The following is a 57,671-nucleotide window of genomic DNA, read 5'->3' on the forward strand; positions in this document are numbered from 1 at the left end:
GATCGGCGTGATCGTCCCGCTCACCGGACCGGTCTCCCAGGTCGGCACCGCCCTGCGCAACGGCCTCGAACTGGCCGTCAAGAAGGTCAACGCCGACGGCGGCGTGCACGGCCGGCCCGTGGAGTACGTCGTGGTGGACGACGCCGGCGACCCCGCCAACTCCACCCAGCTCGCCCGCCGTCTGGTCCGCCAGGACAAGGTCACGATGCTGTTCGGCACCATCACCGGCGACACCGCCGAAGCGGTCGGCAGGGTCGCCGACGAGGCGCACGTGCCCTTCGGCACCGCCATCCTCGGCGACACCGAACACTGCTTCGGCTACCAGTGGGGCTTCGGCGAGTCCACCCGGCAGATGCTCACCCCCACCGTCCCCGGGCTGATCCGGACGTACGGCACCAAGGTCGCCCTCGTCGGCTCCGACTACAACTACCCGCACTTCTACGCCGGTGTCGCCGCGGAGCTGGTGAAGAAGGCCGGCGGCACCGTCGTCGCCGAGGAGTACAGCCCCCTGGGGCAGACCGACTGGCAGCCGGTCATCGGCCGGCTCAAGTCCGCGAGGCCGGACACCGTGCTCTCCATGGTCGTCGGCGCGGACGCGGTCACCTTCGGCAAGCAGGCCCAGCAGTTCGGTCTGCTCACCCCGGAGCTCGGCTTCGAGGGGGCGTCCCTGGACGCCGACTTCCAGCCCGCGCTCGGCGAGCTCGTGGCCGGCCGCACCCACACGGTGCGCTGGAGCGACCGCCTCGACGACGCCGAGAGCCGCGCCTTCGTGAAGGACTACCGGGCCGCCCACCAGTGGAAGGCACCCGTCCCCGAGGTCGCCGGAAACGCCTACTTCGGCGTCAAGTTCCTCCTGGCGGCCGCGGAGAAGGCCGGCTCGACCGACCCCCGGGCCGTCAACACGGCGATCGGCGGGCTCTCCTTCGACAGCCCCCTGGGCAAGGGCACCCGCTTCGACGCCTCCAACCACGTGCTCCAGGCCGACATGCGGGAGGTCACCATCGGCCGCGACGGCGCCTACACCGTCACCCGGACCCACCCCATGGTCGCCGACAGGACCCCGAAGAAGGGCTGCGCGTGACCGTCCCCGCCGCGCCCGGCGCGTCCGCCGCCCGCGTCGCCCCCGCGGAGGGCGTACGGCGCGCACTCCGACTCGCGCTTCCCGGCCTCGCCGGGGTCGCCCTGCTCGCCGCCCCCTTCGGCCTCGACGCCTTCGCCGTCGCCACCCTCACCCTCGGCCTGTGCCACGGCCTGTTCGCCTTCGGCCTCGACCTGAGCTGGGGCCGGGCGGGACTGCTCAGCGTCGGACACGCCGCCTTCTTCGGACTCGGCGCGTACGCCGTCGCCCTCGGCCAGGAGCACCACCTTCCCCAGGCGGTGACGGTCGCCGCGGCCGTCGTCGCCGCCATGGTGATCGCCCTGCCCGTCGTCCGGATCGGTCTCGCCGCCCCGGTCCCCGACGCCCCGCTGATCCTCCTGACGATCGGCGTCGGACTCCTCCTCCAGCGCGCCGCCACCACCCTCGCCCCGGTCACCGGCGGGACCAACGGACTCTCCGTCTCCGGACCCGACGTGGTGACCTCCTACTACGTCACCCTCACCGCCGTCGCGGCCGTGGTCGCCGTCTGCGGCCTCCTGCTCGTACGCGGCCGGTTCGGCGCCCGCCTCATGGCGGCCGCCCGCAACCCTGAGCGAGCCGCCCAGAGCGGAGTCGACGGCACCCGCGTGCGCGCCACCGCCTTCGCCGCGAGCGCGGCCGTCGCCGCCCTGGCCGGAGCACTGTACGCACCCGTGGCCGGTCTGGTGTCGCCGCAGGTCTTCGGCCTCGGCCTGTCGACCTCCGTACTGATCTGGCTGGCCCTCGGCGGTCGCGCGTCCACGGTGGGGCCGTTCGCCGGTGCCCTCGCCGTCACCGTCGGCCAGCAGTACCTGGGTTCCACCTGGCAGGGCTGGTACCTCCTCGCCCTCGCCGCCCTGTTCCTGCTCGTCGTCCAGGTGGCACCCGCCGGGCTCACCGCCGCCCCGCGCCGGTGGCTGGCCGGCCCCGGGCCGGACGTACGCCTGCCGGCCGCGGCCCGCCGCCCCCGGAGCCGTACGACCCCGGCACCCGCGCACGAGGAGTCCACCCCGCTCGCCGTCACCGGCATCCGGAAGTCCTTCGGACCCGTCCAGGTGCTCTCCGGCGTGGACCTGACCGTCGAAGCCGGCCGCTGCGTCTGCCTGATCGGCCCGAACGGCGCCGGCAAGAGCACCTTCCTGAACGTCGTCGCCGGACAGCTCGCCCCCGACGCCGGGACCCTGAGGCTCTTCGGCACCGACGCGGCCGGGCTGCCCGTCCACCGCCGGGTGGGACTCGGCGTCGGCCGGATGTTCCAGATCCCCAGCGTCATCGCCGAACTCTCCCCGGCCGACAACCTCCGCCTCGCCCGGATCGAGGCACCCGAACCCGTCGAACCACCCGCGGAGTTCCGCGACCTCGTCGAGGACGAACTCCGGCCGGCCGGCACCCTCCCGCTCGCCGACCGGCGCCGCCTGGAGCTCGCCATGGTGCTCGCCGCCGCTCCCCGGCTGCTGCTCCTCGACGAACCCGCCGCCGGACTCGGGCCCGACGACGCCCGCCGCCTCACCCGCGAACTCCGCGAGGTCAACCGGCGCACCGGCTGCGCGCTCCTCGTGGTCGAGCACGACATGGACATCGTGCGGGAGCTCGCCGACGAGGTCGTCGTCCTCGCCGAAGGGCAGGTCCTCGCCCGCGGCCCGCTCGACGCGGTCGCCGCCGACCCCGCCGTCCGCACCGCCTACCTGGGAGCGCGCTGATGCTCGAACTGACGGGCCTCGCCGGCGGATACGGGCAGGCCGCCGTCGTCCGGCCGGCCGACCTGATCGTGCGGGGAGGCGAGATCACCGCCCTGATCGGCCGCAACGGCGCCGGAAAGACGACCCTCCTGCGGACCGTCTTCGGTCTCGCCGACCGGCACGGCGGCCGCGTGACCCTCGACGGACACGACATGCCGCCGGGCCGCCCCGAACTCCTCGCCCGGGCAGGCGCCACCCTGATGCCCGAGGACCGGGGCGTGTTCCCCGCGCTCACCGTCGCCGAGAACCTCCGCCTCGCCCGCCGCCGCGACACCGTCCCCGCCGTCGACCCGTACACCGTCTTCCCACTCCTCACCGACCGCGCCGGGCAGCAGGCAGGCACGCTCTCCGGCGGGCAGAAGCAGCAACTGGGCATCGCCCGGGCGATGCTCGCGGGCCGGAGCCTCATCGCGGTGGACGAACTCACCCAGGGCCTCCAGCCCTCCGTGGTCGCCGACGTCCTGGAAGCCCTCGGCGCGATCGCCGCCGCCGGAACGGCCGTCCTCCTCGTCGACCAGCACGCCGGCGCACTCCTCGACCACAGCCGGCACGTCGTGGCGATGGAGGCCGGGCGGATCGTGCTCGACGCACCGAACGGACCCGGACTGCGCGACCGCCTCGACGACATCCTCGCGGTCCGCTGACCACCCCACCCAACTTGGAGCCGCCCCCATGGACCCCTTCGCCTCAGCCACCGACCTCGCGGCGGCCGTGCGCCGGCGCGACCTCAGCCCCGTCGAGATCGCCGACACCTACCTCCGCAGGATCGCCGAACACGACGGGGAACTCGCCGCGTTCACCTGGATCGACGAGGACGCCGTCCGCGCCGCCGCACGCCGTGCCGAACAGGCCGTCACCGACGGCGGCCCGCTCCCGCCGTTCCACGGCGTGCCCGTCCCCGTCAAGGAGCTCACCCAGGTCGAGGGCCAGCCCGCCACCTACGGCTCGTACGGCGTCGACGACCGCCCCCGTACCCTCACCGAACCCGTGGTGCGCCGACTCCTCGACGCCGGATTCCTCCTCATGGGCCGCACCAACTCGCCCGAGATGGGCCTCCTTTCGACCACCGACAACAGCCGCTTCGGCAGCACCCGCAACCCCTGGAGCCCCGAGCACTCCGCCGGCGGTTCCAGCGGTGGCGCCGCCGCGGCCGTCGCCGCCGGCCTCGCACCCGTCGCCCACGCCAACGACGGAGGCGGATCCATCCGCATGCCGTCCTCCTCCTGCGGACTCCTCGGCCTCAAACCCAGCCGGGGCCGCGTCCCCCAGCAGGTCCCCGGCTGGGAACACGCCACCGTCGAGGGCGCCGTCACCCGCACCACCCGGGACGCCGCCGCGCTGCTCGACGCGATGTCCGTACCCGACCGGCTCGCCATGTACCAGGCCCCCGCACCCGACCGCCCCTACCTCGACGAGGTCGGCCGCGACGCCGGACGCCTCCGGATCGGACTGCTCACCGAAGCGCCCACCGGCCTGCCCGTCGACGCGCAGTGCGTCGCCGCCGCCGAGTACACCGCCCGGCTGCTCGAAAGCCTCGGCCACCACGTCGCCCCCGCCTCCCCCCGCTTCTTCAGCGAGGAGGCGATCACCGGGTACGCGCAGACCGTCCTCGACGCGGCGCTCTGGGCCGCCCCGTACCAGCAGCCGGAACTCGCCGAGCCCCACCTGAGGTTCCGGATGGACCGGGCCGCCGGGAAGCACTCGGGGGAGTACACCCGGGCCGCGGCCCTGCTCGCCGAGGAGGCCCGCGCCGTCCGCGCCCAGTGGGGCCAGGAGTTCGACCTGCTCCTCACCCCCACCATGGCCTGCCTGCCGCCGCCGGTGGACGCCCTGCTCAAGGAGGCCAACGCGGACCCCGGCGGCCCCCGCACCACCGAGACCCGGATGATCTCCTTCACCTCGATCTGCAACATCACCGGCCAGCCCGCCGTCAGCCTGCCCACCTTCACCTCGGCCGAGGGCCTGCCCGTCGGCAGCCAGCTCATCGCCGGCCCCTGGGACGAAGCCGCCCTGATCCGCGTCGCCGCCGAACTGGAGGCCGTCGCCGGCTGGCCGGGCCGCCGGCCCGCGCGCTACCTCGCCTGACGGCCCGTACGCGAGGCATTCCCCTTCGTCGGCGATGGCACCGCGCCACCGCCGCTCCCGGTTCCCCCTCCCCAGGGAACCGGCCCCCCTTGGAAGGAGCCGCACATGGCACGCACCGCACCGGCCCGCATGCTGCGCCGGATCGTCGCCGAACACTCCACCGAAACGGCCGTCGGCGGGCCCTCTCGCCGTACCCTCCTCGGTGGACTCGCCGCCGGGGTGGGCCTGGCCGCCACCACCGCCGTCGGCGCCGCCCGCCCCGCCCGCGCCGACACCGCACCCCAGCCCGTCATCGCGATCGTCGGCGCCGGCATCGCCGGACTCACCGCCGCCCTGCGGCTCGCCGACCACGGCATCGCCTCCGCCGTCTACGAGGCCGACACCCGCGTCGGCGGCCGGATCCACTCCAACCCGGCAGGCTCCTACTGGGGCGACGGCCAGAGCTCCGAGTGGGGCGGCGAGCTGATCGACACCGGCCACACCCGCATGCAGAGCCTCGCCGCCCGCTTCGGCCTGCCCCTCGACGACCTGCGCGCCGCCGAGCCCGCCGGCGCCACCGAGGTCTACCGCTTCGACGGCGCCTACTACACCTACGCCCAGGCGAGCGCCGACTTCAAGAAGCTCAAGCCCGTCATCCAGCAGGACCTCGCCACCTTCAACTGGCCCGTCGCCTGGGACGCCGCCAACAGCCCCGGCGCGGTGGCCCTGTCGAACATGTCCCTCCACGACTGGATCGCCACCCGCGTCCCGGGCGGTCACGCCTCGCCGTTCGGACAACTCCTCGACGTCGCCTACACCACCGAGTTCGGCATGGACACCCCGTCCTCGTCGGCCCTCGGCATCATCGGCATGCTCGGCTACCAGCCGACCCCCAACGGCTTCGCCCTGTTCGGGGAGAGCGACACCCGCTACCGCGTCCGCGGCGGCAACCAGCGCCTCCCGCAGGCCATCGCCGCCGCCCTGCCGCCCGGCACGGTACGCCACGGCTGGCGGCTCCGGTCCGTGGCGGCCGCGGCGGGCGGCCGCCAGCTGCTCACGTTCACCGCCAACGGCTGTACGCAGACGGTGCTCGCCGACCACACCATCCTGGCCCTCCCCGTCGGCGTGCTCCAGCGGATCGACCTCTCCGCCGCCGGATTCGACAGCCGCAAGCTCGCCGGCATCGCCGCGATGCGCATGGGCCAGAACTGCAAGCTCTCCCTGCAGTTCGACACCCGCCACTGGAATACCACAGGACCGTGGGGGATCGCCGGCGGCAGCACGATGAGCGACACCGGCTACCAGACCTCCTGGGACTCCAGCAGAGCCCAGCCCGGCGGGATGGGCATCCTCACGGTCTACGCGGGCGGCAGCCACGCGGCGGACTTCACCCCGTCCACGCCGTTCCGCACGGCCGCCGACCCCCAGATCGCCGGCTACGCCCAGGCGGCCCTCGCCCAGCTCGAACCGGTCTTCCCCGGCCTGACCGCCCACTGGACCGGCAAGGCCACGCTCGCCGCCTGGCCGCTCAACCCGAACGCGAACGGCTCGTACGCCGGCATGCCCACCGGGTACGCCCACCAGCACGGCGGCTACGAGAGCGTCCGCCAGGGCAACACCCACTTCGCCGGAGAGCACACCTCCGCACTCGCCCAGGGCTACATGGAGGGCGGCGCCGAGTCCGGCGAGCGCGCGGCCGACGAGCTCCTCACGGACCTCGGCGTCCTGTAGCCCGCCCGCTCGACTCCGTACGGAGGAAGGGCCCGCCGGAGGAGATCCGGCGGGCCCGTCCGACCGGTCCGTGGTCATCCCGGCACGTCGTCCCGTCCGGTCGTCCCGGCACGTCATCCCGGCACGTCGTCCCGGCGGGTCATCCCCGGCCGGGCAGGAGTCCCTGTTCCAGGGCCACGACCACGGCGCGGGTCCGGTCGCTGACGTCCAGTTTCGCGAAGACGCGCAGGAGATGGGTCTTCACCGTGGCCTCCGCGATGACGAGACGCCGGCCGATCTCGGCGTTGGAGAGCCCGTCGGCCACCGCGCCCAGCACGTCCTGTTCGCGCGCGGTGAGGACGACCGGGGCGGGTCGGCGCATCCGGGCGACCAGGCGTTCGGCGATGCGAGGGGCGAGGACGGTCTCGCCGCGCGCCGCCGAGCGGACGGCCTCGGCGAGCTGGTCGGCGGTGGTGTCCTTCAGCAGGTAGCCGATCGCGCCGGCCTCGACCGCCCGCTCGATCTCCACATCGGTGTCGTACGTGGTGAGGATGAGCACCCGGGTCGGGGCGGGTCCCGCGGCGATCGCGGCGGTGGCCTCGACCCCGTCCATGACCGGCATGCGCAGGTCGACGAGCGCGACGTCGGGCGTCAGCCGCTCGACGAGGCCGAGGGCCTCGCGGCCGTCGCCGGCCTCGCCGACGACGGAGATGTCCGGGACCGGAGCCAGGAGGGAGACCACTCCGGCGCGCATCACGGTGTGGTCGTCGACGACCACGACCCGGATGGGCTCGTGCGCTTCGGGCATGTCAGGGCCGTCCGTTCGTGTGGAAGGTCGCGAGGACGCGGGTGCCGTCCCCGACCGAGCTGGTCACCGTCAGTTCCCCGTCGAGCTCGGCCAGCCGCTTGCGCATGCCGTCGAGACCGAAGCCGCGCGAGGCCTCGACGACGAATCCGCGTCCGTCGTCGGTGATCTCCAGCTCGATGGCGTACGGCCCCTGGGCGAGGACCACGCCGACGGTGCTCGCGTCGGCGTGCTTGCGTACGTTGGCCAGGCACTCCTGGGTGCAGCGCAGCAGCGCGATCCGGGTCTGCTGGTCGCAGTCGACGTCCTCGGCCAGCTCCGCGTCGACCGTGATGCCCGTGTCCTGGGCGAACCGCTCCAGGGTGCGGCGCAGGGTCGCCACCACCGAGCCGGGGGTGAGTCCGCCGTGCGGGGCCGAGCCCACCAGGACCCGGGCCTCGGTGAAGTTCTCGCGGGCGGTCCGTTCGATGGAGCGCAGCTGCCGGGCCGTGTGCTCCGCGTCCGGGTCGAGGCCGGCCTGGGCGGCCTCGGCGAGGACGATGATGGAGGCGAAGCCCTGGGCGAGGGTGTCGTGGATCTCGCGCGCCATCCGCTCCCGCTCGTCGGCCGCGCCCTGGGCGCGATGGGCGTCCGCCAACTGTTCCTGGGTGAGGGAGAGTTCGGTGGCGAGCGCGGTGGCACGCGCCTCGCCGTCCGCGACGAGCCGGTGGAGCAGCAGTCCCGCCAGCACCGACACGGCGTACCCGGTCAGGGCGGCGGCGGCGTTCCCCGGCGAATCGCGCCAGAGGCTCCCGGCCGCCGTGGCGGCCGCCGCGCAGCCGCTGAGCAGGACGGCGGCACGGGGGCCGCGGGTCTGGAACCAGAACTGGGGGAGAGCGGCGATGAGCAGGGCCGCGCCGCCGCCGGGGAGTGCCGCCATCACGCCGAGCCCCACGGTCAGGGCCGCCAGGTAGACCGGCGCGTGGTGACGGGCGCGGTGGACGGCCGTGTACACGAGGGCTGCCGCCACCAGGGCCAGGGAGACCCGTTTCCCCGGCCCCGAGTCGTTGCCGGCGCCGATGACCGAGGGGACCAGGCCGAGGAGCAGCCACGCGGCCGTGTACCAGCGGCGGAGGGCGGTGAGGGCCTGTCTTTCCGTCACCGGGGTCGCCGTCCCGTCGCACGTCCCGTCAGACACCCCGTCAGTCATGTGATCAGCCTACGGATGCCGTCGGGGTCGCCGCCCGCTCGGGCTCTCCGGATCGGCGTACGGCGCGCGTGGGCCACCAGTTCGCCTCGCCGAGCAGCAGCATCAGGGAGGGCAGCACCAGGACGCGGATCACGAAGGCGTCGAGGAGAACCGCGACCGCCAGGCTGAAGCCGATCTGCTTCATCTCGATGAGGTGCAGCGCGGCGAAGCTCGCGAACACCGTCACCATCACCACGGCCGCGCTGGTGACGACCCCGGCGGAGGAGGAGAGCCCCTGGAGGACCGCCTGCCGCGTGGGGTGTCCGTTCAGGCGCGCCTCGCGGATCCGGCTGATCACGAACACCTGGTAGTCCATGGAGAGGCCGAAGAGGATCACGAAGAGGAAGAGGGGCACCCGGGAGCCGATCGAGCCCGTGGAGGTGAAGTCGAGGAACGCTTCGGCCCATTCGCCCTGGAAGACCAGGACGAGGACACCGAGCGAGGCGAACGCGGAGAGCAGGTTGAGGAGGACGCCGACGGCACCGAGGACCACGGACCGGAACGCCCACACCGTCATCACGAAGGTGACGAGAAGCAGCGCCCCGACGATCAGCGGCAGCTTCCGCTTCTGGTGGGCGGGGTAGTCGGCGTAGCGGGCGACCTCGCCGGTGACGGCGACCTCGGTGCCGGCGAGCGCGCCGACGGTCCCGGGCACGAGGTCGGTGCGGAGCAGGTCCAGCGAGGCCCGGGCCTCGGGACTGTTCACGGAGCAGGGGACGGCCAGCTCGAGGAGGGTGGTACGACGGTCGGCCGAGGTCCGCAGGACGGGGGTGCCGCCGATCGCCGGGTCCTCGGCGCTCGCCCGGTCCGCGAGCGTCCGCAGGGCGGCGGCGACCTCGTCGGCCCGTTCCGGGTCGGCTCGTACGACCACCTGGTGCATGGCCTTCAGTTCGGGATAGGCGGCCATGAGACGGTCGTAGGTCCTCATGGCGGGGATGGCGCGGGAGTGCGTCTCGCGGCTCATCTCCGTGATGTGGATGCCCAGGACCGGCAGGGCGAGCGCGAGGAGCGCGAGGGTGGAGACGACGAGCGTCACGGCAGGGTGCTCGGCGACGGGACGGAGGACCGCGGCGGTGATCCGCCCGCCGGCACGGCGCGTGCGCGAAGAGCGGTCCGGCACCGGCCTCTTGCGGGCCCTGCGGCGTTCGGCGCGCCCGCCGAGGAGGGCGAGGACGGCGGGCAGGACGGTCAGCGAGCTGAGGACGGCGACCAGGGTGACGACGACCGCTCCGGTGGCGATGGAGGAGAAGATGACGTCGTCCGCGAGGTACAGGGTCGCGCTGGAGACGGCCACGGCGAGCCCGGAGACCACCACGGCCCTGCCGGAGGTGGCGGCGGCGAGCTCCACGACGGCCTCCGTGGTGAGGCGTCCGCCGCCCGCCCGGGCCCGTTCCTCGCGCTCCCGCTTCAGGTGGAAGAGGGTGTAGTCGACGCCGACGGCGAGCCCGATGAGGAGGATGACGTTGGTGCCGACGCCGGCGTCGGGGAAGACGTGCGAGGCGACCATCGACAGGCCGACGGCGGCCACGATCGAGGAGAGCGCGAGCAGCAGCGGCACGACGGCCATCACCACGGAGCCGAAGACGATCAGCAGGGTGACGAGGGTGACGGGCAGTGCGATCACCTCCGTACGGGCGAGGTCGTCGCCGCGGAGCTTGTCGACGCCCTTGCCGACGGAGGGGCCGCCGACCTCCTCGACGAGCAGCCGCGGGTGCGCCGCCCCGACCTCGGCGGTCTGCGCGAGCAGCGCGTCGACGTGCTCCTTCCCGTCGAACTCTGCGCCCTTCATGGTGACGTCGACGCGCAGGGCGGTGCGCCGGGTGTCGGCGACCGGGTCGGACACGGACAGCACCTCGGGCAACCGCCGCATCCGGACGCCGATCTCGCGGGCGGCGGCCTCGGCCTCGGCCCGGTCCAGGGGGCCGGTGCCGGGCGCGGCCCGGATGAGGACGCGTTCGAGGGGTTTCTGCTGGAGACCGCCCTCGGCGGCGAGGGCCTCGGCCCGGCCGGCCTCGCCGATGCGGAAGTCCTCCGAGGTCGCGGGGTGGGAGCCGAGGGCGATGCCCGTGCCCAGGCAGAGGGCCACGAAGAGGAGCCAGCCGGCCAGTGCGCGCCAGGGACGACGGGCGCTGAGTCGGGCCATGCGTACGGTCGGGTTCGTCATGCGTCCCAGACTCGTCGGCGGGGCTGTCGCGCCGACAGGCTCGGCCGGTGGAACCTCGTGTCCACCGGTCGGTGGACACGAGGCCGTCGACGCAGGTCAGGTCAGGTCGGCCCGATCGGCTGGTCGGGGTCGAGCTTGATTCCCAGGCGCGCGGTGGCACTCGCGAGCACGCCCCAGAGGGCGTCGCTCAGGAAGAGGGTCAGGTCGTCGAGGGAGCTCCCCGACCCGGGGTGGGCGGCCCACTGGTTCACCACGCCGTCCACCAGGCCCACCATGCCGAACGCCAGGTTGAGGTGGAAGCCGGTGGGCGCCGGTTCCCCGTCGAGGAACCGATCGGCGTACGAGTCCAGAAGCCGCGCGAGGTGGAGGGCGATGGCGGTGCGGGTGCCCGTGACGGCGGGCGAGCCGGTGCCGAGGAACCGGTGGAGGTGGGGGTGGAGCGCCACCCAGCCCACGTAGGTGGCGGCGCCGAGCTCGATCGCCTCCCGGATGGTGCCCTTGGGGTCGAGGGCGGGGGCGAGGGCGGCCATCAGCTCGTCGGTGATCCGCGCGCGGATCTGCTCGTCGAGGTCCTCGCGGCTGCGGAAGATCCGGTACACCACGGAGCGGGGCATGCCGGCCTCGGCGCCGATCGCCGCCACGCTGACGGTCGTTCCTTCCCGCCCGATGACGGCGAGGGCCGCGGTGAGGACCTGGTCCCGGCGCTCGGCGCGGTGGCCGGTCCAGCGTGTGTCGCGGCCGTCGGGGCGCCCGTCGTTGCGTGTGTGTCTGTCCTCGGCCACGGCGTGGATGCTACCCGGCGATCAAGAAAGAGCGGTGCGCCCGGGGTGGCGCACGTCACGTTACCGCCGGTACCCTGGACGCGGTGACGCAGGTAAATTCCAGGGCCCGGGGGAGAATGCACCGCCACCACCGGCCGCAGAGGGGATGACATGGAGAACCACCACGTCGACGTGCTGATCATCGGCGCGGGTCTTTCCGGCATCAGTGCCGCCTGCCACCTGCTCACCGGGAACCCCGGAACCACGTACGCCATCATCGAGCGGCGCTCCGCGATCGGCGGCACCTGGGACCTGTTCCGCTACCCCGGCATCCGCTCGGACTCGGACATGTACACCTTCGGCTACGGCTTCCGCGCCTGGCGCGGCACCCAGGTCCTCGCCGGAGGCACGGACATCCGCCGCTACATCCGGGCCACCGCCGAGGAGCACGGCGTCACCGACCACATCCGCTTCGGCCGCAGGGCCGTCCGGGCCGACTGGTCGAGCGAGGAGGCCCGCTGGACCGTCGAGACCCTCGACGAGGCCACCGGCGAGACCCGGGTCCTCACCGCCCGCTTCCTCGTCGGCGCCACCGGCTACTACGACTACGACGCCGGCCACCGCCCGGAGTTCCCCGGCGAGGAGCGCTACCGGGGCACCCTCGTGCACCCACAGCACTGGCCCCAGGACCTCGACCACACCGGCAAGCGCGTCGTCGTCATCGGCAGCGGCGCCACCGCCATCACCCTCGTCCCCGCGATGGCCCCCGAGGCCGCGCACGTCACCATGGTCCAGCGCTCGCCCACGTACATCCTGGCGCTCCCCGCGGACGACCCCCTCTCCGTCCTCCTGCGCAGGCTGCGCGTCCCGGCCGCGCTCGTCCACCGGGTCGGGCGGACCCGCAACATCGCGATGCAGCGCGGCCTGTACGCCCTGTGCCGCAAGGCCCCCCGCCTCATGCGCAGGGTGCTCCTCGGGGCGGTACGGGCCCGGCTCGGCAAGGGCGTCGACATGCGCCACTTCACCCCGGCGTACAAGCCCTGGGACCAGCGGCTCTGCGTCGTCCCCGGCGGCGACCTCTTCACGACGCTGAAGAGCGGCAGGGCCTCGGTCGTCACCGACCACATCGAGACGTTCACCGAGACCGGCGTCAGGGTCAGGTCCGGCGAGGAGATCCCCGCCGACATCGTCGTCACGGCCACCGGCCTGCGCATGCAGCTCGCCGGCGGCATGGAACTCGCCGTCGACGGCAAGCCCGTCGTCACCCGCGACCACCTGCTCCACAAGGGCGTGATGCTGGACGGCGTCCCCAACCTGGCGATGATCATCGGCTACACCAACGCCTCCTGGACGCTCAAGGCCGACCTCGCCGCCGACTACGTCAGCCGGCTCATCGCCCACATGGACCGGCACGGGCTCAGCGCCGTCACCCCCGTCGCCGACGAGGCCGACCGCTCCTCCGTCTCCGTCATGGGCGAGTCGCTGACCTCCGGCTACATCACCCGCGGCGACGCGATCATGCCCCGCCAGGGCACCCGCGACCCCTGGCGGATCTGGAACAACTACTACCGCGACCGCCGCGCCCTGCGACGGTCCCCGATCGAGGACCCCGCGCTCCGCTTCGACCACGCGCCCACCGAAGGAGGACGAAGATGACCAGCGTGCAGAGCTACCACGAGCGGCTCCGGACCCTGTCCGAGGCCTCGGTGCACATCCACTTCGACGCGTTCACCGACATCGACTGGGACCACCCCGACTTCGCCATCGACCAGGAGGACCCCCGATGGGTCCTCCCCGCGGCCGACCCCCTGGGCGGCCACCCGTGGTACCAGGAGCAGCCGCTGGAGGTCCGCACGCGCATCGGACTGTGGCGGTACGCCAACATCGTCAAGGTGGGCATGCAGTTCGAGAACGTCCTCATCCGCGGCGTGATGGACTACCTCTTCTCGCTCCGCAACCAGGACCCGGAGTTCCGCTACCTCACCCACGAGGTCACGGAGGAGTGCCACCACACCCAGATGTTCCAGGAGTTCGTGAACCGTGCGGGCGCCGACGTGCCCGGCGGGCGACGCTCCTTCCGCGTCCTCAGCCGCTTCCTGCCGCTCGCCGGCTCCCTGATCCCCGAGTCCTTCTTCACCGGCGTCCTCGCCGGGGAGGAGCCCATCGACCACCTCCAGAAGGCGATCCTGCGCGGCGGCGAGGACATGCACCCCCTGATGCGCCGGCTCATGCAGATCCACGTCGCCGAGGAGGCCCGGCACATCTCCTTCGCCCACGAGTTCCTGCGCGTCAAGGTCCCCGGCTACGGCCGGGCCCGCAGGGGCGCGCTGTCGGTCGCCTTCCCGGTGATCATGCGGGTGCTCGGGGACGTCATCATGGTCCCGGACCGCAAGACCGCCGAGGCGATCGGCGTGCCCCACTGGGTGATCAAGGACATCTTCTGGAAGTCGCCCGACGGCGAGAAGATGCTCCGCGACCTCTTCTCCGACGTACGGATGCTCGCCGAGGACATCGGCCTGATGAACAGGACCTCGCGGCGGGTGTGGAAGGCGCTCCGCATCGACGGCCGTCCGTCCCGCCACCGCGGCGAGCCCGCCCCGTACGCCGCCTGACGCAGCCCGCAGGTCCCCGGAACGGAGAACCATGACCTACGTCGTCACCCGGTCGTGCTGCGCCGACGCCTCCTGCGTCCTCGCCTGCCCGGTCAACTGCATCCACCCCGCCCCCGGCGAACCGGGCTTCGGGCAGACCGAGATGCTGTACGTCGACCCCCGCACCTGCGTCGACTGCGGCGCCTGCACGACCGCCTGCCCGGTGGACGCGCTCAAGCCGCACACCCGGCTCAGCGACGCGGAGCTGCCGTTCCTCGCACTCAACCGCGCCTACTACGACGGGCATCCGCACGAGGACCGCACACCGATGGCCGTCGTGCCCCCGCAACGCCGCACCTCGGCCGCCGAGTTGCGGGTCGCCGTCGTCGGCGCCGGACCGGCCGGCCTGTTCGCCGCCGACGAGCTCCTGCGGCACCCGGGTGTCACCGTGACCGTCCACGACCGGCTGCCCACCCCCTACGGGCTGGCCCGCGCCGGAGTCGCGCCCGACCACCAGGACACCCAGCAGGTCGCCCGGCTCTTCCGGGCCGTCGAGAGCCAGCCCGGCTTCTCGTACCGGCTCAACACGGAGATCGGCCGCGACCTGCACCACGAGGACCTGCTCCGCGACCACCACGCCGTGATCTACGCCGTCGGCGCGGCCACGGACCGGCGGCTCGGCATCGACGGCGAGGACCTGCCCGGCAGCGCCTCCGCCACCGACTTCGTCGCCTGGTACAACGGCCACCCCGACCACAGCGCCACCCCCTACGCCCTGGACGGCGAACGGGCCGTCGTCATCGGCAACGGCAACGTGGCCCTCGACGTGGCCCGGATCCTCACCGCGGACCCCGACACCCTGGCCCGCACCGACATCTCCGACCGGGCGCTCGCCGCGCTGCGCACGAGCCGCATCCGCGAGGTCGTCGTCCTCGGCCGCCGCGGACCCGCCGAGGCCGCCTTCACCCTGCCCGAACTGCTCGCCCTCGCCGCCCTCGACGACCTCGACGTCCTCGTCGAGGACTGGCCGGCGGACCTGCCCGCGAACGCCACACCCAAGACCGAGGTCCTCGCGCAGCTCGCCGCCCGAACCCCCGTACCGGGGCGGCGCCGTATCGTCCTGCGCTTCCGGACGAGGCCGGTGCGGATCGTCGGCGACGAGCGGGTGACGGGCGTGACCGTCGAACGGACCGCACTCGACACCCGAACCGCACTCGACACCCGGACCGCACTCGACACCCGGACCGTCGAGACCGTCGAGGCCTCGCTCGTCCTGCGCGCCATCGGCTACCGCGCCCGGCCCGTCCCGGGCCTCCCGTTCGACGAGACCACCGGCGCGGTGCCCCACGACCGGGGCAGGGTCCGGCCGGGCGTGTACGTGGCCGGCTGGATCAAACGCGGCCCCAGCGGATTCATCGGCACCAACAAGTCCTGTGCCCAGGAGACCGTCTCCGCGCTGCTCGACGACCTCGAAGCCGGGCTGCTCACCCCGCCCGCCGGCGGTGCTCCGGCGCCCGGGGCGCACCCGGACGCCGTCGACCTCGACGGCTGGCGGGCGATCGACGAGAAGGAGCGCGCCGAGGGCCGTCTCCAGGACCGCCCCCGCGTCAAGGTCCTCGACCGGGAGGCCCTGCTCGCCGCGGCCCGCTTCGGTCGCCCTCCGATCCGCGCCGGCCGGCTGTTCTCCCGCTGAACTACCGCCGGGTCGACGCCCTCGGGCGGAAGCGGGCCCGGGTGAGGCGGGGGGAGTCCGTGGGGCGGCCGGCGATCAGGGACTGGAGGATGTCGAGGAGGGCCGCCGAGCTGTCGACCGGGTTCAGCTCCAGGGCGGAGATGGCGGGGCGACTGTTGCGCGCGTGCTCGGAATCGGATCCGGCGACCACCATGGTGTCGACCGGCACCCGTACGCCCCGCGCCAGGAGACCCCGCTGCACGCCGGCCGCGTGCCGCCCGGTGAGGCAGAAGACGGCGTCCGGCAGCCCGTCGTCGACGATCCGGCCGGCGAGGGCCGCACCGCCCTCGACGCCCGCGCGCTCGGGGAGCTCGTAGAGCCGTGGCGTGCTGCCGCGCTCCTCGCACCAGCCGAGGTAGATGTCCTGGTGTTCGAGGTTCCACGCGTTGGGGTCGGTGCCCCGTACGAAGGCGACGGAGCGGGCCCCGGCGGCGGCCAGGTGGTCCAGGATCAGCCGGGCGGCGGCCTCGTCGTCCTCCGAGGCCCAGTGTGTGAAGTCCGGGCGGCCCGGCGGACGGCCGTAGGTCACGTACGGGATGCCGCGCTCCTCCAGGCGGGCGACGACCGGGTCGTCCACGTGCGGGTTGGTGACGATGTAGCCGTCCAGGGAGAAGGCGAGCGGCGGGACCGGCGCCCGGGTCAGGTCCGGCACCAGCATGAGGCTGAGGCCGCGGGCCAGGGCCTGTGAGGCGGCCGCGCCCACGAACCGCTCGAAGACGTCCACGCCCGCCGGCGCGTAGTCGCCCAGGGCGTCGAGCGAGCGCAGGACCAGACCGACGGCCCCCATCGTGGAGCGGCGCAGGCCGCGGGCCAGGGCGTCCGCCTCGTACCCCATCTCGTCGGCGACGGTCCGGATGTGCGCGCGGGTGGCCGCGCTGAGCGTGCCCTTGTCGTTGAGCGCGTGCGAGACGGCGGTGATGGAGACCCCCGCCCTGCGCGCCACGTCCTTGATCGTGATGCCCCGTGTCCGTGCCACCGCGCTGCCCGTCCCGAAACGAATACTCCCGAATACTGGCCGAAGCATTGCATAAAACGTTTTACGTTCCTAGCTTGATGCCCGCCGCCCCGTTGGCATGCGACCTCACCAGCCTCGAAGGAACGCGCGTGGAACTGCACACCCTCACCACCTCGACGACCGACCCCCGCGAGCGCGGGACCCTGCTCGGCACCCGGTTCGGCGACCGGGTCCGGCGCGTCGCGGAGCTCTACCGGGAGCACTTCGCCGTCCTCGGCATGCCCGTCGACCAGGTCCGCGACATCGCCACGCGCAGCCACGAGGCGCTGCGGGCCTGGGCGCCGCACCTGGCCGAGGAGTCCGACGCCTGCGCCGACGCGGCCGGCGTCGAGCGGTGGACGGTGGCCGCCGTCGGCGCACGCACCGAGATCCTCGCCGGCTGCCCGCAGCCCGGTAAGGGCGAGTGCTCGACCGCCGTGTTCGCACCTGTGGGGGCCGCGCCCCAGACCGTTCAGACCTGGGACTGGCACGACCTGCTCGTCCCGGACGCGCTGCTGCACGAGCTGACGCCGAGCGAGGGCCGCACGGTGAAGCTCTTCACCGAGTTCGGCGCCCCCGGCAAGATCGGCGTGAACAGCGCCGGGCTCGGCGTGCACTTCAACATCCTGTTCCACGCGTCCGACTCCGCGAGCGGCGGCGTGCCCGTGCACGCGGTCGCCCGCCGCATCCTCGACGAGGCGGACACCCTCGACCGGGCCGTCGAGATCGCCTCGACGGCACGCGTCGGCGCGTCCACCTCGCTGACCGTGGTCACCACCTCCGCCGCCGCGAGCCTGGAGCTTTCCCCTGCCGGCCTCGCGGTGGTCCCGGCGGCCGAGGACGGCTGGCTGCTCCACACCAACCACTTCCTCGACGCCGGACTCGCGGCCGCGGACACCGGGCCGGCCGACTCGATGACGGCCGAGCGGCTTGCCCACCTGCGCGAGGCGCGCGCCGCGATGCCGGGCCTCCCGCCCGCGGAGCGGGCGCGGGCCTTCTGCGGCGACGGCGGGGCCGACGCCGTCGTCTGCATGCGGCCCGACGAGAACAAGCCGCGGCACGAGCAGTGGGGCACCCTGCTCACCATCGGCCTCGACGTCACCCGCTGCGCGATCGACTACCTGGCCGGCCCGCCGCACGAGGCCCCGGCGACGGGCCTCGCGCGCTTCTGACCTTTCCTCCTAGGAGTGAAGGAAGGCGCGGACCCCTTGGGAGACGGCGTCGTCGCCGAGGAGTGCGTTGTGGTCGAGACAGCCGGCGCCGTTGTTGACGGCGCCGGCCAGCGGCACGCTGCTGTCGGGGTTGATGACCTCGTCGCAGTTCGACCACCAGGTCGCGTAGCGCACGGCCCCGGGCGTCTCGTCGCCCTCCGCGAGCTTCTTCTGGACGTAGGAACCCGGGGTCATGTCGCGGCAGGCCTGGTCCCAGAGCGCGCAGGCCCATGCCGTGCTCGTGCCGTGGTTGGGCCCGGCGAGGGAGGCCCAGTGGGCGACGGAGGACTGGCCGGCGGCGTCGAACTTCACGTACCAGCGGGTGACGAGGCTGCCGAAGGAGTGGGCGACGAGATCGACCCGGCTCGACCCGGTCTGCCGCTTGACGCCTTCGACGTACGCGGCGAGTTCGCCGGACAGGACCTCGTTGACGGACCGGTGCGTGTCGTAGCCGAAGGAGAACAGCTCCGCGTCGGTGTACCCGTCGGCCTTGAAGTCCGCGCGCAGCCCGCCCCAGACGCCGGGGTCGGCGTTGTAGCCGTGGACGAACACGACGGGGGTTCGGGCGGACGCGCTGCCGGCGGACGCCTCGGCGTGGCCGGGCGCGGCCGGCAGCAGCAGCGACGCGACGACCGTGAGCAGTGGAATCGCGGTGCGGGCACGGAGTCTCAACACGCTTTCCCCTAGGATGAGTTACGCATGAGTAGTCACGAGCATGGTGGGGGCTGAGGGGGCGGATGACCAGCCCCCTGCGCGGCCTCGTCGGCCCCGGAGTCCGTCAGGTGATCGCGAAGGGGGACGCGCGTGCGGGGGAGTGGGGGAAGCGGTGGGCGTGGTGACGGGGCGGCTCGTCTTCGCGAGGCCGCCGAGACCGGGGACGTCACGGCGATGTTCCGCTACGGCCTGCATCTCGGGACGCACGACGACCAGGAGGGCGGCGAGCGGTGGCTGCGGCGGGCCGCCGCGGCAGGGCACCCCGAGGCCGGTGTGACCCTCGGCGTGCTGCTGCACGGGTGGCAACGGCACGCCGAGGCGGAGCCGTTGCTGCGGGCGGCGGCCGGGGCCGGACATGTGCGGGCGATGGAGATCGTCGGCTACCTCCTGAAGCGGCGGGGCGAGCACGCCGAAGGCGTTCTCTGGTACCGGCGTTCGGCCGAGGGCGGCAACCCGCACGCGATGGCCGTCCTCGGCGACCTGAGCCGTGAACGGGGTGACCTGTCCGAGGCCGAGGACTGGTACCGGCGGGCCGCCGAAGCCGGCCTCGCCGATGCCGCGTACGTCCTCGGGACGCTGCTGTACGAGCGGGGCGAGCGCGTCGAGGCCGAGCGGTGGGCCCGCCGGGCGGCGGCCGGGGGAAGCACCGCCGCGATGAACACCCTCGGGATCCTCGCGCAGGACAGCGGGGACCGGGAGGCGGCGAAGGCCTGGTACCGCAAGTCTCTGGCGGCCGGTGACGACGAGGGCGGCCGCCTGCTCTCGGCGTTGCTCACCGACGCCGAGATGCTCGGCGAGCTCGAGAACTGGCTGACCGCGCGCGCCCGGAAGGGGGACGTCGACGCGTACTTCGCGCTCGGGCGGTCCAGGGAATTGAGCGGCGATCTGTACGCGGCGCAGGGCTGGTACGAGAAGGCCGCGAAGGCGGGGCACGTCGGGGCGATGACGCAGCTGGCCCGGCTCTCGGAAGCGCAGGGCCACGCCCGTCAGGCGCGGGCGTGGCGCCGGAAGGCCGCCGAATCCTGAGGCCTGTGTGACGGATTGACCCGCTTCGGGGGAGGTCTGCCGGCGCCGCCGGGGAAGTGATGCCGTCACAGGGGTTGTCAGTGCAATTTCACATTACTATGTTACAGCGCACACGGTCTGATGAACGTCCGTCATACGCCGTGCGAAAGCGACCAGTTCGCGCACCTGACCAGTGCGCGAACCCATCCCCGCAGCAACCCCCCTCACCAGCAGGAGTTCTGTTGTCCCTCCACAGACGTGTGCGCTCGTCCCTGCTCGCCTCCGCCATCGCGGTCACCCTCCTCGCCTCCGTCGGGCAGGCCGGTGCCTCCGCGGCGAGCACGGACGACCAGCCCGCCCCGGCCCCCGCGCTCGGCGCGCCGGCCCCGCAGGCGCAGCCGGGAGCCAACCCCTTCGACGAGGTCGAGCACCGGGCCTCCGCCCCGCGCACCACCTTCGGACCGGCCCCCGCCCCCGGCGGCCACGCCACGGGCCGCGTGCCCGGCCGGGCCCCGGTCGCCACGACCGCGCGGTCGTTCGCGGCGGCCTCCACCACGACCACCGGCGTCCCCTGCACCCTCGACGGGATCACCGGCCTCGCCCCGGAGCAGTTCGCCGACTTCCTCGCCGACCCCGCGGTCACCGCCGACGGCTGTCTGCGCGGCCTCATATGGACCTGGGACGCCCGGCTCGCCCCCGTGATGTCCGACGCCCACGTCCAGGCCGTCGCCCGCCGCATATCGAGCCTGTCCGCCTCCCACGACGGACGGAACTCCTCCCACCTGGAGGAGATGTTCACGTACCTGCACGCCGTCGCCTACCACGACTACTCGCGCGACGAGATCGACACCACCGACGCGCCCACCGTGAACGCGATCCGGCAGGCCGTCGCCGACTTCGGCGCCGCCGCCCGCACCTTCGACGTCACGAAGAGCAACGCGAACACCCTCCGCGAAGCCCTCTACGCGGCCAGCGCGCCCGGTCTGCGTCAGTACCAACTCGCCCTGATCAAGCGGGTCCTGGCGACCATGGACCCCTCGCACACCGCCACGAACCTCGACCCGGCCTGGGCCGGTGCCGCGCTCGCCGGCCTCTCCGTCAACTACCTCGGCGTCTACCCGGGCAACCAGGACAGCGCCTTCCACGCGGCCGTCGCCGCGGACCCGGCCTACCGCGCGACCTTCAAGGCCTTCGCCGGCTACGGCCACCTGAAGGGCACCGTCAACGCCTGGGTCGCCCGTGACGCCATCGGCGAGTACGGACGCTTCGGCCAGGTCGACGGACTCAGGGACGGCGTCGTCGCCGATCTCGGCACCGCGCTCACCACCGTCGTCGACACCTTCGGCCGCGGCAGCGAGCAGTGGGCCAAGGTGGTCTCGTGGCTCAACTTCTACGAGGCCTGCAAGCCGTACGGCGTGTGCAAGGAGGACATCGAGAAGCAGCTCTTCCCGTACACGTACACCTACGACAACGGCGCCATCAAGGTCCGCACCGCCCTCGACCGGGCCACCGTCGACCAGCTCTACTACGCGAGCAAGCAGGTCAAGGCGCAGTACCACCGCGTGCTCGGCACCGAGCAGCCGCTCGCGGGCGACAACAACACCACCCTGAACATCGTGCTCTACGCCTCCCGCGCGGACTACGAGAACTACCACCCCATCCTCACCGGCATGGGCACCAACAACGGCGGCATCTACATCGAGCGCGGCGCCACCTTCTACACGTACCAGCGGCGCGTCCCCCAGGACTCCTCGCTGACGCTGGAGGAGCTCTTCCGCCACGAGTACACCCACTACCTCAACGGCCGCTGGGCCGTCCCCGGCTTCTTCGGCGAGGGCCCCTGGTACCAGGGCGACCGCACCACCGCCATGGACGAGGGCACCGCCGAGTTCTTCGACGGAGCCACCCGCGACAACGGCATCGCCGTCCGCAAGTCCCTAGTCCGCGGCATCATCAACGACACCGCCGGCGGCGGCCCCCGGATGAGCGTCCAGCAGCTCCTCCACGCCACCTACGACGGCGACGGCTTCCGCTTCTACAACTACGCGGGCACGTTCTTCGAGTTCCTCTGGACCGAGCACCCCTCCCTGCTCCGCGAGATGTACACCCACCTGCGGGCCAACGACGTCGCGGCGTACGACGCCTGGCGCAACCGGATGGGCTCCGACGCCAACCTCCAGAGCGCCTACGACCGCTTCCTCGACGCCCAGATCGCCAAGGTCGACCAGCTTTACGTCCCGAACACCACGTACACGCCCAACGCCCAGCTGCGCGACGCGGACCTCGCGTCCGTGAAGTCCACCTTCTACAGCGCCACCTCCAGCAACCCCGACTGCGTGGAGAACGGCGAGCCCGGCAAGCGCCGCTTCCTCTGCACCGGGCGGATCACCGCCAACCTGTCCAACTCCGGCAGCGCCGACCAGGTCTTCAAGGACATGTCCGAGACCGTCGACTACTTCATCCTCGACCGCGCCGGCGCCGCGTCGAACAACCTGGCCGACATGAACTGCAGCTTCGGACCCGTCGAGATCTGGTCCACCAAGGTCGCGGGCACGTCGAGCTACAGCTGCGAGGGCCCCCTCCGCAGCTGACCGCACCGCACATCGTCCGGGCCGGTCCTTCCACGGGGGGAGGGGCCGGCCCGGCACCGCAACTCTTCTTCCGGAGGCCGTACTTCGTGAGCACCACCCCGCACTCGGTCCGCACCACCGACTACCACACCGCAGGCGAACCCTTCAGGATCGTCGACCAGGACCTGCCGCCCGTCCCCGGCGACACCGTCGCCGAGCGCCGCGCCCTCGCGCTCCGGCTCGGACCGCTCGACGAGCTGCGCCGCCTCCTGGTCCGGGAACCGCGCGGACACTCCGGCATGTACGGCGGATTCATCGTCCCGCCCGACGACGACGGCGCCCATTTCGGCGTGCTCTTCTGGCACAAGGACGGCTACTCCACCGCCTGCGGCCACGGCACGATGGCGCTCGGCGCCTGGGCCGTCGACACCGGACGCGTCCCCGCACCCGACGACGGCGACGTCCCCGTCCGCATCGACGTGCCCTCCGGACGCGTCACCGCGACCGTGCACCGCGCGGGCGGCCGCACCACCGGCGTCACCTTCCGCAACGTGCCGACGCGCGTCCTCGCGCGCAAGGTCCCCGTGACCATCGCGAGCGGCACCGTCGAGGTCGACCTCGCCGACTCCGGGGCCTGCTACGCCTCCGTCCCCGCGCGCGCCCTCGGCCTCGACACCACCCGCGCCTCCCTGCCCGCGCTCGTCCGGGCCGGACGCGAGATCCGCGCCGCCCTCCCCGAACACGACGTGTACGGCGTCATCCTGTACGAGGAGCTGCCCGACACCCCCGGCGGACCCCACCAGCGCAACGTCACCGTCTTCGCCGACGGACAGATCGACCGCTCGCCCTGCGGCTCCGGCACCTCCGCACGCCTCGCCCTGCTCGGCGAGGACGGGCGCCTCGCCCCCGGGGACACCCTCACGCACGAGTCCGTGGCCGACACCGTGTTCACCGGCCGACTGCTGCCCGGCGGCATCACCGAGGTCACCGGAGCCACGCACCGCACCGGCACCCACACCTTCGTCCTCGACCCCCACGACGAGCTGGGGACAGGATTCCTCCTGTGACCACCACGACGGCCAGGACCGGCCTCCTCCACATCGACGCCCCGGCCATGACCCGCCTGCTGACCCCGGCGGCGACCGCTGACGTCCTCGCGGAGGTCCTGCGCGCCGGAATCGACCCCGAGACCGCCCCGCCCCGCACCGCCGTCCCCGTCCCGGCCGGCGAACTCCTCCTCATGCCCGCAGCCGACCACACGTACGCCGGCGTGAAGATCGCGGGCGTGGCCCCCGGCAACCCGGCCCGCGGTCTGCCCCGCATCACCGGCTCCTACCTGCTCCTCGACGGAGCCTGCCTCCAGCCGCTCGCCCTGCTCGACGGCGCGGCCCTCACCGAGCTGCGCACCCCGGCCGTCTCGGCGCTCGCCGTACGCCGTCTGACACCGGACGACCGGCCCCTGCGCCTCGTGCTCTTCGGCACCGGGCCCCAGGCGTACGGTCACCTGGAAGCCGTCCTCGCCGTCCGCGAGATCGCCGAGGCCGTCGTCGTCGGGCGCAACCCGGTCGCCGCACGAGCCCTCGCCGGATACGCGCGGACGCTCGACGTGCCCGCCCGCGCCGGCACACCTGACGACGTGGCCGGGGCCGACCTCGTCGTCTGCTGCACCACGGCCCGCGAACCCCTCTTCGACGGCACGCTGGTCGCCCCCGGCGCCACCGTCGTCGCGGTCGGCTCGCACGAACCGGCGGCCCGGGAGACCGACACCGCCCTGGTGGCCCGCGCCGAGGTGTACGTCGAGGCGCGCTCGGCGGCGCTCCGCGAGGCCGGCGACCTGCTCGTCCCGATGGCCGAGGGGGCGATCGGCGCGGACCACGTCGCGGGCACCCTCGCCGACCTGGTGCACGGCCGGGTCCCCTCCGGGCGTCCGCGGCTCTTCAAGAGCGTGGGCATGGCCTGGGAGGACCTCGCCGTCGCCGGCGCCCTGTACCGCGCGGCCCGCGAGGCCGCCTGAACACACCGACGCCGGCACCGCTCATGTGACGCGGTGCCGGCGTCGGCCTGCCCGGGTGCGAAAACCGGTCACGCCCCGCGATGGCGGAGGTTCACGACCGCCGCCCTCGCCACCGCCACGGGGTTCAGGAAGCGCAGCGGACCGATGAGCCGGGAGGCGAACATGTGCATGTGCCGCGCCAGGGCACCGTCGCGCGCGGCCGCCGAGAACATCAGCCGCTCCATGGGGTTGAACGGCCGGCCCTTGGCGAAGTCGGCCGCCAGGAACTGGTGCCCGCCGAGCCGGCGCCGGTGCCTGCGCGCGTACGTCGCGAGCGCCTTGTCGAGGTCGCCCGAACCGGTCAGGGCCGGGGCGACCGCCTCCGTCAGCCACTGCGCGGACGTCAGCGCCCATCCGCATCCCACGCCCCACAGCGGATCGCCGGTCAGCGCCGCGTCGCCGATGAGCGCGAGGCCCGGCGCGCTCGCCCTGCGGGTGTGGAGCGGGTAGTCGACCGTGCCGGTGATCTTCGTGACCCGCTCGGCGGCGTCGATGGCCGGCGCGTCGGGCAGGGAGCGGACGAACTCCAGGAAGCTGCCCTCCAGATCCTCCCGGAACGCCGGAAGCCGCTTCTTCTCGGGGAGCACCGCGACGACCGTCACCCCGTCGTCGTTCGGGAACGCGTACGCCATGTCGGGCACCAGGAACCAGGCGTGGCTGATCCCGTCGCGCAGAGGCAGGTTCCGGAAGTGCGCGAGATAGCCGAAGCGCGCGTTCTCGTGCCGCCGGGTGGGCACCCCGGCGAACCCGGCCACGGCCGACTCCTTGCCGTCGGCGCCCACCACCAGGCGGGCCCGGATCTCGCGCTCTCCCTCGGGCGTCGACGCACGCACCCCCACCGTGCGCCCGGCTTCCCGGATCAGCCCGGTCACCTGGTGGCCGAGGAGTACGTCGACGCCGGGGGTCTCGGCCGCACGGGACCTGATCAGCGGGTCGAGGGTGCTGCGCCGGACGTTGAAGCCGTACGGCAGCTCGGGGCCGGGCGCGGCACTCGGCTCGATCCACCCCCAACGGGTGTACCAGCGGGCCTCGTTGCGCACGGCCCCCGCCTTCTCGAGAGCAGGTAGGAGACCGAGCTCCTCAAGCACCGGGGTGGCGTTGGCGGTGATGGAGTGGGTGCACAGCGCCTTGTACGCCGCGGGGCGCGAGCGGCGTTCGAGCAGTGCGACACGTGCACCCCGCCGGGCGAGCAGGACCGCCGCGGTGCAGCCGGCGAGGCTCGCTCCGCTGATGACGACGTCGTAGTCGGGCCCCGCGTTCTCGGGATTGGTCATGCTCTGATCGCCCCCCGTGGTGGTGACAGTTCTGTCAGGAACATGAGGACGAGGAACATGAGCAGTTGTCAAGAGTGGCGGTGCGTCCTCACCTTTCCTCCGGGCCTTCGGGGAAGTGGCAGGCCACCTGTCGTGCCTCGCCCGGGGCGGTGATCCGCAGCAGCGGTGCCTCGGTGCGGCAGATCTCGCGGGCCTTGGGGCAGCGCGGGTGGAAGGTGCAGCCCGGCGGGGGAGCGGCCGGGCTCGGAGGGTCGCCGAGCAGCGTGATCCGCTCCCGGGCCCGCTCGGCCGCCGGGTCGGGCAGGGGCACGGCGGAGAGCAGCGCCCGGGTGTAGGGGTGGGCGGGCGCCGCGTACACCCGCTCCTTCGGGCCGATCTCCACGATCCGGCCGAGGTACATCACGGCGACCCGGTCGCAGACCCGCTTCACGACCGAGAGGTCGTGGGCGATGAAGAGGTACGCGAGGCCGAGTTCCCGCTGGAGCCGTTCCATGAGGTTGACGATCTGTGCCTGGACGGAGACGTCGAGGGCGGAGACCGGCTCGTCGGCGACGACGAGGCGGGGGCCGGTGGCCAGCGCGCGGGCGATGCCGATGCGCTGGGCCTGCCCGCCGGAGAACTCGTGCGGGTAGCGGTCGATGTGCTCCGGGATCAGTCCGACGAGCTCCATCAGCTCCACGGCCCGCTTGCGCGCCTCGGAGGCCGAACTCCCCTGCACGAGCAGGGGGTCGGAGATGATGCGGGCGACGGTCTGCCGGGGGTTGAGGGAGGAGTGGGGGTCCTGGAAGACCATCTGGAGGTCGCGCCGCAGCGGCTTCAGCGCCCGCTGGGACAGATGGCTGATGTCGCGGCCGTCGTACGAGACGGAGCCGGCGGTCGGTTCCAGGAGCCGCACGATCATGCGGCCGGTGGTCGACTTGCCGCAGCCGGACTCGCCGACGAGGCCGAGGGTCTCGCCGGCCGCGACGTCGAAGGAGACGCCGTCGACGGCCCGGACGGGCGCCGAGCGGGCCCGGCGCCCGGGGAACGTCATGGTCAGGTCCCGGACGCTCAACAGGGAGGGAGCCGTGGTGGTCATGAGGGAACGCCTTCGTACGCGGGGAAGTGGCAGGCGGCCGGGTGTCCGTCCGGGCCGCCGAGCAGCGGGCGTTCGCCCGTGCAGCGGGCCCGCTCCTCCTCGGAGCCGGCGGCCGCGCGGGGACAGCGGGGCGCGAACGCGCAGCCCGGTGCCGGGTCGAGCAGGGAGGGCGGGCTGCCGGGGATCGCCCGCAGCGGCGCGTCGTCGTGGTCGTCGAGCCGGGGCAGCGAGTCGAGCAGACCCCGGGTGTACGGATGGGCCGGGGTCGCGAACAGGGCGTCCACCGGGGCGTGTTCGGCGGCCCGGCCGCCGTACATCACCAGCACGTCGTGCGCGACTCGGGCGACCACCCCCAGATCGTGCGTGATCATGACGACGGAGAGGCCCCGGTCCTGCTGGAGGCGGGCGATCAGCTCCAGGATCTGGGCCTGGACGGTGACGTCGAGCGCCGTCGTCGGCTCGTCGGCGATCAGCAGCTCCGGCTCGCAGGCGAGCGCCATCGCGATCATCACGCGCTGCCGCATGCCGCCCGAGAACTGGTGCGGGTACTCGCCGGCCCGGCGGCGGGGTTCGGGGATGCCGACCTCGCCGAGCGCCTCGACGGCCCGCTCGCGGGCGGCCGCGCGACGGGACCCGAAGTGGACCCGGTGGTGCTCGGCGATCTGCTCCCCGACCGTGTAGTACGGGTGCAGGCTCGACAGCGGGTCCTGGAAGATCATCGCCATCCTCCGCCCGCGCAGCCGGTTGAGCTCGCGCTCCGGCAGGCCGATCAGTTCGCGGCCTGCCAGGGCGACGGAGCCGGTGACCTCGGCGCCGGTGTGCAGGCCCATCACGGCGAGCGAGGTGACGGACTTGCCGGACCCGGACTCGCCGACGATGCCGAGGGTGCGCCCGGGCGGGACGTCGAAGGAGAGGGAGTCGACCGCCCGGACGGGGCCGCGCTTGGTCGGGAAGGTGACCGTGAGGTCCCGTACCGAAAGGAGGGGTGCGGAGTCGCCCATCAGTACCTCACTCGCGGGTCGACGACGGCGTACAGCAGGTCGACGGCCAGGTTGGCGACGACGATGAAGGTGGCGGCGAGCAGGGTCACCCCGAGGATGACGGGCTGGTCGCCGGTGGACAGGGCCCCGTAGAAGAGGCGCCCGATGCCGGGCAGTCCGAAGATGGACTCGGTGATCACCGCACCGGCGAGCAGACCGCCCAGGTCCATGCCGAAGATGGTCAGGATCGGCGTCATGCCCGCGCGCAGCCCGTGCTTGACGACCACCGTGCGGCGCGGAAGCCCTTTCGCTCGTGCGGTGCGGATGTACGGCTCCGCCATGGACTCGATCATCGAGCTGCGGCTCTGGCGGGCGTACATCGCGGCGTACAGGATTGCGAGCGCCAGCCAGGGGAGCAGCAGGTTGGTGGCCCAGGAGAGCGGGTCGGAGCCGAAGGACACGTACTGCGGGTAGGGGAGGAGCCCCGAGACCCGGATGAGGCCGTAGATCAGCAGGACCGAGGTGAAGTAGACGGGCAGTGAGGCGGCGGCGACCGCGCCGACCATCAGGGCCCGGTCGGTGAGCGTGTCCTTGTGCAGGGCGGCGGTCACGCCCGCGGAGAGTCCGAGCACCAGCCAGATCGCGGCGGCGCCCAGGGCGAGGGAGGCGGAGACCGGCAGCCGGTCCACGAGGAGGTCCCACACACCCTGGCTGTTCTCGTACGAGTAGCCCAGGCAGGGGAAGTCGCAGTGCAGGGCGTACTGGCCGCTGCCCATCGTGCGGCCCGTGAAGATGCCCGTGACGAAGTCGGTGAACTGCCGCCACAGCGGGGCGTCCAGACCCATGTGGGCGCGGATCGCCTCCAGGCGTTCGGCGCTGCACGACTTGCCGCAGGCTGCGGCGGCCGGATCGGACGGCAGGACGTAGAAGATGGTGAAGGTGACGGCGGCGATGGCGACGAGGACGCCGAGCACCCCGAGGAGCCGGCGCGCGAGGTAGAGGATCACGTGCCGCTCCCTCGCGGGTCGAGGACGTCGCGCAGCGCGTCGCCGAGGAGGGTGAAGGCGAGCACGGTGAGGAAGAGACAGAGGCTCGGGACGACGAAGTACATGGGATCCGTGTCGTAGTAGGCGACGCTCTCGGCGATCATCTGTCCCCAGGACGGGGTGGGCGGGCGGACGCCGACGCCGAGATAGCTGAGGGCCGCCTCGGTGGCGATCATCCCCGGGACGATCAGGGTGGTGTACGCGATGACGGGCCCGGCGACGCCCGGGAGGATGTCGCGGGCGAGGATCCGCCAGGGGCCCGAGCCGCCGACGCGGGCGGCGTCGACGTACTCGCGGTGCTTGAGGGACAGGGTCTGGCCGCGGACGACCCGGGCGATGCCGGGCCAGCCGAAGAGGCCGATGACGGCGGTCATGAGCACGATCCGGTTGACGTCCCGCGCCACCGACATCATCGCGATCATGAAGATGAGGGAGGGGAAGGACATGGTGAGGTCCATCAGCCGGGAGAGCACGGTGTCGGTGCGGCCGCCGAAGTAGCCGGCGGCGATGCCGGCCGCCGTCCCGGCGACGACGACGATCGCCGTCGCCGAGAAGGCGATCAGCAGCGACACCTGGGCGCCGTGCACGACCCGGGCGAAGAGGTCGCGGCCGGTGACGGGTTCGACGCCGAGCCAGTGCTCCGCCGAGACGCCGCCGAGCGGCCCGACGGGCTGGCCGCCCAGGTACGGATCGACGGCGCTCTTGTCGAACTCCTCCGGGCCCCAGCCGCCCAGCGAGCCGATCAGCGGGGCGGCCACGGTCAGGAGCGCGAAGAAGACGACGACGGCGAGCGAGAGCTTCACGGAGGTCCGGCGGCGCAGCTCCGCCCGGGCGAGCTGCCAGGGCCCGCCGCCCGCCGTCATGGGCGGGGAGGTCGAGGTGGTGGTCATGGCTGCCTTCAGCTCGCGCTCTTCGACGGGTCCTTGAGGCCGACCGTCGCGAAGTCGATCTGTCCGCCGAAGGAGGTGTGGCCGAAGGCGCCGGCGATGTTCGTGCCGAGCAGCAGGGGCCTGCGCTCGATGACGACGGGCGCGGTCGGGGCCTTGGCGAGGATCTCGCCGTCGAGTTCCTGCCACGCCTTGTTGGCCTGGGCGGCGTCGGTCATCGCGGCGATGGCGTCCATCCGCTTCATGGTGGCGTCGTCGCGGAAGAGGGAGTGGTTGCCGGAGTTGCCCTTCTCCTTGATGTAGCGGCCGTCGAAGACGAAGGGCAGGAAGGTCGACCCGGAGGGGAAGTCGGGGCACCAGCCGGTGTAGACGAGGTCCGTGCGGTTCTTGGTGTCGCCGATCGTGTCGTAGAAGGCGGAGGGGTCGACGGTCTCGATGGTGACCTTGATCCCGGCGCGGCCCAGGGACTGCTGGATGGCCTCGCCGACCGACTTGTCGCCGTTGGAGACGGTGATGCTCGTCGAGAGGCCGCCCGCCTTCCCCGCCTCCTTGAGCAGCTGCTTCGCCTTCTCCACGTCGCCGGTGAGCGGGATCTTCAGGGTGTCGGGCTGCTTGCCGCCGAAGAGGGAGGCGGGCATGAGCGCGGTGGCCGGGTCGTTGAGCGCGGGGCCGCCGGAGGCGGTGAGGATCGCCTCGCGGTCCAGGGCGTACTGCACCGCCTGCCGGACCTTGACGTCGTCGAAGGGCGCACGGCCGGTGTGCATCTGGACCATCTCGGTGCAGCTGCTCGACTCGGCGAGCAGCCGCGCCCTGACCTCGGGCTTGGTGAGGACCTTGGGGGTGGACTCGGGGCGGAGCTTGTCCCACGCGACCGCGGAGGCGTCGGCGCCGGCGGCGGCGATGAGCCGGTCGTCGATCTGGTTGGCCTTCAGGCCCATGGTGACGACGATCCGGTCCGGGTACGCCTTGCGGACCGCGTCGGTCTTCGGGTCCCAGTGGGTGTTGCGGACGAGGACGAGCTGCTTGTCCCGGGCGTACGAGTCGATCTTGTACGGGCCGGAGGAGAAGGGGCGGTTGTCGTACTGGGGCCCCTTGTCCTGCGACTGGGGGACGGGCGCGAAGGTGGGCAGGACGGTCGTGTAGGGGAACTCGGCGAAGGGCTTGCGGAGTTCGAAGACGATGGTGCGGGCGTCGGGCGTCTTCACGGAGTCCAGGTGCTTGCCCTTGGCGGGGCCCTGGTAGCCCTCGGCGCCGACGAGGTAGCGGGCCGCGTAGTCGGGGCCGCCGGGCAGGTCGGGGGAGAAGGACCGCTCCACGTTGTACTTGACGTCCTGGGCGGTGATCGGCGACCCGTCCTCGTACTTCAGGCCCGGCTTGAGCCTGAAGGTCCAGGTCTTGGCGCCGTTGGACGAGACGCCGAGGTCCTCGGCGAGGTCGGGCGTCAGCTCTCCGCCCTTCGCGCCGGGCTCGGCCTTGTACGCCAGGAGGGTGCGGTAGAGCAGGCGGGTGCCGAAGTCCATGTCGCCCATCACCCAGTTGCGGGCCGGGTCGAGATGGGTGAAGTCCTGGTTGGACAGGACGGTGAGCGTGCCGCCCTTCTGCGGGGTCCCGCCGACGATCGTGCCGTTGGTGGAGGTCGCGGGGTTCTTGCGGTCCGGGGAGCCGCCGGACTTCCCGCCGCCGGAACAGCCGGTGATGCCGAGGGCGAGGGTCGTCACCAGGGCGGTGGCCATGGTGCGGGTGCGCTGGTTCATGGGTGGTCACTCCGAGAGAGCAGCAGTCGGACAGCCGGCGTCGATGAGCGAGCGGCTGGAATGTGACCGGTAACATAGTAATGTGAAATTGCACTGACAAGGTGTCGGGACTTCCGTTACTGATCCGTGTCCGGGTGGCGGGAGCGACGGCGGCGCGGCAACTGAGAAGCTCCCCGCGGGTCTTGGCAACTCCAGTGCCATGTGAAATATTACTGCCGTGCCCACGAGAAACACCTCGGATGTCATCGTCGTCGGCGCCGGCGTCGTCGGCGCGGCCTGCGCCCACTACGCCGCTCGAGCCGGCCTCTCCGTCACCGTCGTCGACCGCGGTTCCGTCGCCGGCGGAACGACCGGGGCGGGCGAGGGAAACCTCCTGGTCTCCGACAAGGAACCAGGGCCCGAGCTCGCACTCGCCCTGCTCGCCACCGAAATGTGGCGGGAGCTGGCCGAACTGCTCCCACCGCAGGTGGAGTACGAGGCCAAAGGCGGCCTCGTCGTCGCCTCGGACGAGTCCGGCATGCGCGCCCTGCGCGATTTCGCGGCCCGCCAGGAGAAGGCGGGCGTCACCAGCCAGGAGGTCCCCGCGGACCGGGTCCACGACCTGGAGCCCCACCTCGCACCCACCCTGGCGGGCGGCTTCCACTATCCCCAGGACGCCCAGGTGATGCCCGCCCACGCCGCGGCCCAACTGCTGCGCTCGGAAGGCGACCGGATCCGGCTGCGCCTGGGGGAGGAGGTCACCGCCCTGCTGACCGGTGCGGCCGGAGAGATCCGCGGCGTACGGACCACGGCCGGCGAGCTCCACGCCCCCTACGTGGTCAACGCCGCCGGAACCTGGGGCGGCGCCCTCGCCGAACTCGCGGGCGTGCACCTGCCCGTACTGCCCCGCAGAGGCTTCGTCCTCGTCACCGAACCCCTCCCGCGCGTCGTGCGCCACAAGGTGTACGCCGCCGACTACGTCGCGGACGTCGCCAGCGGCTCCGCCGCGCTCCAGACCTCGGCCGTCGTCGAGGGCACCCCGGCGGGCCCCGTCCTGATCGGCGCCAGCCGGGAACGGGTCGGCTTCGACCGGACGCTCTCCACCGAGGTCCTGCGCCGGCTCGCCGCCGGGGCCACCGCGCTGTTCCCGGTCCTCGGGACCGTGCGGGCCATCCGCACCTACCTCGGTTTCCGCCCGTACCTGCCGGACCACCTGCCCGCGATCGGCCCCGACCCCCGCGTCCCCGGCCTGCTCCACGCCTGCGGCCACGAAGGAGCGGGCATCGGACTCGCGCCCGTGACGGGGCGGATCGTCGCCGCCTGCCTGACCGGCGCGGAACCGCCCCTCGACATCCACCCGTTCCGACCCGACCGGTTCGCCGACACCGCACCCTGAGGTGCGGGACCGGTTCGCCGACACCGCACCCTGAGGTGCGGGACCGGTTCGCCGTCACGGCACCCTGAGGTGCCGGATCGGTTCGCCGACACCGCACCCTGAGGTGCCGGACCGGTTTGCCGACACCGCACCCTGAGGTGCCGGACCGGTTTGCCGACACCGCACCCTGAGGTGCGCGCACCCACCGTCACGAGAGGAGGGCCCGTGGCCCGCACCCCAGCCGACCTCGTCGGCGCACAGCCCGATCCGCCGTTCGAGATCACCTTCGACGGCCGTCGCGTCACCGCCCTGCCGGGCCAGACCGTCGCCGCCGCCCTCTGGGGCGCCGGCATCCTGGCCTGGCGCACCACCCGGGACGGCGGCCGCCCGCGCGGCGCCTTCTGCGGCATCGGCCAGTGCTACGACTGCCTCGCCACCGTCAACGGCGAACCCAACCGGCGCGCCTGCCTGGTCCCGGCCCGCCCCGGCGACGCGATCACCACCCAGGAGGGACACGGCCATGACCGCCTCACCGTCTGAGCCCGAGACGTACGACCTCGCGGTGGTGGGAGCCGGTTCCGCAGGACTCTCCGGCGCCGTCACGGCCTCCGAACTCGGCCTCTCCGTCGCCCTCCTCGACACCTCCTCCCAGACCGGCGGGCAGTTCTACCGGCACCCCGCGCCCACGCTCGGCGCCGTACGGCCCGAGGCGCTGCACCACGACTGGTCCGCCTACACCGACCTCCGCCGACGCCTCGCCGGCAGCGCCGCCGCCCACCTCGCCGGACACCACGTGTGGTCCACGGTGCGGGAGGACGACGGGACCTGGACGGTCCACGCGGTCACCGGAGCCGACGGCGGCGGGGAGCGGCCCGTACGCATCCGAGCCCGGGCCCTGCTGCTCGCCACCGGCGCGTACGAACGCCAACTCCCCTTCCCCGGCTGGACCCTGCCCGGCGTCGTCGGCGCCGGAGGCGCCCAGGCGATGCTCAAGTCCGGCCTCGTGCTGCCCGGCCGCCGCATCGTCGTGGCCGGCAGCGGCCCCCTGCTGCTCGCCGTCGCCTCCTCCCTCGCCGCCGCCGGCGCACAGGTGCCGGCCGTGGTCGAGGCCGCCGGCTATCTCCGCTACGCCCGCAGCCCCCGGGCGCTCCTGGCCAACCCGGGGAAGGCCGCCGAGGCCCTGGTGCACGGAGTCGGACTGCTCCGGCACCGGGTCCGCGTCCGGCTGCGCAGCGCCGTCACCGAAGTCCACGGCACCGACCGGGTCGAAGGTGTGACCGTCACCCGCCTGGACGCCGACTGGCGCCCCGTACCGGGAGCGGGCCGTCGGATCGCCTGCGACGCCCTGGCCGTCGGCCACGGCCTGGTCCCGCAGATCGAGCTGGCCACGACCGTGGGCTGCGCCACCCGGCCCCTGCCCGACGGGACCCTCGGCCTCGCCCTGGACGAGCTCCAGGAGACCTCGGAGCGCGGCCTGTGGGCGGCGGGCGAGACCGGAGGCGTGGGAGGCGCGGAACTCGCCCGTACGGAGGGTGAGTTGGCCGCTCGGGCCATCGCCGCGCGGCTCCTCGGCCGCCACGCCGGAGCGGGCCGGATCGCCGAACTGCGCCGCCGCCGGGACCGGATGCGCGCCTTCGCCGCCGTGATGTCGGCGGCCCACGCCCCTGGCCCCGGTTGGCAGCGCTGGCTCACCGACGACACGGACGTGTGCCGCTGCGAGGAGGTCAGCGCCGGCCGCGTCCGCGAGGCCGTCACCGAGCTCGGCGCTCGGGACGCGCGCACCGTCAAACTCCTCACCCGGGCGGGCATGGGCTGGTGCCAGGGGCGGATGTGCGGGGCGGCCGTCGCCTGCCTCGCCGCGGGCGACGGAATCGCGGAACCGCCCGCGGAGCGCCGTCCGTTCGCCGTCCCGGTGCGGCTCTCGACGCTGGCCGCCCTGGACGAGGACTCGGACCCCGACGCTTCCTAGAGCCTGAAGGAGAGGCCCTTGCGGGCCTCTCCCCTTTCCCCATCTGTAAAATGTCACACACTATAGAAAGGTCATCGCCATGACCACCACCAGCTGGAACGCCGACCGCCCCTGGCGCGGCATCATGGTCGCCACCACCCTCCCCTTCCGCGAGGACCTCACCGTCGACCACGACGCCTACGCCGAGCACGTCGCCTGGCTGATCGCCAACGGCTGCGACGGCGTCGTCCCGAACGGCTCCCTCGGCGAGTACCAGACCCTCACCGACGCCGAGCGCGCCGAGGTCGTCCGTACCGCCGTCGAAGCGGCCGGAGACGGGGCGAGGGTCATGCCGGGCGTCGCCGCCTACGGCAGCGCCGAGTCCCGCCGCTGGGCCGAGCAGGCCGCCGAGGCCGGCTGCGGATCGGTCCTCCTCCTGCCACCCAACACCTACCGCGCCGACGCGGCGGCCGTCCGCGCCCACTACACCGAGGTGGCCGGCGTCGGGATCCCCGTCGTCGCCTACAACAACCCCTTCGACACGAAGGTCGACCTCACCCCCGACCTGCTCGCGCGGCTGCACGGCGACGGCAGCATCGTCGCGGTGAAGGAGTTCAGCGGCGACGTCCGGCGGGCCTACGAGATCGCCGAACTCGCCCCGGAACTGGATCTGCTGATCGGGGCGGACGACGTCCTCCTGGAGCTGGCGGTGGCCGGCGCCGTCGGATGGATCGCCGGGTACCCCAACGCCTTCCCCGCCAGCTGCGCCACGCTGTACCACGCCGCCGTCGCGGGCGACCTGACGACCGCTCTGCCGCTGTACAAGTCCCTGCACTCCTTGCTGCGCTGGGACTCGAAGACGGAGTTCGTCCAGTCCATCAAGCTCTCCATGGACATCGCCGGCCGCCCCGGCGGTCCCACCCGGCCGCCGCGCCACCCGCTCACCGGCACGATCGAGGCCGCGGTGCGGACGGCTACGGAGAAGGCCGTCGCGGAGGGCCACCACTGACGACCGCCGCCGACGGCTGCGGCTGCCCCCGGCCGTCGGCGCCGCTCGCAACTCCCGCTCCGTACTCCCGGATCCGTACTCCCGCTCCGTACTCCCGGATCCGTACTCCCGGATCCGTACTCCCGCTCCGTACTCCCGCTCCGTACTCCCGGATCTGTAGCCCCTGACCTGGGGACCCCTGACCCGGGGACCTCCGGCTTGGGGACCTCCGGCTTGGGGACCCCCGGCTTGGGGACCCCCGGCCTGGGGACCCCCGGCCTGGGGACCCCCGACCTGGGAGTGCCTGATGCGGACGACCCTTTCTCGGACGCCCCCTCCCGGGCGACCCCCTTCCCGGACGACCCACCCTCCCGGAGGCCTCCTCCCGTGACCGACGCACTTCCCACCCTCATCTCCCGCAACCCGGCCGACCCGGCCGACGTGCTCCTGCAGATGGCCGCCCCCGGCGCCTTCGCGGCCGTCGACACGGTCGAGCGGGCCCGTGCCGCACAGCCCGGCTGGCTGCTCGCCGGAGCCGCCGCGCGCTCGGCCGCTCTGGGGGTGATCGCCACCGCCGTCGAGGCCGCGGCCGGCGAACTCGCCGAGCTCGCCGTGCGCGAGGTCGGCAAGCCGCTCTCCGAGGCCCGGGCCGAGGTGGCCAGGACCGCCGCGATCTGGCGGTACTACGCGCAGGCCCCCTACCAGCCCACCGGCGCCGTCCACGAGACCGCGGCAGGGGCCGGACTCCTCCTGACCCGGCGCCGCCCGCACGGTGTGGCCGGGCTCATCACGCCCTGGAACTTCCCCTTCGCCATCCCCACCTGGAAGGCCGCCCCCGCGCTCGCGGCCGGGAACACGGTGGTCCTCAAGCCCGCCCCCGAGGCCACCGCGTGCGCCCAGCGCCTCGCGGAGATCGTCCGGAAGGCCGTGCCGGAAGCGGTGTTCACTGTCCTTCCCGGCGGCGCGACCGAGGGCAACGCGCTCGTCTCGGCCGCCGACGTCGTCTCCTTCACCGGCTCCACCCCCGTCGGCCAGGCCGTCGCCCGGGCCGCGACCGCCCGGGGCATTCCGGCGCAGGCCGAGATGGGCGGCCTGAACGCGGCGCTCGTGCTGCCTGACGCGGACATCGAGCAGGCGGCCGGCCACATCGCCGCCTCGATCGCCGGGTACGCGGGCCAGAAGTGCACCGCCACCAGCCGCGTCATCGCGGTCGGCGCCGCACTCGACCCGCTGCGCGAGGCACTCTCCGAAGCGCTGAAGGCGCTCCCCGTCGGCGACCCCGCCGACCCGGCCACCGTGTGCGGGCCGCTCATCCAGGAAGGCGCCCGCGACCGGATGGTCGACGCCTGCCGTGGGCTGAACACGCTCGCCGGCGGCGGCGCGCTCGACAGGCCCGGCTGGTACGCGGCCCCGACCCTCGTCGAGAAGGTGTCGCCCGGACACCGGCTGCTGCGCGAGGAGGTCTTCGGCCCCGTCGCCACCCTGCTCGCCGCCGACGACCTCGCCCACGCGATCCGGATCACCAACTCCGTCCCGTACGGCCTGGTGACCTCGGTCCACACCGCCGACCTGAACACGGCCCTGCACGGTCTCGACCTGCTCGACACCGGCATGATCCGGATCAACGCCCCGTCCACGGGCGTCGACTTCCACCTGCCGTTCGGCGGCTCCAAGGCCTCAAGCCACGGGCCGCGCGAACAGGGCAGAGCGGGCCTGGAGTTCTACACGTCCGGCCGGACGTACACCCTGGCGCCGGCGGGCCCGGCGGCCTGAGCTCGTACGGTGGTGAGGCCGGCTCGAAGGATCACCACCGTACGCACCGAGTCACCCGGACCGCCCACACCCCAGCGAGAGAACCCATGAATCCCGCGTACGCGACCGTCGACCACACCTTCACCGTCCCCCTGGACCACCGGACCCCCGACGGCCCCACCCTGCAGGTCTTCGCACGCGAGGTCGCCGACCCGTCCCGTACGGGCGAGGAACTGCCCTGGCTGCTCTACCTCCAGGGCGGTCCCGGCGGTAAATCGCCCCGGCCGTCCGCCGGTTCGCCCGGCTGGCTGCCCCACGCCCTGAAGACCCACCGGGTGCTGCTCCTCGACCAGCGCGGCACCGGCCGCTCCAGCCCGGTCACCGCGCGCTCCGCCGCCCGCTTCGACTCACCCGGCCGACTCGCCGACCACCTCGCGCACTTCCGTGCCGACTCGATCGTCGCCGACGCGGAGCTGATACGCCGCGAACTCTGCGGCGACACCCCGTGGGAGACCCTCGGGCAGAGTTACGGCGGCTTCCTCACCCTCGCGTACCTCTCCCACGCACCCCAGGGGCTGCGCGCCTGCTACGTCACGGGGGGTCTGCCCGGTCTCACCGCCACCGCCGACGACGTGTACGCCCGCACCTACCCCCGGGTCCGCGACCGGGTCCACGACTTCTACGCCCGCTACCCGCAGGACGCCTCCCTGCTGCGGAAGATCGCCGACCTCCTCGCGGCCGAGGACGTCCGCCTGCCGGACGGCGACCGGTTCACCCCGCACCGGCTGCGCACGCTGGGACTCGTCCTCGGCATGGGCGACGGCTTCGAGCGCCTCCACTGGCTGCTCGACGAAGCCCTTGATGCCGAAGGCGAGTTGACCGACACCTTCCTGCACCAGGTGATGTCCCTGACCGGCTTCGCCGACAACCCGCTCTTCGCCGTCCTGCAGGAGACCCTGTACGGACAGGGCGACGACCCGACCGACTGGGCGGCCGCCCGCGCCCTCGCGGACTTTCCCGAGTTCGCCGAGGGTGCCGACCCCCTCCTGCTCACCGGGGAGATGATGTACCCCTGGATGTTCCGTGAGATCAGGGGCCTGCGTCCCTTCGCCGACGCCGCCGACCTCCTTGCCGCGCGGACCGACTGGCCGCCGCTGTACGACGCGGGCCGCCTCGCGGCGAACGAGGTGCCGCTCGCCGCGGTCGTCTACCACGACGACATGTACGTCGACGCGGGCCTCTCCCTGCGCACGGCCCGTGAGATCGGCGCCACGCGCGTCTGGGTCACCAACGAGTGGGAGCACGACGGCCTCTCGGCCTCGGGCGGCAGGGTCCTCGCCCGGCTGATGGACATGGCGGCGGGCCGGGCCTGACCGACCGGTGTGCCGCGGATCAGTCGGCGAGGGCGCGGCGCAGAACGGCGCCGAGTTCGACGTTCTGCCGCTGCGAGACCTCCGCGGAGAGAATCGCCTGCGAGCCGTGGAACGTGCCGGGCCACTGGTGGATCTCGACGGACACGCCCGCCTGGAGCAGCCGGAGGGCGTAGCCGAGGTCCTCGTCGCGGTTCGGGCAGAACTCGGCCGTGGCGACGTAGGCCGACGGGAGGCCGGACAGGTCGGTGGCCCGTGCGGGGGCGGCGTACGGCGTGGCGCTCCGGGAACCCAGGTAGTGGCGCCACGAGGCGACCGCCTTGCCCCGGTGGAACCAGGGCGTGTCCGTGAAGTTCCGTGCCGACCACGTGTCGAGCCGGTCGTCGAGCCCCGCCTGGTTGAGCAGCTGGAAACGGATCGGCGGCCCCTGCTCGTCACGCGCCCGCAGCGCCACCGCGGCCGCGAGCCCACCGCCGGCGCTGTGGCCGCCGACCGCGATCCGCGCGGGGTCGACGCCGAGTTCGGCGGCGTGCTCGGCGGTCCAGTTCAGTACGGCGTAGGCGTCGTCCAGGGCGGCCGGGAAGGGGTGCTCGGGCGCCAGCCGGTAGCCGACCGAGATCACCACCGCGCCGGAACTCTCCGCGATGCGGGTCGCCCACGGGTGCTCGGTGTCCACGTCGCCCATGACGAATCCGCCGCCGTGCAGCCACACCACCGCTCCCTGCGCCCGGCGCGGCCGGTAGATCCGTACCACCACGTCCGGATCGGCGGGCACGATCCGGTCCTCGACCTCCAGCTCCGAGGTGTCCGGTGCGGGCACGGCGGCCGCCAGGCAGGCGAAGTACAGGCGTGACGAGACCGGGTCGGACAGGTCGTTCTGCGGGAAGAAGGGGATGAACGCTTCGAGTTCGGGATCCATGACGACCATCCTCCAGGCCCGGCGTCCGCGAGATCACCCGCCATCCGTCGCGCATACCGGCCCGATCACGCGCCGATCGGCGCGCCCCGGCCGTGCGTCCTTCTGCGATCCTTCTGTCATGGAGGCACTGGCCGTACGGCTGTCGGGACTCGATCCGTACGTCGACGGCGCGATGCGCATCGTCGCGTTCTACGACACCCTGATGCGCCGGCGCGTCGACCTCGCCGCCCTCGCCCGCGCCTCGGCGGGCCTGGCCGAATGCGTCGCGGGGATCCGACTCCACGGCACCGGCCGCACCACCCGCGTCTCTCCCCACGGTACCCAGGCGTCCACCCCGCCGGCGCCCGCGTCCACCGAGGCGCCGATCACCCTCGACGAGGAGGAGATCGGCACGGTCTGGCTGGAGCGCCCCGGCCCGCCCAACCCGCTCGACGAGGTCCTCCTCGACCGCTTCGCCATCGCCGCCGCTGCCGCCGCCGAACGCTACGGCCCCGCCCGCACCACCATGGCCGACCCCGCCCTCGTCGAACTGGCCATCAGCTCCGACAGCGACGACGCCGCCCGGGCCCGTGCGCTCCGCCTCCTGGGCTTCGCCCCCGACCTCCCCGTCCACGTCGTCGCCGTCCGCACCTGCCTCCCGCTCGACCGCATCGGCACCTTGGTCTGCCCGGCCCGCCCGGTGAAGGCGGCCCCACTCGCCGACGTGGGCGTCATCCTGGCCACCACCCTGGACCGTACGGGCTTCCCCGCAGGGGTACGGGCGGGCATCGGGACCACCGACAGCCCGGACCGCTCCTGGCGCCAGGCCCGCACGGCGCTCCGCTTCACCTCCCCGCGCGAGCCCGTCGTCCACCACACCGACCTGGGCGCGCTCGCCCTCCTGGCGGACATCCCCGAGGACGCCGTACGGGACAACCCCGACGTGACCGCGATCGCCGGCCTGTCGCCGGAGGACCTGGAGACCCTGGAGACGTACTGCGCCACCGCCTCCGTCCGTCGTGCGGCCGAGCTCCTCCACCTCCACCACAGCAGCATCGCCCGCCGCCTCGATCACATCGGCAGGACCCTCACCCTTGACCTCACCGCCCCCACGGGCCTGACCCGCGCCCGACTGGCCCTCACCACATGGCGCCTGCTCAACGACTGAACGACCAGGACGCCAGGGGGCATTGACGCCTCCGTATGTGCCTGAGAGTCTGCCTGCGATCATGAAACGCCAGGTCTCGGGGGAGACATGCCCTTCTTCAAAGCAGTGTTGTTCGACTGGGTCGGGACGCTCGTCGTGCCCAAGTGGGGCCCGGTGCCCGGGCGGCCGAAGGGGGCCGCGTGGATCGAGCGGACGCTGCTCCGGCTCGGCCGTGACGCGTCGGAGGCGGAGACACGGCGGATCAGCGAGGCCCTGAGCGAGGCGGGAAGGCTGCCGGAGATGGCCGGCGGCTGGTCCGACGTGTCGGCCGCCGCACACCGCGAGGGCTACGACGCGTGGGTGCGTGCCGCGGCGATCGACCCGGTCCTGGCCGACGCCCTCTACACGACCCTCTCCGACCCCGCCGGCAACCCGTTCGCGACGGATGTCGCACCCGCGCTGGCGGCGCTCAAGGCCGCCGGCCTGAAAGTGGCCGTCATCAGCGACATTCACTTCGACATCCGGCCCGCCTTCGAGAAGGCCGGCCTGGAGGCATACGTCGACAGCTACGCCCTCTCCTTCGAACACGGCCTGTGCAAGCCCGACCCCGCCTTCTTCGGCGTCGCCCTGGACCAGCTCGGGGTGCGCCCCGACGAGGCCCTGATGGTCGGCGACCGCTCCGCCCGCGACGGCGGAGGCGTCGAAGCCGGCCTCGCGACCCTCCTGCTCCCGCCCGTGACCCGGACCGCCGAGGAACGGCTGCACCTGGTACTCGGGGCCTGCGGGATCTCCCGATGAAGCCCCCACCACCCCTCACCTACGACGCGTTCGTCGAGGCCGCCTCCGCCGACCCGGCCGTCCTCGGCCTCGTCCTCAAGGGGTCCCGGGCGCACGAGGGCATGACCACCGAGCACTCCGACCACGACCTGTACGTCGTCCTCGCCGAAGGCGTGCCGACGCCGCTCACCCGGTACGCGGGGCACCGCACCAGAGAGCTCGACCTCGTCCTCCTCACCCTCGACGCCTTCCGGGCCGTGGGGATGCCGGGTTTCGAGCGGTACGCCCTCGCCCGCGCCCGGGTCGTGCTCGACCGGCTCGACGGAGACATCGGCCGGATCCTGGCCGCCAAGGCGCGCCTCACCGCCGATGAGGCGTCCCGCGCCGCCGCGAGATGGCTCGACGCCTACGCCAACTCCCTCTACCGCTCCCTCAAGAACGACAGGGACGGACACGGCCTCGCGGCCCGGCTCGACGCCTCCGACAGCATCGGCCACCTGCTGGAACTGCTCTTCGCGCTCGACCGTCGCCCTCGTCCCTACAACAAGTACCTGGAGTGGGAACTCCTTCGTCACCCGCTGCCCGGCTGGGACACCGACGGGCTGCTCGACGCCGTGGGCCGCATCTCCGGGTCGGGTGACGTCTCCGCCCAACGCCGGCTCTTCGCCCGGGTGGAGGCGGTGGCCCGGGACCACGGGCACGGAGGGGTGCTCGACGCATGGGGCGAGGACCTGGAACTGATGCGCGGGCGGTAGGCGTACGGGGCCCTTCTCGGGGGTGGCTCTCAGGGGCCCTGTCCGGGGGACTCGGGGTCGGCTCCGGGTGATCACGGATGGTCACCGGGCGGCGCGGACACGAGAGTTGATGGTGTCAGGGGGGCGCAACGAGCCCCGCCGCCTCAGCAGAACGGAGCAGCCCGTGCGCGTCCGTCAGACCACTCTCCGCCGCCTCGCCGTGGCCGGCCTCGCCGCCTCGGTCCTCACTGTCGGAGCCGGCGTCCCCGCCGCCACGGCCCTCGCCCCGGGGCAGCCGTCCACGGCGAGCACGGCGACCACCTTCGATCCCGAGCCCCTGCGGAAACTGGTCACGCCCCTGCCGAGCTACCAGGCCGGTGTGCTCGTCAGAGTCGACGGACCGGGCCGCGGTCCCCTGTGGACGGGTACCGCCGGCCCCGTGACCGCCGAGGACCACTTCCGCATCGGCAGTGTGACGAAGGTCTTCACCCACACGGTGGCCCTGCAGCTGGTCGCCGAGCACCGCATCGGTCTCGACGACCCGGTGAGGCGCCACCTCCCGGATCTGATTCCGGCGGACTACGGCACGGTCACGGTGCGACAGTTGCTCGACCACACCAGCGGGCTTCCGAAGCCCGCCCCCACCCCCGGGCCGCCGCCGATCCCCGGCAGTGAGCCCGGATGGTGGCTGAAGGGCGTGACGCCCTCGGACGGCGTACGGGACACCTTCGCGCTCGCCGCGCAGGACCACGAGTGGACCGCACACCGCCCCGCCCCCGGCACGGTCCAGCAGTACAACGGGATCAACACCGTGATCGTCGGCCTGCTCGTGGAGAAGGTCACCGGCCACACCTTCCGGCACGAGCTCGACCGGCGGATCCTCCGCCCCCTTCAGCTACGGGACACCAGCCTGCCCGCCGCCGGCGACATCACTCTCCCCAGCCCGCACACCCGCGTGTACGTCGACGGCGACGACGTCACCGAGCAGAACCCCTACCCCTGGGCGGAGGGCGGGATGATCTCCACAGCCGCCGACCTGGACCGCTTCATGACGGCCCTCTTCCGTGGTCGCCTGCTCCCGCCGGCCGAGCAGGAGGTGGCCTTCTCCGTCCCCGAGGTGCCCAACGCCCCGGCGAACAAGAACTGCCTCAAAGCCGGCACCGCGTGCTTCGGCCCCGGCGGGATGATGCGGCTCACCCTGAACGACAACGTCACCGTATGGGGCAAGACGGGGTCCCGCCCCGGCTGGGAGAACGGCATGTTCGCCACCCGTGATCTCAAGCGCCGCCTGGTCTACTCCTTCAACCCCAACGGCACGGGAGCGGGGCGCCAGTACGGCGACTACATACAGGCCGTCGCCGGCGCTGCGTTCACCGGGGTGACCGGGGCGTCCGGGGCGGACGGAGTGACCGGGGCGTCCGGGGCGGACGGAGCGCGCTGACGGCCGCCGGTCCTCAGAGGCCCTTCGCGCCGGATCGTCGCGTACGGAAAGCAGGCCGGGGCCCGAGCGACCTACCCGCCCCCCGGCGATGCCGAGAGCGAGGCTCTCGCCCGTGGTGTCGGTCACCTCCTGGACGGCGAGCTCGAAGAGGCCGAGAAGGGCCTCGCCGCCGTCGGCTTCCGCGTGACCCGGCTCACCGACTCCGCCTCCGGCCGCCGCTACGACGAGGTCGCCGCCTTGGGAACCGGGGTCGAGGCGCGATGGGGGCGGCTCTACGTCAACGCCGACGCCGCCGTCCGCTGGAGCGTGCAGGTGCCCCACCCGGTGGCCGCCCGCGGCACCGAGGCTCTCGGCGCGGTCCTGGAGACACGCCGGGCGGCTCGCTCGTTCTCGCCGGTGCCCACCGCACCTCCGGCCGGAGAGACGCGGCGGACGTCGACATCGCACCGACAGCGTCTTCCACGCGATCGTCATGGAACTGCAGAAGCGCGGTGTTCCGGGCCTTCAGGCGCACGGCTTCGCCAAGGCGGCAGAACGCCACCACACGACCTTCATCCACGCCGAACTCGCCCCGGCGGCGAGGGGCGGCGACACGACGAAGGCCGCCCGGACGCGGACGGCCCTCTCCGGTCTCCTCGACGCCTCGTCGGCCACAGGGCGGCCCTGAACGGGCCCCTTCCTGACGAAAGATCTCGACGGACGCCCCGACAGGGGCGTCCGCTTCCATTTTCCGGGTTCCGTCGAATTCCCCTGTGAGTTCGGCGGATATTTGTTTGTATTTACTGGTGGATCGCCGTGCGGGATGGCCCTGGCATTTCTTCGTAAATTACGGCCGTCGACCCGATAGGTGGTCAGTAAATGCGATGAGATCTAGCCCCTGGGGTGTATTCCCGCCGTCACACGGACTAATCGCGGCCGGATTGTTTGTTTTCATGGATCGGCGTTGCTCTAATTCTCGCTTGAACATGCGGGATCTCCTCATCCCGTGCGGAAATCAGGGAAAGGATCGTCATGCGGGCCACACGAGCCTTGCTGGTGGGAGCTTCGGTACTCGCCCTCGGAATGGGCACCCCCACCGTCTCCCAGGCACTGGGCTGGGAACGCCCCTGGGCGGCGCAGGACCAGAGCAGCACGCAGTCCCCGGCACACCGCGACGGTGACAAGGACAAGGAGCACCACAAGGAGCACCACAAGGGGAAGGGCGACACGTACGACCTCGACCACAGCTGCAAGGGCGGCACGTTCGGCTACTGCACGCAGAACGCGGTCTTCGCCCCGACGATCATCGGAGACCTCGGGCTCACGACCGGGCTCATCGGTCTGACCAGCACCACGGGCCAGACCGGCCAGACGGCGACGACCACGAGCACCACGAGCACGACGAACACGACCCAGACGACATCCACCACGGCCACCACCTCCACCACGGCCACGAGCGCCACCACCACGCCTCCGCCGCCGAACCAGTGGTGCTCGCCCGGTTACTGGTTCAACCGGGGCCTCGACAACTGGCCGGCGCCTTACGACCCGGCCACGTCGACCTGGAGCGACCTGCCCACGCCTCCCTACACCGACACGCTCGCGCGCACGAACGCCGGTGTCACGGCCGGTGCGCCCTCGGACCCGCTGCTCACCTACATCTGGAACCCGCAGAACGCGAACAATTTCGCCGCTTGGTACGTTCGCCCCCGTGGCTCGGTCCTGAACGACATCGCGGACGTGCTCAGCTCCGCCGCCGGTCTGACCTGGACCGACAAGAACACGGCGACGTGCCCCCTCAGCTGAACCGGAGAACGGTCGCCGGTACGCCGAGCGGCCGCTGAAACAACCGAGCGACGCTGAATTCACCAGCGACGCTTCGGGCGTGCGGCCCGTGTGGTTGTCGTGCACCACCACGCGGGCCGCCCACAAGAAGGAACGTGATGGAACCTTCCAGCGAATGCGCCGCCGAAACCCTCACCACCACGGCTGCGCCGACGCGGCACCTGCCCCCTCCGCGGTCGAGCGAGGGCGCACCGGCACCCGCACCGAACACCGGCCCCCGGTGGTCTCCCGCGGCGGCCGTCGCGCTGACCGCGACCGCCGTCCTGCTGGCCGGCGCCCTGGTGACGCACCTGGTCATGATCTTCCTGACCCTGGCGCCGGTCAACGCGCTCAGGGCCACCCACGGCAAGGCGATCGACTCCTACGTCCAGCCCGAGTTCGCGCAGGACTGGAAGCTGTTCGCCCCCAACCCGAAGCAGCGCAACGACGCGATCGGCGTCCGCGTGAGGACCAGCGGCGCGGACGGCACCCTCCGCACTTCCGACTGGATCAACCTCACCGCGCAGGACGTGGCGGAGATCCAGGGGAATCCGGCGCCCAGCCATGTGCACCAGAACATGCTCCGCATCGCCTGGGACAACTCCGAGGCCTGGCTCGACCGCGGCAACCGGCCCAGGGGCATCCGCGGCAAGGTGGCCGTGGACTACCTCAAGCGCATCGCGCTCCAGCGGGTCGGGCGCGACTGGCAGGGCGAGCGGGTCACGGGAATGCAGCTCGCGGGCCGCTACACGATGGTGCAGCCGCCGTCGTGGAGCTCCGAGGACGTGCCCGACACCACCACCTACCGGATGCTCCCTTGGTGGCCGGTGACCGACCAGGACTACAGGGGGCTGTGAGTTGAGCACCGAAACGCCCGTCGCCGACCGCCCGACGAGGCAGGCCCGTCCCCCGGAGCAGGCCCGCCCGGACCGCGCCCGCCAGGCCCTCGCGCGACTCGGACACGCCGTCTGCACCACCCGGGCCCCGTACCAGGCCGCCGTCCTCCGTATCGGACTGGCCCTGACCGTCGTCGCCTTCCTCCTCCGGGAGTGGCCCCACCGGCGGGTGCTGTACGGCGACCGCAGCCCGCTGTCGTACGAGATGGCGCTCGAACTGGGCCGCATGGACGGCAGCTTCAGCCTTCTGCACTGGTCCGACGGCCGCCTCTGGTTCGAGATCGTCTACACCCTGACCGTCGCCGCGGCGGTCGCGGTCATGGTCGGCTGGCGCACCAGGACCATGTGCGTGCTGCTCATGGTCGGCGTGCTGTCGCTGGAGAACCGCAACTCCCTGGTGGGCGACGGCGGCGACAACGTCCTGAAGATCATGGTGATCTACCTCGTCTTCACGCGCTGCGCCCAGGTCTGGTCTCTCGACGCGCGCCGCCGGAACAAGGAGGGCTCCTCGGGCGCCGACCGCACGGGAGTCGCCCTCTGGTCGGCCACCGGACTGTTCCTGCTGGTGGCGTTCGGCCTGGAAACGGGCTGGCCGCTGGTCCTGTGGACCCTCTGGGGCGTCCAGGGTCTGTGGTACGCCGTCGGCCGCCGGTTCCCCGACTCCGAGGGCCGCGCCGTGCTGGACGCGGCCGCCGCGATGCTGCACAACACGGCGATGCTGACGGTCGCCGTGCAGGTCTGCCTGATCTACTCCACGTCCGGCTGGTACAAGGTCCAGGGCTCGCGCTGGCAGGAGGGCAGCGCCCTGCACTACGCGCTGGGCCTCGAGTACTTCGAGCCCTGGCCCTGGCTCTCCGGGCTGCTCGCGGCCAACACCCTGATGGTCCTGGTGATGAGCTACGGGACGGTCGTGCTGCAGGTGGCCTTCCCGTTCACGCTGGCCAACCGCAAGGTCAAGAACGTGCTGCTCGGCATCATGATGCTCGAACACATGGGAATCGCGGTGCTCCTCGGCATCCCGTTCTTCTCCCTGGCCATGATCACCTGCGACGCGATCTTCCTGCCCACCGCGTTCCTGATGGCCCTCGGCACCCGCTGCGCGCGCCTGCCGAGAACCCTCCTGCCCAGGCCCAGGAAAGCGCCGGCCGCCTGAGCTTTCCCGGCCGCGTACTCCTTCCCGCCCGGGGCGGGGGCGCCGGTCGACGCCCCCGCCCCGGGCGGTCGGGACAGGACCGGGAATCCCGGGCCGGGTCAGGCAGTCGTCTCCTCCGGCGCGGGGTACGTGTCGGAGCGGCCGGCGTGCCCGGTCTGCCCGGGGACGGCGGGCGCCAGGAACTGGCGGGCCTGCAGGTTGTACGCCTCCCGGAAGGCTCCGGTGCCGCCGGCCGGGTCCATGAGCTGTTCGAACGTGCCGTGCTCGACGACCCGGCCCCGCTCCAGGACGTAGATCAGGTCCGCGTGGCGGACGCTGTGGAGCCGGTGGGTGATCAGGACGGTGGTCTGGCCCGTACCGGCGAGCCGGTGGATCTGGTCGAAGACCCGCTGCTCGGCGACCGGGTCCAGGGCGCTGGTCGGCTCGTCGACGACCAGGACCTGTCCGTTCCGGTACCGCGCCCGGGCGAGCCCGATCTTCTGCCACTGTCCGCCGGAGATCTCCTGACCGCCCTGGTAGCCGCGGGCCAGCAGTGTGTCCAGTCCGCGGGGCAGCTTCGCCACGACGTCGTCGGCCCCCGCGTAGGCGGCCGCGGCGTCGACGTCACGGTCGTCGATCGCGCCGGCGGGCCGGCCGATCCCGATGTTCACCCGGGCGGTGAACGGCCACCGCTGGAAGTTCTGGGCGACCATCGCGACCCGGGAGAAGAGCCGGGCGCGGCAGGCCTCCGCCGCGTCCACCTCACCCCACATCACCCGGCCGGTCGCGGGCATGTGCAGACCGCACAGCAGCTTGGACACCGTGGTCTTGCCCGACCCGTTCGCCCCGACGAGCGCCACGGTCCTGCCGCGGGGGATGACCAGGTCCACCTCCCGCAGCGAGGGCTCCTCGGCCCCCTGGTAGGAGAAGGTGACCTTCTCGAAACGGATCGCGTCGAAGTCCTCCGGCAGGTCCACGCCCACCTCCGGGATCGCCCGCCGCTCGGCCTCGGTGCAGAGCCGTTCCAGGTCGGCGACGAAGAGGGACTCCTCCTGGAGGTCGGCGACGCGCAGCACCAGGTCGGTGATGCTCGCCGACCCGGCCCGGATCGCGAGCACCGCCGTACCGCCGACGGCGAGCGCCATCTGGCCGTTCCAGAGAAGGAGACCGAGCACCGCGTACGCGGCGACCGTGGCCATACCGCGGGCGCCGTCGGCGAGCAGCCCCGTGCGGGCCCCCACCCACGCGAGCCGGGTCTGCTCCCGCTCGCTCGTCTCCGCCATGCCGCGGAAGTGCTCGAGGAGGAACGGCCCCACGTCGTGGACGCGGACCTCGCCCGCCGCCTGCTGGTCGATCAGGAGCCGGCTGAGCAGCTGCGCCGCGCGCGCGTGCTGGACGAACCGGTGCCAGCTCTCATACCGCGCACGGGCCATCGTCAGGGATCCCCACGCGCTCGGCAGTGCCATCGCCACGAGAAGCGGAAGCAACGCCAGGTGCAGGACCGTCAGCACGCTCGCGGCCGCGATCAGGGAGATCGCCGAGGCGACCACGGCCGTGCAGTAGCCCACCATCCGCCGGGCCCCGTCGGCGCCCCACTGCGCCGAGTCCATCAGCTTGTGGAAGGCGTCGTCCTCGATCGCGTCCATCTCCACCCGGGCGACGAGACCCAGGTACCGCTCGGTGGCGACCCGCTGGACCTTCGGCTCCAGGATCCCCGTCGAGGCGGTCGACGCCGACTTGAGCAGCGAGGAGACGACCGCCATCACCGAGACGAACACCAGTGACGGCAGGGCCGCCCGGAGCCGGTCGACGAGGATGCCCGACGCCAGCAGCTCGGTCAGCAGCGCGTTCACCGCCACCAGGGAGAACGCCTGCGCGACACCGCGGCCGATCTCGCTGACCGCCACCGTGTACAGGGCGCGCCGGTCGGCCTGCCGGGCGAGCCGCACGGCGATCCCGACCTGGCGGGGGAAGGTCACCGCCATGCGCCACATGCCCAGCTTCACCCAGGTCCCGCGGTGCTGGCTCCAGCCCTGGTCGTAGGCGAGTTCTCCGCCGAACAGCAGCCGCTCGGAGGCCGAGACGGTCTCGGCCGGGGCCGTGGACGACGCGTCGTCCGTGGTGGTCGTCATGCCGCCCACCCCGCATCCCGGCCGCGCGGTCGGCGGGGTCCGGCGGAAAGGGGGAGGGGGATGTGACGACGATCGGGAAGGGGGTACATGGCGTTCTCCTGGGCCGGGGTCCTGGCTGTCGGAGAGCTCAACGACAAGGCCGACCAGGTCGAACACATGTGTTTCGGACGGTGCCCGAACCCCATGGCAGAGCGAATACGCGTTCGTGCGGGGTGCATCGACCCTTGCGGGAGATGGGCGGTGGCCGCGCCGGCGAGTGGCCGAAACGCCGCGACCGCGCCGCGCCGGCCCGGCTCTGCCACGACTCTCCGGCCTGCCGCGCCTCCCCGGCTCTGCCGTGGCCCCGCGCCGACTCAGGCTCCCGCCAGGCCGACTCAGGCTCCCGCCAGCTCGGCGTTCGCTCGCTGCGTGAGGAGGGTCAGGACGCGGCCCGCCACCGCGAGGTCCTCGGCCGGGATGCCGGCGTACAGCCGGGCGGAGATCTCGGCCGTCTCGGCGGCGGTGGACTCGTACAGCTCCCGCCCGGCGTCCGTGAGCCGCAGCCGGGAGTCGGCCGCCGGGTCCTGTTCCAGCAGCTTCGTGGCCGTCAGGCCGTCGATCACTCCGCGCACCGCCGACTCGTCGGCCTTCAGCGAGCCGATGACATCGCTGACGAGCGCGTCCCGGTCGACGGAGTCGCCCGCGACGGCGACGGCCCGGAGCGTCACGCTCTGCTCGAACGTCGCGCCGTGGCGGGTCAGGACGCCCTCCAGGAGGGCGCGTGCGGAGTAGTGCGCCAGGGCGATGACCCGGCCGTTGGTCGTGGGTGCGGTGGTGGTCATGACTGCTCCTCGTCTCTGTCGGTGCGCGGATCAAGTGGTACGTCGAGCAGGGCGGCGAGCTCCCGGGTGAACTGCTGCGCGCGCGGGCTCTGCTGTCCCCCGAGCGGCTCCAGCATCTGGTCCAGGAGGCCCTGGACCACCGTGATGGCGCGGCGGGTGACGTCGCGCCCCTGCTCGGTGAGCGAGAGCCGCATGGCGCGCGGGTCGTCCGGGTCCCGGGTGCGGGCGACGAGTCCGGCCGCCTCCAGCGCGCGGGCGAGCTTGGAGACGTACAACGGTTCGAGCCCTGTGTGGTCGGCGAGCTGCCGCTGGCTCGGTTCGAGCCCGGAGTGCGCCATGCCGTGCAGGGACCCCATCAAGGCGTACTGGGCATGGGTCAGGCCCAGCGGTGCGACCGCCCGGTCGACGGCCACGCGCCACTTCATGGACAGGCGCCAGACCAGGAAGCCTGCCGTGGCGCTCTCGGTTGCTGAACTCACGAGAGATACGGTACATGACTACTATGTCCATGGCTACTATTTTCGGGCTCGGGGCTCGGGGCTCGGGGCTCGGGGCTCGGGGCTCGGGGCTCGGCTCGGTCTCAGGCTTCTGGTGACCAGACGGCCGGTGACGGCCGGCTCCGCGGGGGGTCGGCGGCGGTTACCGACCCCCCCGGCTCTTCCCTCAGGCCTTCTTCGCCCTGGCCGCAGGGCTGTTCGCGCCGCAGGACAGGCGGGCTGCTTCCGTCGCCGCTTCGTGCGGCGTCGCGCTCTCGATCGCGGTGGCACACTCCAGGACACCCGAGCCGTCCGTCGTCCAGCTGATCGCGCGGCCCGCCGCTCGCCTGCCGTTGTCGCAGGTGTACTGGAAGTCGGCGGTGATCTCCTGTACCCACGCGTAGTCCACGAAGGTCCCCGCGCCGTCGACGTTGGTGGTGCGGGACTGCAACTTCGGTGCGGACCGCCGGACGTCGGCGAACCCGTAGTCGTCGACATCGACGGCGTCCGGGTCACCGATGTGGGTGCCCAGCGAGTGGAGCGTGGCCTTCGCGTCGACCCGCGGGCCCTTCTCGAAGGTGACGGCGGTGAGCGGGGTGTGGATCCGTGACAGCTCGTGCGTCAGCAGGCCGCCTCCCTTGCCCAGCTTCTGCTTCTCGGCGACACCGGTCAGCACGTCCCGCTTGCTGACGTTGAACCACGTGTACGTGCCGTTCGCGCATGCCGCCTCGGTCGCCTGCGTGGCCTTCGGGGCCGCTCCGCCGCTCTCGGACGTGCAGGCGGCTGTGCCGCTGAGCAGTGCGGCGGCTGCGCACACGGAGAGGCTGGTCTTCGTGATCTTCATGCTGCTGTCCCCCTGAAACCCTGAGCCATTGGTCGATGGCTGTGTCGACCCTGCCGTCGAGGGGCTTGGCGGACAAGAGACTTGAGCCACTTCTGAGCTCGGTCGTCAGGGCTTCGGGATCGCCCGGGCCTTCGGCGGCACAGTGCTGACCCGGACCGGTCTCGTCGGCGCACCCGGGTTCAGTGCCCCCGAGTAGGTGACGGGCGCCGGGACGGTGGGTCCCGGCTCCGACGTCTTCAGCACCGGCTCCGTGCTCTGGTTGGAGCAGGCGGTTCGTCAGGACGGGAGGGCGCCGAGCTGGCGCAGCTGCGTGAGGACGTCGACGACGCCCCGGATCTCGGCGATCCGCCCGTCGACGAAGCGGAAGATGAACATCTCGCCGTAGGTGACGGCCTTCCCGGTGGGCGGCAGGCCCCGGTACTCGCCCCGGTGGGTCCCGGTCACCGTGTTCCTGGAGACGACCCTGTCTCCTTCCACGACTGTCTCCTCCACGGCGACGTGGATGTCGGGGAACGCGTGCAGGAGCGCCGCCCACACCCGCTTCAGGGCCTCCGGTCCCGTGGCCCCCATCGGTACCGGCGCGTGGAAGATCAGGTCCGGTGAAGTGAACTCGTCGATGGCCTTCGCGACGAGGACCGGGTCGCCGCTGTTCGTGGCGGCGTGGAAGCGGTGGAGCACCGCCACGTTGCTCGCTCTCTCGGTTGTCGACATGGCGGGGTCTCCTTCTGTTCGGGGCGGGTCTTCTCAGTCGTACGACGATTCGGCGGGCGGGAATGTGACACCCGCGCGGGGCCGTCGGACTCAAGGGGTGAGGCCGGCTTCGCCGAGGTGGTGGACGTCGGCGAGGTCGGCCGGCGGATGTACCCCGCTGATGTCGATACCGAACGCGCCCCCGTCGACGAGGGACACGAGCGCCGCCAGATCCCCGCCGTCGTTGGGGCGACCAGGTGCGGAGAGGTCACACCGGCGTCGGCAGTCGGCTCGATCGGCGTCGCGATCGACACGATCCGCCCGCCGGGCCGCACCGGCGGTGCCAGAGCAGCGGCGGCGTCCGGCGGGGTCAGGGGGGCGGGGTGAGCAGGGTGTCCGCGGGCGCGGCGAGCGCGGTGCCGACCGGTTCTGCGGTGTAGTCGATCACCTGGTCGGCTCCCTGCCGCAGGACCGCCTCGGTGCTTCGGGGGCTCGCCGCGGTGATGACGTCGGCTCGCGTGTGCCTGGCGAACTGCGACACGAAGCCTCCGATGCCGCCACCCACACCGTTGACCGGCACACGCTGTCCGGCTGCCACTGTGCCGTCGTGCTCGAACACCGTCTGCCAGGCGGTCAGCCGGCCACCGGAAGGGCCGCGGCGTGCGCGAGGGGTACGGAGGCCTGTGCCCGTCGCCGTGCGGCGCATCCAGGAGGGCCGAGGGAGACGATCCACGGGTCAGAGGGGGGAACAGCTCGCCTCCATGTCGGCTTGGCGGGCTTCCAGGCGGTCCTGCGGGGGTCCTGCCGACTCCGGGACCCTGGCGTGGAGCCCCTCCGGCTGGGCGCGGGCGACGTGGTGTTCCTGCCCCACGGGAGCAGGCACGGCCCGCCGGAGAGCAGGCCACCGGGTGGGCGGCCGCGCTGAACGGTCCGGCGGTCACTGCCGCTCTCCACGCCATCCACCAGGCCCCGGCCGCCTTCGCGCACGCCTTCGAGCGCGCTCGCGGGACCGCAGCGGGTGCCTGTCGGCGGGGGAGCGGAGCCGAGAAGTGTGTGAGGTCCTGCCGAGCCCGGCTTCCGGCGCGCGACCAGGCCGGGGGCTTCGTACCGGCCGGTAGGGGATTCCGGAATGTGGAGCGGCGGTAAAGCGCGGGAAAAGTCCTGGCCGGCGGGCTGCGGTTCCCGCACGGAGCGATTCCGCCGTCTTGGCGCGTTCTTAGCGCCCTGGCGGTCGGCCCGGGCGTGTCGGAACTTCGGATTCCGCAGCCAAGAGGCCATTGACCTGCGGTTCTGCTCACGCTTCCATTCAGCCCGGGAGCTCACGGAACCACCTGATCACCAGCCGCCTCGGAGGCGATACCGCTCCCGCTCAGAACCACCGCTCGCATCGATCGGAACCGCCTGATGACCGACACCCTCAGCGCGCCGCACGCGTTGGCCCCCCAGACCGGCCCCGTGCCGCAGAAGCTCAAGCGATCCATCGGTGTCGTGGGCGGTACATTGCTCACGCTGTCGTGCGTGACGCCCGCCTCCACCCTCTTCGTGGTCGTACCCGACCTGTTCGACGGAGTCGGCACGTACGCCGCGCTCACCATCGCCATCGGCTCGCTGCTCTGTATCGGCGTGGCGTTCTGTTACTCCGAGCTGGGCACCCTGATCCCCAGCGCGGGCGGCGAGTACGCCATCGTCTCCACCCTCTCGGGCCGTCTCGCCGGCTGGCTGGTGTTCGTCCTGTCCCTGCTGGTGGTGATGATCGTGCCACCGGTGATCGCCATGGGGACCGCCGACTACCTCGCGCCCCTGGTACACATCCCCGCCCCGATCGCCGGCGCCGGCGTCATGATCCTCGCGACCCTCGCGGGCCTCCTCGACCTGCGCGCCAACGCCTGGATCACCGGCATCTTCCTCGTCCTCGAAGTGATCGCCGCGGGCGTCGTCGCGGTCCTCGGCTTCGCCCACTCGGAGCGGGGCGTCGGCTCCCTCGTCCACGGCCAGGTCGCCGCCGAGGGCGGCACGCACTCGCTCGTCACCGGCGCCATGGTCGTCTCCGGCCTCGCCATCGCCCTCTTCATCACCCAGGGCTTCTCGACGGCCGTCTACCTCTCCGAGGAGCTGGAGAACCCGCGCAAGTCCGTGGCCCGCACCGTGCTCGCCACCCTCGCCATCTCGACCGCCGTCATCCTGGTGCCCGTCGTCGCCATCACCCTCGGCGCCGGCGACCTGGAGACCCTCACCGGCGGCGACATCAGCGGCATGATCGCGGCCTGGTCCAACTCGGCCGTCGGCACCTTCATCAGCCTCTGCGTCGCCCTTGCGATCATCAACGCCGGCATCGTGATGGTCATTCAGAACTCCCGCGTGCTGTTCGCCTCCGCCCGCGACAAGGCCTGGCCCGAGCCCGTCAACAACGCTCTGTCCCGCCTCGGCCGCTTCGGCTCCCCGTGGGTGGCCACCCTGGTCGTGGGCATCCCCGGCGCGGCCCTGTGCTTCGTCAACCTCGACACCCTCTACGGCGTCACCGGCGTCTCCGTCACCGGCATGTACCTGCTGGTCGCCGTGGCCGCCCTGTTCAGCCGCCGGGGCGCGCACCGCGAGGTCGCGGCGTGGCGCATGCCGCTGTGGCCGGCCATCCCGGTGGTCCTGATCGGTGTCCTCGCGTACGTCCTCTACATGCAGGACGTCGAGTACCTGCTGTGGACCGGCGGCATCACGGCGGTGGCCACTCTCTACTGGGCGCTGTACCTGCGGCCCCGCAAGGACACCCGCTGGCTGGTCAGCATCCCGGAGGACGAGCAGGTCTGATCCTGCCGGCACCATCCCACCCGAGGGCCGGGGCGCTTCTTGCGCCCCGGCCCTCCGGCGTACCCCGGCCGACGCCGGCAGGTACGACGATCACTCCGTACGGGGGGTGGACCCCACCTCCCGCGTGTCGTGACGGCCGCCATGGGCAGCGGAAACGTATCTGTGCATGCATGACCACTGACATGGAACACCTGTTGAACGTACGTCTGTGCGAGCGTTTCGGTGACGTGGCCGGCTGGACCGAGGTCACGTCCCTGATCGCCTCCCACCTCCGGGTCGTCGTCTCGGCGCTCGGGCCCGAGCATGCCGTGACCTTCCTGACGGCGGCGCGTCGAGCCCTCGATGAGGAGGAATCCCGGGCAGGAACGATTCATCTGGGCTTCGGTGGTCACCTCTGGACCCACCTCGAAGGCGTCACCTGGGGCGCGTCACCCCTGGCCAGGACCTCGGCCTGGGACGCGATGCTGACCATGCACCGTCTTTCCGCGCTGGCCCCCGACCCGCGCCTCGAGGCTCATGTCGACAGCGCACTGGACGCCTGCCGCCTCCGTCTCGTGCCCGCGGTGGCGGGGTTCTGACCGGAGGGGTCCCGTCGTTCAGCGGTCCGGCCGGCCCGCTGGTGCGGGGTGGCGGCCGGACCGGAACGCTCGCCCCCGGTGGGGCGTCGCACGCAAGCGCAGTAGATCGAGCAATCGCCCACTCGCTGATCGAAATTCGATCAATCGACAGGATTGCATTGACTCGATCACGAGCCGCACCTAGCTTCTGGCCGCACCCGACCGCCAGAAAGGTAGTTGCGTCATGACCGACAGAGCTTTGTTCGCACGGCAGTTGCTGGGCCGAGGGCTCATAGTTGCCACCCTCGCACTCGGCGGAACCACCGCCCTCACCGGCACGCCTGCCGCGGCCGCGGGCAGCGTCACCTATGTGGACTGCTCGCAGGCGGCCGCCGGGGACGGCAGTCAGGCGGCGCCGTTCAACAGCATCGGACAGGCCAACGGGAAGACGTACGGGCCCGGGGACACACTCGCCTTCGCCGCCGGCACCACGTGCACCGGCTCCCTCGCCCCGCAGGGCAGTGGCACCGCCGCAGCCCCCATCGTCCTCACCGGCTACGGCAGCGGCACCCTGCCCGTGATCGACGGCGGCGGCGCCCCGAACGCCGTCTCCCTGACCAACCAGGACCACTGGCGGATCAGCAACCTCAAGCTCACCAACCCCGCCTCCACCCTCGCCCGCCGCACCGGACTGCGGATCTCCGCCACCGACGGCACGGCGCACCGCGGCTTCGACATAGGCGACCTCGTCATCGACCGGGTGGCCGGCCAGACGAACAAGAACAGCCCGACCACCGAGGACTTCGTCCAGTCCGCCGCCATCGTCACCGGCGCGAGCGGCACGAACTCGACCCTCAACGACGTCCACGTCCACGACAACCAGATCAGCAACACGGGCGGCGGCGGCCTCAAGATCCGCGTCGGCGCCATGGCCGTCAAGGGCACCGGAGTGCTGATCGAGAACAACACCATCAAGGACGTCGGCGGCGACGGCATCATCGCCAGCTACGCCGAAGCGCCCATGATCCAGTACAACAACGCCTCCGGCGTCGGCAACGGCGTCTATCCCTTCTCCGGCGGCAACTTCGCCGGCATCTGGGTGCTCGGCGACCACAACCCGACGATCCAGAAGAACGCCGTGTACGGCATCACGCGGATGTCCGTCGCCGACAGCCAGGCCTTCGACTGCGACTGGGGCAACACCGGTACCTGCACGATCCAGTACAACTTCAGCCGCGACAATATCGGCGGCTTCTTCCTCGACTGCGACGGCTGCGGCACCATCGGCGGCGCCCAGCAGATCATCCGCTACAACATCTCCGAGAACGACTGCCGCATGAGCAGCGTCAGCGCAGGACGGTCCGCGCTGCACATGTACAACAACGTCCTCTACTGCACCGACAAGAAGTTCAGCATCACGCTCCCCGACGAGAGCGTCGTCGAGAACAACATCTGGGTGGGGACCACCGACTCCCGACTGCCCACGGGCGCCGGGATCTCCTGGCTGTGGAACGTCTTCCAGGGCGTGCCCCGGCCGACCGCCAACGGCATCGCCGGCGACCCGCAGTTCGTGAACCCCGGCACCGGCGGCGACACGATCTACTCCGTCGACGGCTACAAGCTGCGCGCCAC

50 protein-coding genes (2 of these 50 cut by a window edge) are annotated in these 57,671 nt (G+C 72.5%); 31 read left to right on the plus strand and 19 right to left on the minus strand.

Annotated elements, in window-relative coordinates; translation table 11 throughout:
• The 5 genes from AC07AW_RS30960 to AC07AW_RS30980 all read left to right on the plus strand — a co-directional run.
• Positions 1-1,081, plus strand: partial view of an ABC transporter substrate-binding protein gene (locus AC07AW_RS30960; RefSeq protein ID WP_478818764.1) — the 3' portion only. 158 nt of this gene lie to the left of the window's left edge; the window shows 1,081 of its 1,239 coding nt (coding positions 159-1,239); the start codon falls outside the window, past its left edge; the stop codon is at positions 1,079-1,081.
• Complete coding sequence (locus tag AC07AW_RS30965; RefSeq protein WP_478818765.1) at positions 1,078-2,817, plus strand: branched-chain amino acid ABC transporter ATP-binding protein/permease; 1,740 nt, start codon at positions 1,078-1,080, stop codon at positions 2,815-2,817. The genes AC07AW_RS30960 and AC07AW_RS30965 overlap by 4 nt, the downstream gene beginning before the upstream one ends.
• Positions 2,817-3,500 (plus strand): ABC transporter ATP-binding protein, encoded by a 684-nt coding sequence (locus AC07AW_RS30970; RefSeq protein ID WP_478818766.1) that lies wholly within the window; start codon positions 2,817-2,819, stop codon positions 3,498-3,500. The genes AC07AW_RS30965 and AC07AW_RS30970 overlap by 1 nt, the downstream gene beginning before the upstream one ends.
• Before the next feature lie 28 nt (positions 3,501-3,528).
• Complete coding sequence (locus tag AC07AW_RS30975; protein ID WP_478818767.1) at positions 3,529-4,941, plus strand: amidase; 1,413 nt, start codon at positions 3,529-3,531, stop codon at positions 4,939-4,941.
• Positions 4,942-5,046: 105 nt separating this feature from the next.
• Positions 5,047-6,651 (plus strand): flavin monoamine oxidase family protein, encoded by a 1,605-nt coding sequence (locus AC07AW_RS30980; protein ID WP_478818768.1) that lies wholly within the window; start codon positions 5,047-5,049, stop codon positions 6,649-6,651.
• 139 nt (positions 6,652-6,790) lie between these two features.
• Here AC07AW_RS30980 and AC07AW_RS30985 read toward each other — a convergent pair whose 3' ends face one another.
• The 4 genes from AC07AW_RS30985 to AC07AW_RS31000 form a co-directional block, all read right to left on the minus strand.
• Positions 6,791-7,438, minus strand: a complete 648-nt coding sequence (locus AC07AW_RS30985) for a response regulator (protein WP_478818769.1) — start codon at positions 7,436-7,438, stop codon at positions 6,791-6,793.
• Between the two features lies 1 nt (position 7,439).
• On the minus strand, positions 7,440-8,624 hold the full coding sequence (locus tag AC07AW_RS30990) for a sensor histidine kinase (protein WP_478818770.1): 1,185 nt from the start codon (positions 8,622-8,624) through the stop codon (positions 7,440-7,442).
• 4 nt (positions 8,625-8,628) lie between these two features.
• A complete protein-coding gene (locus AC07AW_RS30995; protein ID WP_478818771.1) occupies positions 8,629-10,827 on the minus strand; it encodes an MMPL family transporter in 2,199 nt (732 codons plus the stop codon).
• Between the two features lie 101 nt (positions 10,828-10,928).
• Complete coding sequence (locus AC07AW_RS31000) at positions 10,929-11,609, minus strand: TetR/AcrR family transcriptional regulator (protein ID WP_478818772.1); 681 nt, start codon at positions 11,607-11,609, stop codon at positions 10,929-10,931.
• Between the two features lie 150 nt (positions 11,610-11,759).
• Here AC07AW_RS31000 and AC07AW_RS31005 point away from each other — a divergent pair, with 150 nt between their 5' ends.
• The 3 genes from AC07AW_RS31005 to AC07AW_RS31015 are packed head-to-tail and all read left to right on the plus strand — an operon-like array spanning position 11,760 to position 15,872.
• Positions 11,760-13,244, plus strand: a complete 1,485-nt coding sequence (locus AC07AW_RS31005; protein ID WP_478818773.1) for a flavin-containing monooxygenase — start codon at positions 11,760-11,762, stop codon at positions 13,242-13,244.
• A complete protein-coding gene (locus AC07AW_RS31010; protein WP_478818774.1) occupies positions 13,241-14,200 on the plus strand; it encodes an AurF N-oxygenase family protein in 960 nt (319 codons plus the stop codon). The genes AC07AW_RS31005 and AC07AW_RS31010 overlap by 4 nt, the downstream gene beginning before the upstream one ends.
• A gap of 31 nt (positions 14,201-14,231) precedes the next feature.
• Entirely contained in the window at positions 14,232-15,872 is a 1,641-nt protein-coding gene (locus AC07AW_RS31015) for an FAD-dependent oxidoreductase (RefSeq protein ID WP_478818775.1), read from the plus strand.
• Between the two features lies 1 nt (position 15,873).
• On the opposite strand, the gene AC07AW_RS31020 is transcribed toward AC07AW_RS31015, so the two are convergent.
• A complete protein-coding gene (locus tag AC07AW_RS31020) occupies positions 15,874-16,887 on the minus strand; it encodes a LacI family DNA-binding transcriptional regulator (protein WP_478818776.1) in 1,014 nt (337 codons plus the stop codon).
• Positions 16,888-17,015: 128 nt separating this feature from the next.
• Between AC07AW_RS31020 and AC07AW_RS31025 the strand changes: the two genes are divergently transcribed.
• On the plus strand, positions 17,016-18,077 hold the full coding sequence (locus tag AC07AW_RS31025) for a C45 family autoproteolytic acyltransferase/hydolase (protein ID WP_478818777.1): 1,062 nt from the start codon (positions 17,016-17,018) through the stop codon (positions 18,075-18,077).
• 9 nt (positions 18,078-18,086) lie between these two features.
• Here AC07AW_RS31025 and AC07AW_RS31030 read toward each other — a convergent pair whose 3' ends face one another.
• Positions 18,087-18,791: an esterase/lipase family protein gene (locus tag AC07AW_RS31030; protein ID WP_478818778.1), complete on the minus strand. Its 705-nt coding sequence runs from the start codon at positions 18,789-18,791 to the stop codon at positions 18,087-18,089.
• Positions 18,792-19,004: 213 nt separating this feature from the next.
• Here AC07AW_RS31030 and AC07AW_RS31035 point away from each other — a divergent pair, with 213 nt between their 5' ends.
• The 4 genes from AC07AW_RS31035 to AC07AW_RS31050 all read left to right on the plus strand — a co-directional run bounded on the left by AC07AW_RS31035 (position 19,005) and on the right by AC07AW_RS31050 (position 24,419).
• Positions 19,005-19,856, plus strand: coding sequence for a tetratricopeptide repeat protein (locus AC07AW_RS31035; protein WP_478818779.1), 852 nt, complete (start codon positions 19,005-19,007; stop codon positions 19,854-19,856).
• 221 nt (positions 19,857-20,077) lie between these two features.
• On the plus strand, positions 20,078-22,426 hold the full coding sequence (locus AC07AW_RS31040; protein ID WP_478818780.1) for a collagenase: 2,349 nt from the start codon (positions 20,078-20,080) through the stop codon (positions 22,424-22,426).
• Between the two features lie 86 nt (positions 22,427-22,512).
• Positions 22,513-23,472 carry a proline racemase family protein gene (locus AC07AW_RS31045; RefSeq protein WP_478818781.1) on the plus strand — a complete coding sequence of 320 codons (960 nt, stop codon included), beginning with the start codon at positions 22,513-22,515 and terminating at the stop codon, positions 23,470-23,472.
• A 47-nt stretch (positions 23,473-23,519) separates the two neighbouring features.
• On the plus strand, positions 23,520-24,419 hold the full coding sequence (locus AC07AW_RS31050; protein ID WP_478818932.1) for an ornithine cyclodeaminase family protein: 900 nt from the start codon (positions 23,520-23,522) through the stop codon (positions 24,417-24,419).
• Between the two features lie 68 nt (positions 24,420-24,487).
• Here AC07AW_RS31050 and AC07AW_RS31055 read toward each other — a convergent pair whose 3' ends face one another.
• The 6 genes from AC07AW_RS31055 to AC07AW_RS31080 all read right to left on the minus strand — a co-directional run bounded on the left by AC07AW_RS31055 (position 24,488) and on the right by AC07AW_RS31080 (position 31,477).
• Complete coding sequence (locus tag AC07AW_RS31055; RefSeq protein WP_478818782.1) at positions 24,488-25,732, minus strand: NAD(P)/FAD-dependent oxidoreductase; 1,245 nt, start codon at positions 25,730-25,732, stop codon at positions 24,488-24,490.
• A gap of 88 nt (positions 25,733-25,820) precedes the next feature.
• The gene (locus AC07AW_RS31060; RefSeq protein ID WP_478818783.1) at positions 25,821-26,810 is read right to left on the minus strand and encodes an ABC transporter ATP-binding protein; all 990 of its coding nucleotides are present in this window, start codon (positions 26,808-26,810) and stop codon (positions 25,821-25,823) included.
• Complete coding sequence (locus AC07AW_RS31065) at positions 26,807-27,811, minus strand: ABC transporter ATP-binding protein (protein WP_478818784.1); 1,005 nt, start codon at positions 27,809-27,811, stop codon at positions 26,807-26,809. The genes AC07AW_RS31060 and AC07AW_RS31065 overlap by 4 nt, the downstream gene beginning before the upstream one ends.
• Positions 27,811-28,797: an ABC transporter permease gene (locus AC07AW_RS31070; RefSeq protein ID WP_478818785.1), complete on the minus strand. Its 987-nt coding sequence runs from the start codon at positions 28,795-28,797 to the stop codon at positions 27,811-27,813. Before AC07AW_RS31070 ends, AC07AW_RS31065 begins: the two co-directional genes overlap by 1 nt.
• Entirely contained in the window at positions 28,794-29,726 is a 933-nt protein-coding gene (locus tag AC07AW_RS31075) for an ABC transporter permease (protein WP_478818786.1), read from the minus strand. Before AC07AW_RS31075 ends, AC07AW_RS31070 begins: the two co-directional genes overlap by 4 nt.
• A gap of 8 nt (positions 29,727-29,734) precedes the next feature.
• Entirely contained in the window at positions 29,735-31,477 is a 1,743-nt protein-coding gene (locus AC07AW_RS31080; protein ID WP_478818787.1) for an ABC transporter substrate-binding protein, read from the minus strand.
• 217 nt (positions 31,478-31,694) lie between these two features.
• Here AC07AW_RS31080 and AC07AW_RS31085 point away from each other — a divergent pair, with 217 nt between their 5' ends.
• From AC07AW_RS31085 to AC07AW_RS31110, 6 genes are all read left to right on the plus strand, one after another.
• On the plus strand, positions 31,695-32,852 hold the full coding sequence (locus AC07AW_RS31085) for an NAD(P)/FAD-dependent oxidoreductase (RefSeq protein ID WP_478818788.1): 1,158 nt from the start codon (positions 31,695-31,697) through the stop codon (positions 32,850-32,852).
• Between the two features lie 204 nt (positions 32,853-33,056).
• Positions 33,057-33,371 (plus strand): (2Fe-2S)-binding protein, encoded by a 315-nt coding sequence (locus AC07AW_RS31090; RefSeq protein WP_184930662.1) that lies wholly within the window; start codon positions 33,057-33,059, stop codon positions 33,369-33,371.
• Positions 33,352-34,800, plus strand: coding sequence for an FAD-dependent oxidoreductase (locus AC07AW_RS31095; RefSeq protein WP_478818789.1), 1,449 nt, complete (start codon positions 33,352-33,354; stop codon positions 34,798-34,800). Before AC07AW_RS31090 ends, AC07AW_RS31095 begins: the two co-directional genes overlap by 20 nt.
• Positions 34,801-34,879: 79 nt before the next feature.
• Complete coding sequence (locus AC07AW_RS31100) at positions 34,880-35,788, plus strand: dihydrodipicolinate synthase family protein (protein WP_478818790.1); 909 nt, start codon at positions 34,880-34,882, stop codon at positions 35,786-35,788.
• Positions 35,789-36,154: 366 nt separating this feature from the next.
• Positions 36,155-37,540, plus strand: coding sequence for an aldehyde dehydrogenase family protein (locus AC07AW_RS31105; RefSeq protein ID WP_478818791.1), 1,386 nt, complete (start codon positions 36,155-36,157; stop codon positions 37,538-37,540).
• 86 nt (positions 37,541-37,626) lie between these two features.
• Positions 37,627-38,892: an alpha/beta fold hydrolase gene (locus AC07AW_RS31110; protein ID WP_478818792.1), complete on the plus strand. Its 1,266-nt coding sequence runs from the start codon at positions 37,627-37,629 to the stop codon at positions 38,890-38,892.
• Positions 38,893-38,911: 19 nt separating this feature from the next.
• Here the strand turns inward: AC07AW_RS31110 and AC07AW_RS31115 are convergent, their stop codons facing one another.
• On the minus strand, positions 38,912-39,808 hold the full coding sequence (locus tag AC07AW_RS31115) for an alpha/beta hydrolase (RefSeq protein WP_478818793.1): 897 nt from the start codon (positions 39,806-39,808) through the stop codon (positions 38,912-38,914).
• A gap of 118 nt (positions 39,809-39,926) precedes the next feature.
• Here AC07AW_RS31115 and AC07AW_RS31120 point away from each other — a divergent pair, with 118 nt between their 5' ends.
• From AC07AW_RS31120 to AC07AW_RS31155, 8 genes are all read left to right on the plus strand, one after another.
• The gene (locus AC07AW_RS31120; RefSeq protein ID WP_478818794.1) at positions 39,927-40,955 is read left to right on the plus strand and encodes a helix-turn-helix domain-containing protein; all 1,029 of its coding nucleotides are present in this window, start codon (positions 39,927-39,929) and stop codon (positions 40,953-40,955) included.
• 87 nt (positions 40,956-41,042) lie between these two features.
• A complete protein-coding gene (locus AC07AW_RS31125; RefSeq protein ID WP_478818795.1) occupies positions 41,043-41,732 on the plus strand; it encodes an HAD family hydrolase in 690 nt (229 codons plus the stop codon).
• Entirely contained in the window at positions 41,729-42,466 is a 738-nt protein-coding gene (locus tag AC07AW_RS31130) for a hypothetical protein (protein WP_478818796.1), read from the plus strand. The genes AC07AW_RS31125 and AC07AW_RS31130 overlap by 4 nt, the downstream gene beginning before the upstream one ends.
• 163 nt (positions 42,467-42,629) lie before the next feature.
• Positions 42,630-43,886 carry a serine hydrolase domain-containing protein gene (locus AC07AW_RS31135; protein ID WP_478818797.1) on the plus strand — a complete coding sequence of 419 codons (1,257 nt, stop codon included), beginning with the start codon at positions 42,630-42,632 and terminating at the stop codon, positions 43,884-43,886.
• 472 nt (positions 43,887-44,358) lie between these two features.
• Positions 44,359-44,553 carry a hypothetical protein gene (locus tag AC07AW_RS31140; protein ID WP_478818798.1) on the plus strand — a complete coding sequence of 65 codons (195 nt, stop codon included), beginning with the start codon at positions 44,359-44,361 and terminating at the stop codon, positions 44,551-44,553.
• 368 nt (positions 44,554-44,921) lie between these two features.
• The gene (locus AC07AW_RS31145) at positions 44,922-45,671 is read left to right on the plus strand and encodes a hypothetical protein (RefSeq protein WP_478818799.1); all 750 of its coding nucleotides are present in this window, start codon (positions 44,922-44,924) and stop codon (positions 45,669-45,671) included.
• 137 nt (positions 45,672-45,808) lie between these two features.
• The gene (locus tag AC07AW_RS31150) at positions 45,809-46,546 is read left to right on the plus strand and encodes a DUF5819 family protein (RefSeq protein WP_478818800.1); all 738 of its coding nucleotides are present in this window, start codon (positions 45,809-45,811) and stop codon (positions 46,544-46,546) included.
• A gap of 1 nt (position 46,547) precedes the next feature.
• Positions 46,548-47,738 carry an HTTM domain-containing protein gene (locus AC07AW_RS31155; RefSeq protein WP_478818801.1) on the plus strand — a complete coding sequence of 397 codons (1,191 nt, stop codon included), beginning with the start codon at positions 46,548-46,550 and terminating at the stop codon, positions 47,736-47,738.
• A 98-nt stretch (positions 47,739-47,836) separates the two neighbouring features.
• Here the strand turns inward: AC07AW_RS31155 and AC07AW_RS31160 are convergent, their stop codons facing one another.
• The 6 genes from AC07AW_RS31160 to AC07AW_RS31185 form a co-directional block, all read right to left on the minus strand.
• On the minus strand, positions 47,837-49,849 hold the full coding sequence (locus AC07AW_RS31160; protein WP_478818802.1) for an ATP-binding cassette domain-containing protein: 2,013 nt from the start codon (positions 49,847-49,849) through the stop codon (positions 47,837-47,839).
• 374 nt (positions 49,850-50,223) lie between these two features.
• A complete protein-coding gene (locus AC07AW_RS31165) occupies positions 50,224-50,670 on the minus strand; it encodes a MarR family winged helix-turn-helix transcriptional regulator (RefSeq protein ID WP_478818803.1) in 447 nt (148 codons plus the stop codon).
• A complete protein-coding gene (locus tag AC07AW_RS31170) occupies positions 50,667-51,149 on the minus strand; it encodes a MarR family winged helix-turn-helix transcriptional regulator (protein WP_478818804.1) in 483 nt (160 codons plus the stop codon). The genes AC07AW_RS31165 and AC07AW_RS31170 overlap by 4 nt, the downstream gene beginning before the upstream one ends.
• Before the next feature lie 184 nt (positions 51,150-51,333).
• Positions 51,334-51,990, minus strand: coding sequence for a hypothetical protein (locus tag AC07AW_RS31175; RefSeq protein WP_478818805.1), 657 nt, complete (start codon positions 51,988-51,990; stop codon positions 51,334-51,336).
• A gap of 276 nt (positions 51,991-52,266) precedes the next feature.
• Positions 52,267-52,701 carry an ester cyclase gene (locus AC07AW_RS31180; RefSeq protein ID WP_478818806.1) on the minus strand — a complete coding sequence of 145 codons (435 nt, stop codon included), beginning with the start codon at positions 52,699-52,701 and terminating at the stop codon, positions 52,267-52,269.
• A 349-nt stretch (positions 52,702-53,050) separates the two neighbouring features.
• Positions 53,051-53,221, minus strand: coding sequence for a hypothetical protein (locus AC07AW_RS31185; protein ID WP_478818807.1), 171 nt, complete (start codon positions 53,219-53,221; stop codon positions 53,051-53,053).
• 66 nt (positions 53,222-53,287) lie between these two features.
• Between AC07AW_RS31185 and AC07AW_RS31190 the strand changes: the two genes are divergently transcribed.
• The 4 genes from AC07AW_RS31190 to AC07AW_RS31205 all read left to right on the plus strand — a co-directional run.
• Positions 53,288-53,605: a cupin domain-containing protein gene (locus AC07AW_RS31190; RefSeq protein WP_478818808.1), complete on the plus strand. Its 318-nt coding sequence runs from the start codon at positions 53,288-53,290 to the stop codon at positions 53,603-53,605.
• Between the two features lie 479 nt (positions 53,606-54,084).
• Positions 54,085-55,482: an APC family permease gene (locus AC07AW_RS31195; RefSeq protein ID WP_478818809.1), complete on the plus strand. Its 1,398-nt coding sequence runs from the start codon at positions 54,085-54,087 to the stop codon at positions 55,480-55,482.
• A gap of 170 nt (positions 55,483-55,652) precedes the next feature.
• Entirely contained in the window at positions 55,653-56,060 is a 408-nt protein-coding gene (locus AC07AW_RS31200) for a hypothetical protein (protein WP_478818810.1), read from the plus strand.
• A 223-nt stretch (positions 56,061-56,283) separates the two neighbouring features.
• A protein-coding gene (locus tag AC07AW_RS31205; protein WP_478818811.1) for a right-handed parallel beta-helix repeat-containing protein crosses the window boundary here: on the plus strand, positions 56,284-57,671 show its 5' portion. Its footprint extends 121 nt past the window's final position; only the first 1,388 of its 1,509 coding nucleotides appear in the window; it begins with the start codon at positions 56,284-56,286; the stop codon falls past the right edge of the window.

Source organism: Streptomyces sp. NPDC044003 (assembly GCF_056435185.1).

Coding starts and splice junctions, on each gene's coding strand:
- AC07AW_RS30970 (WP_478818766.1), top strand. CDS start 2,817: ATGCTCGAACTGACGGGCCTCGCCGGCGGATACGGGCAGGCCGCCGTC.
- AC07AW_RS30975 (WP_478818767.1), top strand. CDS start 3,529: ATGGACCCCTTCGCCTCAGCCACCGACCTCGCGGCGGCCGTGCGCCGG.
- AC07AW_RS30980 (WP_478818768.1), top strand. CDS start 5,047: ATGGCACGCACCGCACCGGCCCGCATGCTGCGCCGGATCGTCGCCGAA.
- AC07AW_RS30985 (WP_478818769.1), bottom strand. CDS start 7,438: ATGCCCGAAGCGCACGAGCCCATCCGGGTCGTGGTCGTCGACGACCAC.
- AC07AW_RS30990 (WP_478818770.1), bottom strand. CDS start 8,624: ATGACTGACGGGGTGTCTGACGGGACGTGCGACGGGACGGCGACCCCG.
- AC07AW_RS30995 (WP_478818771.1), bottom strand. CDS start 10,827: ATGACGAACCCGACCGTACGCATGGCCCGACTCAGCGCCCGTCGTCCC.
- AC07AW_RS31005 (WP_478818773.1), top strand. CDS start 11,760: ATGGAGAACCACCACGTCGACGTGCTGATCATCGGCGCGGGTCTTTCC.
- AC07AW_RS31010 (WP_478818774.1), top strand. CDS start 13,241: ATGACCAGCGTGCAGAGCTACCACGAGCGGCTCCGGACCCTGTCCGAG.
- AC07AW_RS31015 (WP_478818775.1), top strand. CDS start 14,232: ATGACCTACGTCGTCACCCGGTCGTGCTGCGCCGACGCCTCCTGCGTC.
- AC07AW_RS31035 (WP_478818779.1), top strand. CDS start 19,005: ATGTTCCGCTACGGCCTGCATCTCGGGACGCACGACGACCAGGAGGGC.
- AC07AW_RS31050 (WP_478818932.1), top strand. CDS start 23,520: ATGACCCGCCTGCTGACCCCGGCGGCGACCGCTGACGTCCTCGCGGAG.
- AC07AW_RS31055 (WP_478818782.1), bottom strand. CDS start 25,732: ATGACCAATCCCGAGAACGCGGGGCCCGACTACGACGTCGTCATCAGC.
- AC07AW_RS31060 (WP_478818783.1), bottom strand. CDS start 26,810: ATGACCACCACGGCTCCCTCCCTGTTGAGCGTCCGGGACCTGACCATG.
- AC07AW_RS31065 (WP_478818784.1), bottom strand. CDS start 27,811: ATGGGCGACTCCGCACCCCTCCTTTCGGTACGGGACCTCACGGTCACC.
- AC07AW_RS31075 (WP_478818786.1), bottom strand. CDS start 29,726: ATGACCACCACCTCGACCTCCCCGCCCATGACGGCGGGCGGCGGGCCC.
- AC07AW_RS31080 (WP_478818787.1), bottom strand. CDS start 31,477: ATGAACCAGCGCACCCGCACCATGGCCACCGCCCTGGTGACGACCCTC.
- AC07AW_RS31095 (WP_478818789.1), top strand. CDS start 33,352: ATGACCGCCTCACCGTCTGAGCCCGAGACGTACGACCTCGCGGTGGTG.
- AC07AW_RS31100 (WP_478818790.1), top strand. CDS start 34,880: ATGACCACCACCAGCTGGAACGCCGACCGCCCCTGGCGCGGCATCATG.
- AC07AW_RS31110 (WP_478818792.1), top strand. CDS start 37,627: ATGAATCCCGCGTACGCGACCGTCGACCACACCTTCACCGTCCCCCTG.
- AC07AW_RS31115 (WP_478818793.1), bottom strand. CDS start 39,808: ATGGATCCCGAACTCGAAGCGTTCATCCCCTTCTTCCCGCAGAACGAC.
- AC07AW_RS31120 (WP_478818794.1), top strand. CDS start 39,927: ATGGAGGCACTGGCCGTACGGCTGTCGGGACTCGATCCGTACGTCGAC.
- AC07AW_RS31125 (WP_478818795.1), top strand. CDS start 41,043: ATGCCCTTCTTCAAAGCAGTGTTGTTCGACTGGGTCGGGACGCTCGTC.
- AC07AW_RS31130 (WP_478818796.1), top strand. CDS start 41,729: ATGAAGCCCCCACCACCCCTCACCTACGACGCGTTCGTCGAGGCCGCC.
- AC07AW_RS31140 (WP_478818798.1), top strand. CDS start 44,359: ATGGAACTGCAGAAGCGCGGTGTTCCGGGCCTTCAGGCGCACGGCTTC.
- AC07AW_RS31150 (WP_478818800.1), top strand. CDS start 45,809: ATGGAACCTTCCAGCGAATGCGCCGCCGAAACCCTCACCACCACGGCT.
- AC07AW_RS31160 (WP_478818802.1), bottom strand. CDS start 49,849: ATGACGACCACCACGGACGACGCGTCGTCCACGGCCCCGGCCGAGACC.
- AC07AW_RS31165 (WP_478818803.1), bottom strand. CDS start 50,670: ATGACCACCACCGCACCCACGACCAACGGCCGGGTCATCGCCCTGGCG.
- AC07AW_RS31175 (WP_478818805.1), bottom strand. CDS start 51,990: ATGAAGATCACGAAGACCAGCCTCTCCGTGTGCGCAGCCGCCGCACTG.
- AC07AW_RS31180 (WP_478818806.1), bottom strand. CDS start 52,701: ATGTCGACAACCGAGAGAGCGAGCAACGTGGCGGTGCTCCACCGCTTC.
- AC07AW_RS31195 (WP_478818809.1), top strand. CDS start 54,085: ATGACCGACACCCTCAGCGCGCCGCACGCGTTGGCCCCCCAGACCGGC.
- AC07AW_RS31200 (WP_478818810.1), top strand. CDS start 55,653: ATGACCACTGACATGGAACACCTGTTGAACGTACGTCTGTGCGAGCGT.